Source organism: Ciceribacter lividus, assembly GCF_003337715.1.
GTDB lineage: Bacteria > Pseudomonadota > Alphaproteobacteria > Rhizobiales > Rhizobiaceae > Allorhizobium > Allorhizobium lividum.
In genome coordinates, this window is the sequence record NZ_QPIX01000006.1 from 57672 (window position 1) to 115342 (window position 57671).

The 57671-nt window shown below is 62.6% G+C and carries 51 protein-coding genes and 1 pseudogene (2 of these 52 cut by a window edge); 28 read left to right on the forward strand and 24 right to left on the reverse strand.

The window, feature by feature from the left end; translation table 11 throughout:
• The 3 genes from DFR48_RS11795 to DFR48_RS11805 all read right to left on the reverse strand — a co-directional run.
• Positions 1–564, reverse strand: the 5' portion of a protein-coding gene (locus DFR48_RS11795) for a YeeE/YedE family protein (protein ID WP_114363353.1). 483 nt of this gene lie to the left of the window's left edge; 564 of the gene's 1047 nt are visible here — the first part of the coding sequence; its start codon is at positions 562–564; its stop codon lies off the left edge, out of view.
• A gap of 21 nt (positions 565–585) precedes the next feature.
• Positions 586–885, reverse strand: coding sequence for an ArsR/SmtB family transcription factor (locus DFR48_RS11800; protein WP_245415596.1), 300 nt, complete (start codon positions 883–885; stop codon positions 586–588).
• Between the two features lie 227 nt (positions 886–1112).
• Complete coding sequence (locus tag DFR48_RS11805) at positions 1113–1481, reverse strand: thioredoxin domain-containing protein (RefSeq protein WP_114363354.1); 369 nt, start codon at positions 1479–1481, stop codon at positions 1113–1115.
• Between the two features lie 109 nt (positions 1482–1590).
• Between DFR48_RS11805 and DFR48_RS11810 the strand changes: the two genes are divergently transcribed.
• The 11 genes from DFR48_RS11810 to DFR48_RS11860 all read left to right on the forward strand — a co-directional run bounded on the left by DFR48_RS11810 (position 1591) and on the right by DFR48_RS11860 (position 11727).
• On the forward strand, positions 1591–2328 hold the full coding sequence (locus DFR48_RS11810; protein ID WP_114363355.1) for a cytochrome c biogenesis CcdA family protein: 738 nt from the start codon (positions 1591–1593) through the stop codon (positions 2326–2328).
• An 18-nt stretch (positions 2329–2346) separates the two neighbouring features.
• Positions 2347–2916: a thioredoxin family protein gene (locus DFR48_RS11815; protein WP_114363356.1), complete on the forward strand. Its 570-nt coding sequence runs from the start codon at positions 2347–2349 to the stop codon at positions 2914–2916.
• 121 nt (positions 2917–3037) lie between these two features.
• Entirely contained in the window at positions 3038–3511 is a 474-nt protein-coding gene (soxX, locus tag DFR48_RS11820) for a sulfur oxidation c-type cytochrome SoxX (RefSeq protein WP_114363357.1), read from the forward strand.
• A gap of 29 nt (positions 3512–3540) precedes the next feature.
• On the forward strand, positions 3541–3960 hold the full coding sequence (gene soxY / locus DFR48_RS11825) for a thiosulfate oxidation carrier protein SoxY (RefSeq protein ID WP_114363358.1): 420 nt from the start codon (positions 3541–3543) through the stop codon (positions 3958–3960).
• 22 nt (positions 3961–3982) lie between these two features.
• Entirely contained in the window at positions 3983–4312 is a 330-nt protein-coding gene (gene soxZ, locus DFR48_RS11830) for a thiosulfate oxidation carrier complex protein SoxZ (RefSeq protein ID WP_114363359.1), read from the forward strand.
• 30 nt (positions 4313–4342) lie between these two features.
• Positions 4343–5206: a sulfur oxidation c-type cytochrome SoxA gene (gene soxA, locus DFR48_RS11835; protein WP_114363360.1), complete on the forward strand. Its 864-nt coding sequence runs from the start codon at positions 4343–4345 to the stop codon at positions 5204–5206.
• Between the two features lie 120 nt (positions 5207–5326).
• Positions 5327–7018, forward strand: a complete 1692-nt coding sequence (gene soxB, locus DFR48_RS11840; RefSeq protein ID WP_114363361.1) for a thiosulfohydrolase SoxB — start codon at positions 5327–5329, stop codon at positions 7016–7018.
• Between the two features lie 20 nt (positions 7019–7038).
• On the forward strand, positions 7039–8310 hold the full coding sequence (gene soxC / locus DFR48_RS11845) for a sulfite dehydrogenase (protein WP_114363362.1): 1272 nt from the start codon (positions 7039–7041) through the stop codon (positions 8308–8310).
• Positions 8294–9424, forward strand: a complete 1131-nt coding sequence (locus tag DFR48_RS11850; RefSeq protein ID WP_114363363.1) for a c-type cytochrome — start codon at positions 8294–8296, stop codon at positions 9422–9424. Before soxC ends, DFR48_RS11850 begins: the two co-directional genes overlap by 17 nt.
• A 96-nt stretch (positions 9425–9520) precedes the next feature.
• On the forward strand, positions 9521–10783 hold the full coding sequence (locus DFR48_RS11855) for an NAD(P)/FAD-dependent oxidoreductase (RefSeq protein WP_114363364.1): 1263 nt from the start codon (positions 9521–9523) through the stop codon (positions 10781–10783).
• A gap of 29 nt (positions 10784–10812) precedes the next feature.
• Positions 10813–11727, forward strand: a complete 915-nt coding sequence (locus DFR48_RS11860) for an MBL fold metallo-hydrolase (protein ID WP_114363365.1) — start codon at positions 10813–10815, stop codon at positions 11725–11727.
• An 11-nt stretch (positions 11728–11738) separates the two neighbouring features.
• Here DFR48_RS11860 and DFR48_RS11865 read toward each other — a convergent pair whose 3' ends face one another.
• From DFR48_RS11865 to DFR48_RS11900, 8 genes are all read right to left on the reverse strand, one after another.
• Positions 11739–12803, reverse strand: coding sequence for a YeeE/YedE family protein (locus DFR48_RS11865; RefSeq protein WP_114363366.1), 1065 nt, complete (start codon positions 12801–12803; stop codon positions 11739–11741).
• A 130-nt stretch (positions 12804–12933) separates the two neighbouring features.
• Positions 12934–13848 carry a choline kinase family protein gene (locus DFR48_RS11870; protein ID WP_114363367.1) on the reverse strand — a complete coding sequence of 305 codons (915 nt, stop codon included), beginning with the start codon at positions 13846–13848 and terminating at the stop codon, positions 12934–12936.
• Complete coding sequence (locus tag DFR48_RS11875; RefSeq protein WP_114363368.1) at positions 13845–16262, reverse strand: GcvT family protein; 2418 nt, start codon at positions 16260–16262, stop codon at positions 13845–13847. Before DFR48_RS11875 ends, DFR48_RS11870 begins: the two co-directional genes overlap by 4 nt.
• A gap of 10 nt (positions 16263–16272) precedes the next feature.
• Positions 16273–18714 carry a GcvT family protein gene (locus DFR48_RS11880; protein ID WP_114363369.1) on the reverse strand — a complete coding sequence of 814 codons (2442 nt, stop codon included), beginning with the start codon at positions 18712–18714 and terminating at the stop codon, positions 16273–16275.
• Positions 18711–19619: a phosphotransferase family protein gene (locus DFR48_RS11885; RefSeq protein ID WP_114363370.1), complete on the reverse strand. Its 909-nt coding sequence runs from the start codon at positions 19617–19619 to the stop codon at positions 18711–18713. Before DFR48_RS11885 ends, DFR48_RS11880 begins: the two co-directional genes overlap by 4 nt.
• Positions 19616–21643 (reverse strand): ABC transporter permease, encoded by a 2028-nt coding sequence (locus tag DFR48_RS11890; RefSeq protein ID WP_210205986.1) that lies wholly within the window; start codon positions 21641–21643, stop codon positions 19616–19618. The genes DFR48_RS11885 and DFR48_RS11890 overlap by 4 nt, the downstream gene beginning before the upstream one ends.
• A gap of 4 nt (positions 21644–21647) precedes the next feature.
• On the reverse strand, positions 21648–22664 hold the full coding sequence (locus DFR48_RS11895) for a quaternary amine ABC transporter ATP-binding protein (RefSeq protein WP_114363560.1): 1017 nt from the start codon (positions 22662–22664) through the stop codon (positions 21648–21650).
• A gap of 107 nt (positions 22665–22771) precedes the next feature.
• Complete coding sequence (locus DFR48_RS11900) at positions 22772–23737, reverse strand: ABC transporter substrate-binding protein (RefSeq protein ID WP_114363371.1); 966 nt, start codon at positions 23735–23737, stop codon at positions 22772–22774.
• Positions 23738–23977: 240 nt separating this feature from the next.
• Here DFR48_RS11900 and DFR48_RS11905 point away from each other — a divergent pair, with 240 nt between their 5' ends.
• Positions 23978–24733: a DeoR/GlpR family DNA-binding transcription regulator gene (locus DFR48_RS11905; protein WP_114363561.1), complete on the forward strand. Its 756-nt coding sequence runs from the start codon at positions 23978–23980 to the stop codon at positions 24731–24733.
• A 34-nt stretch (positions 24734–24767) separates the two neighbouring features.
• Here the strand turns inward: DFR48_RS11905 and DFR48_RS11910 are convergent, their stop codons facing one another.
• Positions 24768–25820: a LacI family DNA-binding transcriptional regulator gene (locus DFR48_RS11910; protein ID WP_114363372.1), complete on the reverse strand. Its 1053-nt coding sequence runs from the start codon at positions 25818–25820 to the stop codon at positions 24768–24770.
• A gap of 110 nt (positions 25821–25930) precedes the next feature.
• Here DFR48_RS11910 and bglB point away from each other — a divergent pair, with 110 nt between their 5' ends.
• The 13 genes from bglB to DFR48_RS11975 all read left to right on the forward strand — a co-directional run bounded on the left by bglB (position 25931) and on the right by DFR48_RS11975 (position 42895).
• A complete protein-coding gene (gene bglB / locus DFR48_RS11915; protein ID WP_114363373.1) occupies positions 25931–27031 on the forward strand; it encodes a beta-galactosidase BglB in 1101 nt (366 codons plus the stop codon).
• Positions 27028–27864 (forward strand): 5-dehydro-4-deoxy-D-glucuronate isomerase, encoded by an 837-nt coding sequence (gene kduI / locus DFR48_RS11920; RefSeq protein WP_114363374.1) that lies wholly within the window; start codon positions 27028–27030, stop codon positions 27862–27864. Before bglB ends, kduI begins: the two co-directional genes overlap by 4 nt.
• A complete protein-coding gene (locus DFR48_RS11925; RefSeq protein WP_114363375.1) occupies positions 27861–30344 on the forward strand; it encodes a hypothetical protein in 2484 nt (827 codons plus the stop codon). Before kduI ends, DFR48_RS11925 begins: the two co-directional genes overlap by 4 nt.
• Before the next feature lie 82 nt (positions 30345–30426).
• A complete protein-coding gene (locus tag DFR48_RS11930) occupies positions 30427–31695 on the forward strand; it encodes an ABC transporter substrate-binding protein (RefSeq protein ID WP_114363376.1) in 1269 nt (422 codons plus the stop codon).
• 131 nt (positions 31696–31826) lie between these two features.
• Positions 31827–32849 carry a carbohydrate ABC transporter permease gene (locus tag DFR48_RS11935; RefSeq protein ID WP_114363377.1) on the forward strand — a complete coding sequence of 341 codons (1023 nt, stop codon included), beginning with the start codon at positions 31827–31829 and terminating at the stop codon, positions 32847–32849.
• Positions 32846–33898, forward strand: a complete 1053-nt coding sequence (locus tag DFR48_RS11940; RefSeq protein ID WP_114363378.1) for a carbohydrate ABC transporter permease — start codon at positions 32846–32848, stop codon at positions 33896–33898. Before DFR48_RS11935 ends, DFR48_RS11940 begins: the two co-directional genes overlap by 4 nt.
• Positions 33899–33907: 9 nt before the next feature.
• Positions 33908–34993, forward strand: a complete 1086-nt coding sequence (locus DFR48_RS11945; RefSeq protein ID WP_114363379.1) for an ABC transporter ATP-binding protein — start codon at positions 33908–33910, stop codon at positions 34991–34993.
• A 290-nt stretch (positions 34994–35283) separates the two neighbouring features.
• Positions 35284–36324: a LacI family DNA-binding transcriptional regulator gene (locus tag DFR48_RS11950; protein WP_114363380.1), complete on the forward strand. Its 1041-nt coding sequence runs from the start codon at positions 35284–35286 to the stop codon at positions 36322–36324.
• A gap of 134 nt (positions 36325–36458) precedes the next feature.
• A complete protein-coding gene (locus tag DFR48_RS11955; RefSeq protein ID WP_114363381.1) occupies positions 36459–37727 on the forward strand; it encodes an extracellular solute-binding protein in 1269 nt (422 codons plus the stop codon).
• Between the two features lie 101 nt (positions 37728–37828).
• Positions 37829–38725, forward strand: coding sequence for a carbohydrate ABC transporter permease (locus tag DFR48_RS11960; protein WP_114363382.1), 897 nt, complete (start codon positions 37829–37831; stop codon positions 38723–38725).
• Entirely contained in the window at positions 38722–39537 is an 816-nt protein-coding gene (locus DFR48_RS11965; RefSeq protein WP_114363383.1) for a carbohydrate ABC transporter permease, read from the forward strand. The genes DFR48_RS11960 and DFR48_RS11965 overlap by 4 nt, the downstream gene beginning before the upstream one ends.
• 13 nt (positions 39538–39550) lie before the next feature.
• Complete coding sequence (locus DFR48_RS11970; RefSeq protein WP_114363384.1) at positions 39551–41797, forward strand: glycoside hydrolase family 2 protein; 2247 nt, start codon at positions 39551–39553, stop codon at positions 41795–41797.
• Between the two features lie 9 nt (positions 41798–41806).
• Positions 41807–42895 carry an ABC transporter ATP-binding protein gene (locus tag DFR48_RS11975; RefSeq protein WP_114363385.1) on the forward strand — a complete coding sequence of 363 codons (1089 nt, stop codon included), beginning with the start codon at positions 41807–41809 and terminating at the stop codon, positions 42893–42895.
• Between the two features lie 133 nt (positions 42896–43028).
• On the opposite strand, the pseudogene DFR48_RS22230 reads toward DFR48_RS11975, so the two are convergent.
• The 7 genes and pseudogenes from DFR48_RS22230 to DFR48_RS12010 all read right to left on the reverse strand — a co-directional run.
• Positions 43029–43222, reverse strand: a pseudogene (locus DFR48_RS22230) (peptide ABC transporter ATP-binding protein); the annotation flags it as partial.
• Positions 43218–45278, reverse strand: a complete 2061-nt coding sequence (locus tag DFR48_RS11985; RefSeq protein WP_114363387.1) for a 3'-5' exonuclease — start codon at positions 45276–45278, stop codon at positions 43218–43220. The gene DFR48_RS11985 and the pseudogene DFR48_RS22230, both read right to left, overlap by 5 nt.
• Before the next feature lie 13 nt (positions 45279–45291).
• Complete coding sequence (locus DFR48_RS11990; protein WP_147273533.1) at positions 45292–45816, reverse strand: hypothetical protein; 525 nt, start codon at positions 45814–45816, stop codon at positions 45292–45294.
• Positions 45817–45829: 13 nt separating this feature from the next.
• On the reverse strand, positions 45830–47656 hold the full coding sequence (locus tag DFR48_RS11995) for a DUF294 nucleotidyltransferase-like domain-containing protein (RefSeq protein WP_114363389.1): 1827 nt from the start codon (positions 47654–47656) through the stop codon (positions 45830–45832).
• A 91-nt stretch (positions 47657–47747) separates the two neighbouring features.
• The gene (locus DFR48_RS12000; protein ID WP_114363390.1) at positions 47748–49514 is read right to left on the reverse strand and encodes a sodium:solute symporter family protein; all 1767 of its coding nucleotides are present in this window, start codon (positions 49512–49514) and stop codon (positions 47748–47750) included.
• A 14-nt stretch (positions 49515–49528) separates the two neighbouring features.
• Positions 49529–49786, reverse strand: a complete 258-nt coding sequence (locus tag DFR48_RS12005) for a DUF4212 domain-containing protein (protein WP_114363391.1) — start codon at positions 49784–49786, stop codon at positions 49529–49531.
• A 475-nt stretch (positions 49787–50261) separates the two neighbouring features.
• Complete coding sequence (locus DFR48_RS12010) at positions 50262–51113, reverse strand: alpha/beta fold hydrolase (protein WP_114363392.1); 852 nt, start codon at positions 51111–51113, stop codon at positions 50262–50264.
• Between DFR48_RS12010 and DFR48_RS12015 the strand changes: the two genes are divergently transcribed.
• A complete protein-coding gene (locus DFR48_RS12015; protein ID WP_342634917.1) occupies positions 51098–51631 on the forward strand; it encodes a winged helix-turn-helix transcriptional regulator in 534 nt (177 codons plus the stop codon). The genes DFR48_RS12010 and DFR48_RS12015 overlap by 16 nt on opposite strands.
• A gap of 284 nt (positions 51632–51915) precedes the next feature.
• Here DFR48_RS12015 and DFR48_RS12020 read toward each other — a convergent pair whose 3' ends face one another.
• Complete coding sequence (locus DFR48_RS12020) at positions 51916–52809, reverse strand: LysR family transcriptional regulator (RefSeq protein WP_114363393.1); 894 nt, start codon at positions 52807–52809, stop codon at positions 51916–51918.
• A 106-nt stretch (positions 52810–52915) separates the two neighbouring features.
• On the opposite strand from DFR48_RS12020, the gene DFR48_RS12025 reads away from it, so the two are divergent.
• Together DFR48_RS12025 and DFR48_RS12030 are read left to right on the forward strand one after the other, a co-directional pair.
• Complete coding sequence (locus tag DFR48_RS12025; protein ID WP_114363394.1) at positions 52916–53311, forward strand: (R)-mandelonitrile lyase; 396 nt, start codon at positions 52916–52918, stop codon at positions 53309–53311.
• A gap of 30 nt (positions 53312–53341) precedes the next feature.
• Positions 53342–54085, forward strand: a complete 744-nt coding sequence (locus DFR48_RS12030; protein ID WP_114363395.1) for an SDR family oxidoreductase — start codon at positions 53342–53344, stop codon at positions 54083–54085.
• 181 nt (positions 54086–54266) lie between these two features.
• Here the strand turns inward: DFR48_RS12030 and DFR48_RS12035 are convergent, their stop codons facing one another.
• The 4 genes from DFR48_RS12035 to DFR48_RS12050 all read right to left on the reverse strand — a co-directional run.
• The gene (locus tag DFR48_RS12035; RefSeq protein ID WP_170141857.1) at positions 54267–54974 is read right to left on the reverse strand and encodes a sulfite exporter TauE/SafE family protein; all 708 of its coding nucleotides are present in this window, start codon (positions 54972–54974) and stop codon (positions 54267–54269) included.
• A 31-nt stretch (positions 54975–55005) separates the two neighbouring features.
• A complete protein-coding gene (locus DFR48_RS12040; protein WP_114363397.1) occupies positions 55006–56319 on the reverse strand; it encodes a TRAP transporter large permease in 1314 nt (437 codons plus the stop codon).
• Between the two features lie 4 nt (positions 56320–56323).
• Positions 56324–56860 carry a TRAP transporter small permease gene (locus tag DFR48_RS12045; protein WP_114363398.1) on the reverse strand — a complete coding sequence of 179 codons (537 nt, stop codon included), beginning with the start codon at positions 56858–56860 and terminating at the stop codon, positions 56324–56326.
• A gap of 69 nt (positions 56861–56929) precedes the next feature.
• A protein-coding gene (locus DFR48_RS12050; RefSeq protein WP_114363399.1) for a TRAP transporter substrate-binding protein crosses the window boundary here: on the reverse strand, positions 56930–57671 show its 3' portion. It continues 233 nt past the right edge of the window; 742 of the gene's 975 nt are visible here — the last part of the coding sequence; the start codon falls outside the window, past its right edge; it ends in the stop codon at positions 56930–56932.

Genomic DNA, 57671 nt, shown 5'->3' on the forward strand with positions numbered 1-57671 from the left:
GTAGGAAAGTGCCCAGACCAGACACGCCAGCGCAGCTGCCACGATGGTCACCAACGCCGGTATGCCGAGGTGCGCCTGAAGATCGTGGACAATGCCCTGCGGACCGGTCGCCTCAGGCTGCGGAAACAGCAGCGTTCGCAGCGGCGCGAGCGGGCCCGACAAGGCGACGAAGCCGACGATCCCCATCACGACGACGAGAACGAGCGAACGCACATCCCCGCCGCCGAAGCGTGCCAGTGCACCGAAACCGCAATTGCCCGCAAGAGCCATGCCGTAGCCGAAGAGCAGCCCCCCGATGATCGAGGCAAAAGGATTCCATACGAAGGCGTGGTAGAGCGTTCCCTCGAGGTTGATCAGCCCCGCCCAGGCCCCGAACTGCGTGCCGAGGATTGCGACGCCGATGACGATCCCCCACAAGCGCAAACGCTTCTGGTCGCCGCCGTAAACGGCGGTTTCCAGCGCCGCGAGCGTGCACAGACCGCCAAGGCGCCAGCCCAGCCCCAGGACGAGGCCGCCGCCGAGGCCGACGAGTGCCGCGAGAAAACCGACCGGTAGTGTCTCCATTGCTCTTCCTCCCCGAAGAGTTCAGATGTCTGCCGCGTCCCTGAAAAGATTCGCCAGGAAGATGATGGCTTCCCGGGCCTTGGCATCACGGATCGAATAGAAGATCGCGTTGCCGTCGCGGCGGGCCGCGACGAGCCCTTCCAGCCTGAGACGCGCCAGCTGTTGACTGACGACCGCCTGACGAGCGGAAAGCAGGTTCTCGAGTTCCGTTACGCTTTTTGGACCGTCGACCAGGTGGCACAGGATGGTCAGACGACCATCGTGCCCCAGCGCCTTCAGGAACTTCGACACCCTCTCGGCGCGATCGATCAGCTTCTCCAAGGCGCCCTCCCCTGGCGCTGGCATGGCCACCTTGTTCACGTCCTTCACATCCCTTCGGGCGAACGCGCATCGAGCCGATGCGGTTCTCCAGGCCCCGAATGCCGTTCCCCGCGTCCGCGTTGCCCGAACGGACGCATCAGATTGCCGCGACGGGCTGTCTTCGGGCGCGTGGATACTGTGCCTCAGCCTCGTATACTGCCTCCCGCCCGATCCGGACAGGGCATTTTTCACTTTGCCACCGTTCCGCCGGCCTTGCCGATCAGGTCGTCCAGCAAGACCCAGAAGAAATCCTCTCCGGGATAACCTTCAATTCGTCCCGTCTCCACACCGTCGACGACCAGAACGAAGGTCGGCGTAAAGGCCGGAGATCTGGCGATCGTCAGTTCCGGCGGCAATTCGCCGTGGAGATCGAGGCGGCGAAGCGGCGCGAGGCGCCCCTCGGAAGTCTTCGCATACTCCGGCGACACCTCCTCGTTCCAGCGGGCGCAATAGATGCAGCCAGCCTGCTCGAACATCAGCAACTCCATCGCGGCACCTGCCGGCAGAGCCGGCAGCACGAAAAGAGCAATCACGAAGGCGAGGCGCCGCTGGAGCATATTGACAGACCATATATAAATATAGAGATATTCTAATTTCAAACTCATGCGAAAGCAAGCTTGCGATCGCGGAGTCTCGATAGGTCTGGGCGGCGCTTGGGAGGAAGCCATGCTGGAGATCAGTTACGGCGGAGCCGTCGCGGCGGGGCTCTTGTCCTTCCTGTCGCCGTGCATCCTGCCCATGGTGCCCTTCTACCTGTCCTATATGGCGGGGCTCTCGATGCAGGAATTGCGGGAGGGGGAGCGGATTGCGGCCGGCGCGCAGCGCCGGCTTATCATTCAGGCCGTCGCATTCGCGCTCGGCGTCACCACGATCTTCGTGCTGCTCGGGCTTGGTGTCACGGCACTCGGCCATCTCTTCCTGCAATGGAAGGAGACACTCTCCTGGGTCGCCGCGGCCGTACTGATCGTCTTCGGACTGCACTTCCTCGGCGTCTTCCGCATCGGTTTTCTCTACCGCGAAGCACGGGTGCAATCGACGGCCAACCCGACGACGCTCGCCGGCGCCTATCTCATGGGGCTCGCTTTCGGCTTCGGCTGGACGCCCTGCGTCGGTCCGGCGCTGGCGGCGATCCTGATGGTTGCGAGCGGCATGGGAGACCTTTGGCGCGGTGGCCTGCTGCTCTTCACCTACGGCATCGGGATGACATTGCCGTTCGTCGTGGCCGCCCTGTTTGCGCGTCCTTTTCTGGCTTTCGTCGGCCGCCACCGTGCGCTCATGGGACATGTCGAGAAGCTCATGGGCCTGATGCTGATCATCTTCGGCATTCTGATCGCGACCAATTCCGTCAACCTGATTGCAGACGCCCTGATCCGGAACTTCGACTGGTCGACGACGCTGAAGTAACAGAGAGGAGATACACACATGCACCCGGTACGACTGCTTTTCGCCTGGGCATTGCTGGCCATCGGCGGCCTGCTCTCCACATCGACCGCGGCCGTGGAGTTGGGGGACGACGGGCTGCACAAGCCGACGTGGTTGCGCGAAACCTTCAAGGACATGCGAGAAGACCTCGCCGAGGCCAACCGCGAGGGCAAGCGGCTCCTCCTCATCGTCGAACAGCGCGGCTGCATCTACTGCACCAGGATGCATGAGGAGGTGTTTCCGGACCCGAAGATCGATCAGCTGATCCGTGACAGCTACTTCGTCGTGCAGCTTAATCTCTTCGGCGACGTCGAGGTGACGGACTTCGACGGAACGGTCCTGCCGGAGAAGGAGATGGCCGTGCGCTGGGGTGTCATGTTCACACCCACGCTCATCTTCCTGCCGGAAGACGTGAAGCCGAATCAGACCGCGGCGGAGGCCTCTGTCGCCATGATGCCGGGCGCCTTCGGAAAAGGAACCACAAGCGCCCTGCTCACCTGGGTCCGGGATCACGGCTACGCTTCCGGAGAGCACTTTCAGAAATTTCTCGCCCGGCAAGTAAACCCGTGACGTCAAAAAAACCTGATGAATATCAAGGCGCTATAAGGTTATTCAAAAATATATATATAGGGCTATTGTTATGGATTTCCGGTCAAGCTAACCTGTTCGAGGAGAAAAGAGGGAGGAGAGGATGAAATGGCAGTTCTGTCTGGCATCAGCGGTTTTGGTATCCGCTGCCACGCCGGCGCTTAGTGAGACCGCGCCGTCCGCGGCCGTTTTTCACGAAGGTGCCATCGAGATGTCGCTGTCCGGAAAGCCGGGAGATCCGGCAGCCGGCGTGAAGGTGATGACCACCAATGCCCTCGGCAATTGCGTGGCCTGCCATCAGATCAGCAAGCTTCCGGAGGTGTCCTTCCAGGGCAACATAGCGCCGCCGCTCGACGGGGTCGCCGGCCGCTACTCGGAAGCACAGCTGCGAGGGATCGTGGCCAACGCGAAGATGACCTTCCAGGGCAGTTTCATGCCGGCCTTCTACAAGGCCGACGGCTATGTCCGCCCCGGCAACGGCTATACGGGCAAGGCACCCGATGGGCCCCTGCCGCCAATCCTGAATGCGCAACAGATTGAAGACGTGGTGGCGTACCTGCTCACGCTCAAAGAGTGATGCAGGGATACGTTCGAGAGGAGTGTGACATGAACTTTACCAGACGAAACGTTCTTTTGGCCGGGATCGGCGGGATTACGGCACTGGCCCTGCCACTGCCGGTCGCAGCGGCCGCCATCGAGGCACTGACGAACGAGTTCACCGGCGGCGCCACAGCCGGCAGCGACGGCATCACCCTGACGGCTCCGGAGATCGCCGAAAACGGGAACACCGTACCCGTATCGGTCGACGCGCCCGGCGCGGTGGCGATCCTGCTGCTCGCCGAAGGCAACCCGGAGCCGGCCGTTGCGACGTTCAAGTTCGGCCCGGCGGCCGGCAGCCAGTCGGTCGCAACCCGCATCCGCCTCGCCAAGACGCAGAACGTCATTGCCTATGCCAAGATGGCGGACGGCTCGATCAAGAAGGCGCAATCGACCGTGAAGGTCACCATCGGCGGCTGCGGCGGCTGATCGATAAAGGAGGAGAGACAACATGGCATCGGATGCAAAACCGCGTGTGAAAGTGCCGAAATCGGCCAAGGCTGGCGAAATCGTGACCGTCAAGGCGCTGATCAGCCACAAGATGGAATCCGGTCAGCGCAAGGACGCCGACGGCAAGATCATTCCCCGTTCGATCATCAATCGCTTCACCTGCGACTTCAACGGCAACAATGTCGTCGACGTCGCCATCGATCCCGCGGTTTCGACCAACCCGTACTTCGAGTTTGCCGCCAAGGTCGATGCCGCAGGCGAATTCAAGTTCACCTGGTACGACGACGACGGTTCCGTTTACGAAGACAAGAAGCCGATCGGGATTGCCTGAGCCGCATGTTGATCTAGGGAGGAGACAGACATGCCACGTTTCAACAAAGCGATACTCGCCACCGTCCTCGGTCTTTGTCTTGCCGGCCCGGCCGGTGCGGACCCGGTCGAAGACACGCTGGAGATCCAGACGGACGACGGCCCGGTCACCCTGGTGACCAGCGCGCCGGCGCCCGCCCATCTCGAAGGCGCCTTCGATACGATCTGGTCGGGCTGGCACTTCCGCGAGGACGATACCCGCGCGATGGAAAAGGACGACTTCGATAACCCCGGCATGGTCTTCGTCGACCGCGGACGGGACTTGTGGAACCAGTCGATGGGGACGAAAGGTGAGTCCTGCGCCAGCTGTCACAACGGGCCGGAGAGCATGAAGGGCCTGCGCGCCGTTCTTCCGCGCGTCGACGAAAAGTCCGGCAAGTTGATGATCATGGAAGACTACGTCGACCAGTGCGTCACGGAACGCATGGGCCTCGAGAAGTGGGGACCGACGTCGAGCAAGATGAAGGACATGCTGGCACTGATTTCGTTGCAGTCGCGCGGCATCATCCAGAATGTGGCGATCGACGGTCCGGCTGCCTCTTACTGGCACAAGGGCAAGGAGATGTACTACACGCGCTATGGTCAGCTCGAGATGTCGTGCGCGAGTTGCCACGAAGCCAATTACGGAAAGTTCATCCGGGCTGACCATCTGAGCCAGGGGCAGATTTCCGGCTTTCCGGTCTATCGTCTGAAGGATGCCGGGCTCGTTACGGCGCAACAACGTTTCGTCGGTTGCGTCCGCGACACGCGAGCAGAAACCTTCAAGGCGGGCTCCGAAGAGTTCAAGGCGCTCGAACTCTATGTTGCCTCCCGTGGCAACGGTCTCTCAATCGAAGGCGTCGGCGTCAGGCCCTGACGTCGTGGACCGCCGCGCCTGAGGGCGGCGGTCGCGCACAAACATTCGTATTCAACACGGCAAGGCTCCGGTGCGTTGGTTTCCGGGCGGGTTTTGCTGCGCATTTTTCAAGGAACGGACATGATCAACCGGCGCGAATTTCTGCAGGCATCAGTGGCGGTCTCCGCCATATATGGCCTTTCAGGCTTCGGAAACTGGTCGAAGCTCGCAGCTCAGCAGGTGATGACCCAGGACGACCTGCTCGCCTTCGAGGATTTCGGTAACGTCACGCTGATCCATATCACCGACATTCATGCGCAGACCAAGCCGATATGGTTCCGCGAGCCTGAAATCAATCTCGGCGTCGGCGAGGCGAAAGGCCGCCCGCCGCACCTGACCGGCAAGGATTTCCTGGAAACCTTCAAGATCAAACCGGCATCCGCGGAAGCCTACGCGCTGACCTGCGAGGATTTCGAGGCGCTCGGCAAGACCTACGGCAAGATGGGCGGCATGGACCGGGTGGCGACGGTCGTCAAGGCGATCCGCGCCGCCCGTCCGGAAGCCATCCTGCTCGACGGTGGTGATACCTGGCACGGCTCGATGACCTCGCTGCTGACCAAGGGCCAGGACATGGTGAACATCATGAACGCCCTGAAGGTCGACGCCATGACCAGCCACTGGGAATGGACCTATGGCACCGAACGGGTGAAGGAGATTGTCGACGCCCTGCCTTTCCCTTTCCTCGGCGCCAATATCTACGACGCCGAGTGGAACGAGCCGGCCTTCGAACCCTACACGTTCTTCGAGCGCGGCGGCGCCAAGATCGCGGTCATCGGCCAGGCGTTCCCCTACATGCCGATTGCAAATCCGGGCTGGATGTTCCCGGAATACTCCTTTGGCATCCGCGAAGAGCGGATGCAGGAAATGGTGGACGAGGTCAAATCCAAGGGCGCCGATCTGGTCGTCTGCCTCTCGCACAACGGCTTCGACGTCGACCGCAAGATGGCGAGCCGCGTCAAGGGGATCGACGTGATCCTCACGGGCCACACGCATGACGCCGTGCCCGAGCCGGTGGTCATCGGGGAGACAATCCTCATCGCATCCGGCTCGAACGGCAAGTTCGTCAGCCGCGTCGATCTCGACGTGCGCGACGGACGCATGATGGGCTATCGCCACAAGCTCATTCCGATCTTCTCCGACGTGATCGCGCCCGATCCGGAGATGGCGGCGCTGGTCGACAACGAACGCGCGCCACACAAGGAAAAGCTCGAGGAGAAGATCGGAACAACCGAGAGCCTGCTCTACCGCCGTGGCAATTTCAACGGAACCTGGGACAATCTGATCTGCGATGCGATCCGGTCCGAGCGGGACGCGGAGATCGCGATGTCCCCGGGTGTTCGCTGGGGAACGACCCTGATGCCGGGCGACGCGATCACCCGTGAGGACATCCACAACGTCACCTCGATGACCTACGGCGCCTGCTATCGGACGGAAATGACCGGAGAGACGCTGAAGACCATTCTGGAAGACGTCGCCGACAACCTGTTCAACACCGACCCCTATTACCAGCAGGGCGGCGACATGGTCCGCGTCGGCGGCATCGGCTTCACCATCGACATCGGCCAGCCGATCGGCAGCCGCATCTCCGACATGGTGCTCTCCGACAGCGGAAAGGCCGTCGAGGCAGGCAAGAGCTACACCGTTGCCGGCTGGGCGTCTGTCAACCAGGGTACCGAAGGTCCGCAAATCTGGGACGTGATCGAGAGCCATGTCCGAAAGCTCGGGACCGTGAAGGTCACATCCGACTCCTCCGTCAAAATTGCTGGAATCTAAGAGAATAAGGAGCGTTTGCCATGTCCGACGAACCCGCAAACGGTACATCACGACGCGGCTTCCTGCGAAATACCGCCCTGACCGCCGCCGGGCTGGTCACAGGGGCGGGAACCGCCCGCGCAGCCGAACCGGACCCGTTGATCACCGAGGTCCAGCCCTGGGCCTCTGCCTTCGGCGACCCGGTGGACGCGACACCGTACGGGATGCCGATCCAGTTCGAGAGCCATGTGGTACGCCGCAACGTCTCATGGCTGACGGAAAGCCCCGTCTCCTCGATCAACTTCACGCCGATCCACGCTCTCGAGGGCACGATCACGCCGCAGGGTTGCGCGTTCGAACGCCACCATTCCGGGGCGATCGAAATGTCGAAGACTGATTACCGTCTGATGATCGACGGCCTCGTCGACACGCCCCTCGTCTTCACCTTCGAGGACCTGACCCGTTTTCCACGCGCAACCGCAACGGCCTTCCTGGAATGCGCCGCAAACGGTGGGATGGAGTGGGGCGGCGCCCAGCTCGAAGGCTGCCAGTTCACCCAGGGCATGATCCACAACATGGAATATGTCGGCGTGCCGCTGCGGCTCCTTCTCGAAGAGGCGGGTGTGAAACCCGAAGGCAAGTGGATCTATGCGGAAGGCCATGACGCCTCGTCGAACGGGCGTTCGATGCCGCTCGACAAGGCCATGGACGACGTGCTGGTCGCCTTCATCGCGAACGGCGAGGCGCTGCGCAAGGAACACGGCTATCCCGTCCGTCTCGTCGTTCCCGGCTGGGAAGGCAATATGTGGATCAAGTGGCTCCGGCGCGTCGGCGTCTACGATCAGGCCGTCGAGAGCCGTGAGGAAACTTCGAAATACACCGACCTGATGCCCGACGGGCGGGCCCGCAAATGGACCTGGGTCATGGACGCGAAATCGGTCATCACCTCGCCATCGCCCCAGGCCCCCGTCCGGCACGGCAAGGGACCGCTCGTCATTACGGGGCTCGCCTGGTCCGGCAATGGCAAGGTCACCCGCGTCGACGTCTCGCTCGACGGCGGCCGCAACTGGCGGGAGGCGCGACTCACCGGCGATGTCAGGTCGAAGGCGCTCACCCGCTTCCATCTGGACATCGACTGGGACGGCTCGGAGATGTTCCTGCAGTCCCGCGCAACCGATGAGACCGGCTATGTCCAGCCGACGAAGGACGAGCTGCGCGCGATCCGCGGGCTCAACAACGTCTATCACAACAATTCCATCCAGACCTGGTGGCTGAGAGCAAACGGAGAGGTCGAGAATGTCGAAATCGCGTAAGTATCTACTTTCCGCGCTGCTTCTGCTCTCGGTTGGCGCAACTCCGGTTCTCGCGGAGAAACTCGGCCTCGGTCGCCCCGCGCTGCCGGAAGAAGTCGACGCCTGGGACGTCACGGTGCTTCCGGACGGCAAGGGACTTCGTCCCGGATCCGGCGATGTCACCACGGGCGAAGCCGTCTTCGGAGAGAAATGCGCGGCCTGCCACGGCGAGTTCGCCGAGGGACTGGACGCCTGGCCGGTTCTGGCCGGCGGACAGGGTTCATTGAAGGACCGACGCCCGGTCAAGACGATCGGCAGCTACTGGCCGCATCTGTCGACCGTCTGGGACTATGTGCACCGCTCAATGCCCTTCGGGAGCGCACAGACGGTCTCGGTCGACGAGACCTACGCGATCACCGCCTTCCTCCTCTATTCGAACGGGCTTGTGGAGGAGGATTTCGTGCTCTCGCAGGACAATTTCGGCGAGGTTCAGCTACCGAACAACCAGGGCTTCTACGCGGATGACCGCTCGGAGGCGGAATACCCGTTGTTCAGCAAGGAACCCTGCATGAAGGACTGCCGGGGACCGGTCACGGTCACCAAGCGAGCCGTGGAACTGAAGGTGACGCCGACAGATCCTGACGGGAAGCCGGCCGGTACCTTGCCAGACATCACGGGTCAGGCGCCGGTGCAGCAGAAATCCGAAGCTGCCGAACCGGCGGCAGAGACCGACACGGCATCCGCCAAAACGCCTGCCGAGGTTCCGTCCGAAGCCACGGCACCGGTCGAGACCGCATCCGCCGAGGGCATGGATCACGAACTCGTCGAGGAGGGGAAGACCGTCTTCAAGAAATGCCAAGCCTGCCACAAGATCGGCGACGGCGCCAAGAATGCCACCGGGCCGCATCTCAACGGAGTTGTCGGACGCGTGCCCGGCACCGTCGATGGCTACAAGTACTCCAAGGCGTTTTCCAAGATGCAGGCCACGGGCGAGGTCTGGGATGACGCGCGCCTCGCCGCTTTCCTGGAAAATCCGAAGACCTTCGCCGCCGGGACGAAAATGACCTTTGCCGGGCTCAAGAAGGAAGACGAACGGTCGGCATTGATCGCCTATCTGAAGAGCGCCGGCAAATGACCGGCCCGCGAAGCGCCGTCCCTCCCGGAGCTTCGCACCGCCGCCGCGTGGCAACGCGGCGGCGATGATCGATGACGATCTGAATTCGGAAGAGCCATGGGACTTGCCCGCCGCCACTTCATGATTTCCGTCGCCTGCGCAGGCGCTGCGCTTGCGGCACCGGCTGTTCACGGCCGGGCGCGGGCAAAGGTCGTCGTTGTCGGTGGCGGCGCCGGCGGTGCCAGCGTCGCTCGCAAGATCGCGATCGACGCTGCCGGTCAGATCGACGTCACGCTCGTCGAACCGAACGCGCGACACACGACCTGCTACTTCTCGAACCTCTATCTCGGCGGCTTGCGCAGTTTCGAGAGCCTCCAGCATGGCTATGACGGACTGACGCGTGCCGGCGTCGACGTGGTCCCGGATTTCGCCGCCGCCATCGACCGGGAGCAGCGTCGTGTCGTGCTCGCGGGCGGCGGACACCTCCCCTATGATCGCCTGGTGGTGGCGCCGGGCATCGATTTCGTCGACGGCTCCGTCCCGGGCTGGAGTCTGGAGGCGGCCGATCGCACGCCGCACGCCTACAAGGCCGGGCCGCAGACGCTTCTCTTGGCAAAGATGATCGAGTCTTTGCCGCAGGGAGGCGTGTTCGCCATGGTCGCGCCGCCCGAGCCCTACCGCTGTCCTCCCGGCCCCTATGAGCGGGTCAGCATGATTGCCCATTACCTGAAGGGGAAGAACCCCACCGCCAAGATCATCATCATCGATCCGAAGGAAGAGTTCACGCTGCAGAAGCTCTTCGAGGACGCGTGGCTCAAATACTACGACGGCATGATCGAATGGATCGGGCCTGACTTCGGCAGTCGCAACCTTTCAGTTTCGCCCGACGCGATGGAGATTTCCGTCGATGGGGAGGTGATGAAGGTCGATTGCTGCAATGTCATCCCGGCGCAGAGGGCCGGCAAGATCGCCGACCTCGCGCATCTGACGAACCAGAGCGGCTGGGCTCCCGTCGACCCGTTCTCGATGCGCTCGCGCCTCGACGACCGCATCTTCGTCCTCGGAGACAGCGCGCAGCAGGGTGACATGCCGAAATCGGCAACCTCCGCCCGCTCACAGGCCGAGGTCGCCGCAGCAACGGTTATCGGCGACCTGACCGGCTGGGAAATACCGGAACCGGTCTATTCCAACGCCTGCTGGTCGGCGCTTGCGCCGGGGGATTCGGTGAAGGACGGCGGCACCTACAAGCCTGCCGACGGAAAGATCGCCAGCATCGAGAAATACGTCTCGCAGGCCGACGAGGACGCGGCCACGCGCGCGGCAACCTACCAGGAAAGCCTGGACTGGTATCACACCATCACGGCTCAGATCTTCGGCTGATCCGAGCCAATCGGGGAAGGACCTTCAACATGCAAACCCGCCGCCGTTTCATTGCCTCGACCGCCGCTCTGGCCGCGAGCACCATGTTCTTTCCGCGACCGCTCTTCGCCGCCACGACGTTGACGCTCGGCGACCTCCAGATCGACACGCTGTCCGACGGAAATCTCGTGCTGCCCGCCGATTTCATCACCGCCGGCATGCCCCAGCCCGAGACGAACGCGATTCTCGCGTCCTACGGCGTCACGGGCAATCAGATGACGCCGCCCTGCAACGTCACGCTTCTGCGCGACGGCACCAACACCGTCCTTTTCGATCTCGGCGCCGGTCCCGACTTCCAGCCGACGGCAGGCAAGCTGTCCGCGGCCATGGAAGCGCTCGGCGTGAGTCCCGACGACGTGACACATGTGGTCTTCACCCATGGTCATCCCGACCATCTCTGGGGGCTGCTCGACGAATTCGACGAGCCGGTCTTCGCCAACGCCGAGCACATGATCGGTGCGGCCGAGTTCGACTACTGGATGGATCCGGGCACCGTCGACACGATCGGCGATGCACGCAAGACCTTCGCGGCCGGCGCCGCCCGTCGGCTCGGCGTCATCGCCGAGACGGTGCGGCGCGTAAACGACGGCGAAGAGGTTCTCCCAGGCGTTGCCGCACGGCTCACTCCCGGCCATACGCCGGGACACCTTTCCTTCGAAATCCGCTCCGGCTCGACAAGCGTCCTGGTGGTCGGCGACGCGATCGGCAACCATCATGTGGCGTTCGAGAAGCCGGATTGGGCCACGGGTTCCGATCAGGACCCGGAACTCGCCGCGCGTACCCGCACCAGACTGATGGACGAGATTGCCTCTTCCGCCATTCCCCTGATCGGCTACCACCTGCCCGGCAGCGGGATCGGTCATGTCGAGCGGAAAGGCAACGCCTACCGCTTCGTGTCGATGTAATGCACGCGATCTCAGGTCGGCGAGACCGCCGGACGCGGCCGGTCGACCAGCCAGTCGGTCGCGACGGCACCGACCCACATGGAAAACAGGGCAAGCCAGGCGGTCGCGGCGAAGATCGATGTGCCGGTGACACCGGCGCCGATCGCGCAACCGCCGGCGAGCATCGCGCCGAAGCCCATCAGCATCGCACCGCTCAGCGAACGACGCATCTGGCTCTCCCCATCGAAGCCCTGGAACTTCAACTCGCGCGAAATCGCCGCGGCGAGGAAGGCGCCCCCGAACGCACCCGGAACCAGACCGATGTCGAAATCGAGCACCGGATCGCTCGTCAGGAAGAACATCAGGGTCGAGGCTGAGGGACCGGAGAACGTAATGGAACTCACACTGACTGGATCGAAGGCCGCAGTCGACAAGGACCAGGTCAGCACCCAGCCGACGGCGACCGAAAATCCCACGCCGGAGGCGAAGAAAAGGATCTTCCAGCCGATCTTCTCCCTGATCGAAAGATAAAGCGCCAGCACCGCGGTCGCGAATCCCAACAGGGGACCGAACCAGGCCGGCAGATGAAGAAGCGCAAGCAGATTGACGTTCTGGCCTGCCGGTGTCGTCCAGAGCCCCGCCAGCCATTGTCGAAGTGGAGCCAGCCAGCCGCGAAGCGACATCTGCGCACTGACAGCGAAGACGAGCCCGGCGACGACCGAGCGCAGGTTCCCGGTCGCTGCGAGCACCAGGAGGCGCCCGGAACAGCCCCGCGCCATCACCATGCCTGCCCCGAACATCAGACCACCGATGACGGCGCCCGACCAGGAGCCGGTAATCGCCATCACCCGTGCATCGGCCGGGCGAAACAGGCCGGATTGCTCGGCCAGCCAGACCCAGATCAATGCAGTGGAGAAGGTGAGCAGCCAGACGGCAAGTCTGCGGCCGAGGTGACCGCGCGAGAATTCGACCGTTGCGGCCCTGAGACAGAAGGCGGATTTCTGCGCCGAAAAGCCGAAAATGCCGCCTGTGACGAGGCCGAAAAGGGCAGCCAGCTGCGACTCGTCGAACTGGTCGAGCAGCGATGTCAGATCCATTCAGCGCCCCTCGAGTATCCCTGCCGCTGCTTACGAACTGCGTGCGATCATACCCTCAAATCTCTCCGGGCACATCTGCCTCGTCGATCTGCGGCGGTGAGACGCAGACAGTGACAGCGACTGCGTGTCATCACCCCTTTGCGACGGCTGAAACGGCGTCTGCGAATGCGTCCGTCTGCATCAGTGCGCGACATCGGGCGAAACGACCGTCCGCATAGGCGCGGAAGTCGTCCGCAGGATTGCCGTTGGCGAGCTGGATCAATCCCCAGAGCGTCCAGAGGAGGTCGCACATCGCCTTGTAGATGACGATGCGACCGCGCTCGGCGGGCGTGGGTTCACCGCCGAAATAGGCGCGGATCATCTCCTCTTCCTGCTCGGGTCCAAACCCGCCCTCGATACAGAGATCGCCGAGATCCCACATTGGATCGTTCATGCCCGAATATTCCCAATCGACGATCCACATGCGCTCGCCGGTATCGAGGAAGTTCTCGCAGAGGGGATCGCAATGGCAGGCGACGGAGGGGAGCGGATGAGCGGAAAGGGCGGCACGAACGCTTTCTGCTTCCGCCAGCACGTCGTGGTAACCTTCCGGCAACGCGACGTCTTTGGTCGACAGCACGCCGAGGTAGCTGTCGATCATCGAAAACAGTTCGAAACGGGCCGGAAAGACTGCGCCGCTGTCATGCAGCTTGCGGAAGGCCCTTCCAGCGCGGGCGGGCGCGCCCGGTATGGAGCGAAACCCTTCGGGTGTCATGGTAACCGCGCCTCCGACGAAGCGGGAAACGAAGACCCCGCTCGACGCGTCGGCGAACAGGATTTCCGGGCTGACGCCGGCGCGGGCGACCGCTTCGGTCGCCATCATCTCGTTTACGCGGTCGATGTATTCTTCGGTACCCCTGCCGGGAATGCGCAGGCAATAGTCACCGATCCGAAAGACGAGATTGGTGAGCCCGCCCAACCGCTCGATCGGGCCTTCATAGGCCTTGAGGATCGGGATCGTCTTCAGCGTCTCGCGGGCAAGCGCGATGTCGGCGTCTTCGCTCATGCCTTCAGCCTCTCCATCTTGGGATCGTAGAGGGTCCGAGCGCCCCGGCGCGCCTGATAGGTCTTGCCGAAAGCCTCGATCTCGAAGTCTTCCTTTGTGGCGATCTCCGCCGGCAGGTAACCGAAGGCGATGGTCTTGCCGAGCGTGTAACCGTAGCCGGTGCTGGCGGTGGAGCCGACGACCTTGCCGTCGAGCAGGACCGCCTCGCCGCCGTGGAAGGGCGCGAAGCCTTCGACGGTGTAGGAGACGAGCTTGCGCTTCACCCCTTCCGCCTTGATCGCTGCCAGGGCATCGCGACCGATGAAATCACCCTTGTTCAGGGCTACGCAGAACCCAAGCCCCGCCTCATAAGGGTTGTAATCGGGCGTGATGTCGCCCGACCAGTAGAGATAGCCCTTCTCCATCCGGGCCGCGTCGATCGCGCGGTAACCGGCATCGGCGATGCCGAACGGCTCGCCGGCCGTCTTCAGCGTATCGTAGACATGGGCGGCGTATTCCTGGTCGATGTAGAGTTCGTAGCCGAGTTCGCCGACATAGCCGATGCGCACAGCAAGTGCGGTGGCGGCACCCACCTCGATCCGTTTCGCCGAGAGGAAGGGGAAGGCCGCGTTTGAGAGGTCGTCGTCCGATACGCTTTGCAGGATATCGCGGGCATGGGGGCCGCAGATGTTGAGGGTGGCGAAGCGATTGGTGACATCCCGCAGGGTCACACCGTCGGGCAGATGTCGCGAGACCCAGTTGCCGTCGCGCACGCCGAAGCCGGAGCCGGTGATCAGATAGAGCAGGTCGTCGGAGACATGAACGATGGTGACGTCCGCCTCGATCCCGCCCCGCTCGTTGCAGAGCTGGGTGTAGACGGCCTTTCCCGACGTGCCGGAAAGATCATTGGCGGCGATCCTCTGCATGGCCTCCCATGCGCCGACACCACTGATTTCGAACTTGGAGAAGGAGGACTGGTCGATCAGCGCGGCCCGCTCGCGGATCGCCTTCACCTCCTCACCGACTGCATCGAACCAGTTCGGCTTTCCTTCGAAGGAGGGTATATCCTTGCCCTCCGAACCTCTCGGTGCGAACCAGTTGGGACGCTCCCAGCCGAACTTGGAACCGAAGACGGCACCGTTCTTCGCAAGCGTTTCGTGCAGCGGCGAGCGCCGCAGCCCGCGGACCGCCTGGGCTTCTTCGCCGGGCCAGTGAACCTTGTAATAGGCGCCGTAGGCCTCGATGGCCCGCTCTTCGAGATAGCGCCCCTGGGCGTGGACGGCGCCGAAGCGGCGCACGTCGAAGGGCCAGAGGTCCATGCCGGCATCGCCATGGAGAATGAGGTTCGAGAGCGCCAAGCCGGCGCCGCCCGAAGCCGCGATCCCGGCGGTGAAACCGCAGGCGACATAGAAATTGTCGAGTTCAGGGGCGAGGCCCATGATCGGCTCGCCGTCGAAAGAAACCGGAATCGGCCCGTTGATAACCGTCTGGATGCCGATCTCGTTCAAGGCTGGAATGCGGGTTGCAGTCGGAAGAGCGAAGAGTTCCAGCCGCTCCCAGTTGGGCTCGAAGAGTTCGCGGCCGAAATCAATGGGCGGTTTGCCGCGCCAGCAGCCCTTGGTGCCATCTTCCCAGCCTCCGATGGCGAAGGAACCCGTGTCCGGCTTCAGGTAGAAGTTGTTGTCGGGGTCCCGCAGCGTCGTCAGGTCGGGCGGCAGCGTCAACTTCTTCTCGGTGAGAAAATACTGGTGCTCGACCACGCCGGCCGCCAGCGGCACGCCGGCCATCTCGCCGACGCGCTTGGCCCAGAGACCGGCGCAGTTGACGAGGATATCGCAGGAAATCGTCCCGCCATTGGTGACGACGCCGACCGCACGGCGGTTCTCGATGACGATCTCCTCGACGGTGACGCCTTCCTCGATCTTCGCCCCGTTCATGCGCGCGCCCCTGGCATAGGCCATGGTCAATGAATACGGGTCTATGTAACCGTCGCCCGGAATGAAGGCCGCGCCCTCGATGCCGTCCTTGACGATGTAGGGGAAGCGGCCTGCCGCTTCGTCGGCGGAGAGGGAGTAGCATTCGACGCCGAAGCTCTTGGCCTGGGTCATCGAACGACGGATCTCGCTCCAGCGCTCCGGACTGCCTGCGAGCCGCAATGAGCCGACCTTTTTCCAGGCGATGTGCTGACCGGTCTCCTCTTCGAGACGGTCGAAGACCGCGACCGAATTCTGCATCAGCCGCGTGAGGTTGCGTTTTCCCCGCAGCTGGCCGACCAACCCGGCGGCATGCCAGGTGCAGCCATGGGTGAGCATCGCCTTCTCGACCAGCAGGACGTCCTTCGCCCCATCGCGAGCAAGGTGGTAGGCGACGGAGGTACCGATCGCACCCCCGCCGATGATGAGAATGTGGACGTGACGATCCGCACGGAATGACATTTCGGAAACCTCAAGCCTTGATCTTGTCCATGGACGGGTCGTAAAGCGGCCCGAAGTGAAGGGTCGCCGGCGTCTTCTCCGCCGCGACGACGAGCTCGTAAGTGCCGCTCTTGAGGTACTCGTCGCTGACGCCGTCCGCGTTGCGGACATAGCCGTAGCCGATGTTCTTTCCGATCGTGTAGCCGTAACCGCCGCTGGTGAGGTAACCGACCGGTTCGCCGTTTCTCAAGATCGTCTCGCGACCGGCCAGAACGACGCTCGGATCATCGACGGTAAAACCCATCAGCCGCTTCTTCGGCGGTTTTCCGGCGGGACCTTCGAGCGCGCGTCGGCCGAGGAAATCGGTGTTCTTGCGGAGCTTGACCGCCCAGCCGAGGCCGGCCTCGAAGGGCGTGTCGTTCGGCGTGATGTCGGAGCTCCATGCGCGGTAACCCTTTTCGAGCCGCAGCGATTCCAGCGCGCGGTAGCCGATCGGACGGATTCCGTGGTCGCTGCCTGCCGCCATCAGAGCGTCGTAGACCTCGCCGAGCGCACTGATCGGGATGTGCAGCTCCCACCCCAGTTCGCCGACATAGGTGACGCGCAGCGCCCGAACGGTCGCGCCGGCGATCGGAATCTCGCGGACATGGCCGAAGGGGAAGGCCGCGTTCGAGACATCGGCAGACGTGACGGCGGCGAGCACGCCGCGCGCCTTCGGCCCCATCAGCGAGAGCGTGCCCCATTCCTCGGTGATATCGGCGAGCGTGCAGTCGAGGCCGGCCGGGATATGGTCCGCAATCCAGCCGAAGTCATGGGTGCGGAAGCCGGTGCCGGTGACGATGTAGAATTTCTCGTCGGCAATGCGGGCAACGGTCAGGTCCGCCTCGATGCCGCCGCGGGTGTTGAGAAGCTGGGTATAGGTCAGGCGGCCGACCGGCTTTGCGACATCGTTGGCGCAGATCCAGTCGAGCGCCTTGAGGGCGTCGGGACCAGAAAGCTCGTATTTCGAGAAGGAGGACTGGTCGAACACACCGACCGCCTCGCGCACATGCCGGTGTTCGTCGCCGACCGGCTCGAACCAGTTCTGGCGGCCCATCGAATAGACGTCCTTCGGCTCCGTGCCGGCCGGGGCGAACCAGTTGGGACGCTCCCAGCCGAGCTTGGAGCCGAACACGGCACCGGAGGCCTTGAGGCGCTCATAGAGGGGAGAGACGAGGCGCGGGCGGCCGCTTTCATACTCCTCATGCGGGAAGGCGATGGTGTAGTGCTTGCCATAGGCTTCAAGCGTGCGGTCGCAGACCCATTGGCGATCCCGGTGCATGCCGGCGAAGCGGCGGATGTCGACCACCCAGAGATCGAGCGGCGCCTCGCCGTCGATCACCCATTGCGCCAGAACCCAGCCCGCGCCGCCGCCCGACGCGATGCCGAAGGCGTTGAAGCCCGCACCGACGAACATGTTCTTGCATTCGGGTGCGACGCCGAGGATGAAGTTGCCGTCGGGGGTAAAGCTCTCCGGACCGTTGATCATCTGCTTGACGCCGACATTCTCCAGCGCCGGAACGCGTTCCATGGCCTGCATCATGTGCTGCTCGAAATGGTCGAAGTCGTCGTCGAACAGACGGAAGGCCCAGTCGTTCGGCAGGTCGCCGGTGAGCCACGGCTGGGGATTGGGCTCATATCCGCCCATGACGAGGCCGCCGACTTCCTCCTTGAAATAGGTCCGCCGATCGGGATCACGGATGGTCGGAGCGTCGGTCGACAGGCCTTCGATCTTCTCGGTGATGATATACTGGTGCTTCACCGCCTGCAGAGGCACGTTGATGCCGGCCATGTCGCCCACCTGCCGCGCCCACTGGCCGGCGCAGTTGACGACTTTCTCGCAGGCGACGTCTCCCTCGGTCGTCTTCACCCCGACGATGCGGCCATCCTTCATCTCGAAGCCAGTCACACGCACGTTCTCGACGATCTTCGCGCCGTGCATGCGCGCACCCTTGGCAAGCGACTGCGTGATGTCGGAGGGGCTCGCCTGCCCGTCCGTCGGCAGCCAGCTTGCGCCGACGAGATCGTCGACATTCATCAGCGGCCACATCCGCTTCACCTCTTCCGGTGAGATGAGATGCATGTCCATACCGAAGCTGCCGGCGGTGGTGGCGAGGCGCTTGAACTCCGTCCAGCGGTCCTGGTTGGTGGCAAGCCTCAGGCAGCCCGTCATCTTCCAGCCGGTCGCAAGTCCGGTTTCCGCTTCCAGCCCCTTGTAGAGCTCCACCGAGTATTTCAACACGCGTGTGATCGAGGCCGAGGATCGAAGCTGCCCGACGAGCCCAGCCGCATGCCACGTGGAACCGGAGGTGAGCGTCCCTTGTTCCAGCAACAGCACGTCGGCCTTGTGGTCCTTGGCCAGGTGGTAGGCGGTCGAGCAGCCGATGATGCCGCCGCCGATGACGACGATCTGTGCATGGGATGGCAGGGTCATGACGAGTGTTTCCCGTAGACTGATTGATAATGATCGAGCGCTTCTTGAAGGCGCATGAGGTTGTCGGCCGTGTAGCCGACATAGTCGGCGCCCGGCGCATCGAGGTAGAGTTCGGAAACCATGCTCCACATCGCTTCGCGCAGCAGCGAGGCGCATTGCATGGCCGCGAGCGAACGGCGGATGTCCGGCGAAGGCTCGCCACCGAAATAGGCCCGGAGGAACTCGTCCGACTGTTCCACCGTCAGCCCGGCGTTCGAGGTCGCGCCGGCGAGATCGAACATGGCAGTCGAGAAGCCGGCATATTCGTAGTCGATCAGCCACAGCTTTTCGCCGTCGTCGAGGATGTTCGACGGCAGGAGGTCGTTGTGGCCGAAGACGATCGGCAGTGGCGCCTGCACGGCCTCCAGCTCCCCGGCGAGCACGAGATAGTGCGCCAGTTCCGGGATCATCCGGCTGCCGCCCGCCTCGAGCGTGCGGGCATAATCGCGGATGACGTGAAAGGGCCAGAACATGAAGCCGGCGCCCGACACGTGGCGCGGCATCTCCTCGTGGAACCGGCGCAGCAGCCGCGCGACGCGCTCCCGTTCGGCGGCGACATCAGCGGCGGAGAAGGTCTTCGCGTCGAGGAACGCTGACACCGTGACACCGGGCTCGGCATATTCAATCTGCGGCGCGAACCCTGCCGCATGGGCCGCTCTCGCCGTCATCAGTTCCCGGTCACGATAGACATGGTGGAAGGGATAGTCGGTGCCGAAGCGGACGACATGGCTGCCCGAGGCGTCCTTCACCACGAAGCTCTCATTGCTCAGGCCACCCTTCAGCGGCTCGATCTCGATCGCCCCTTTCCAGCACGGCAGATCGGCAATCCGGTCCTCAGACATACGCGGCATCGTCGATACACTCATGCGATCCGCTCCCTCACCCGTGCCGCGCCGGCCGAAATCAGGCGATCGGCGATGATGGCGATGAAGGCGACCGCAAGCCCCGCGACGAGGCCGCGCCCCGTATCCGCCTTGGTGAGGGCGATATAGACCTCCTGACCGAGATCACGGGTGCCCACGAGCGCCGTGATGACGAGCATCGAGAGGGCAAACATGATCGTCTGGTTGAGGCCGAGCATGATTTCGGGGAGCGCGAGCTTCAGCTTGATCTTGGCGAGGATCTGCGAGGGGGTGCAGCCCATCGCCCTGCCCGCCTCGATCACTCGCGGATCGACGCGCTGGAGGCCGAGGACCGTGTAGCGGATCGCCGGCGCGACGGCATAGGCGACGATGGCGATCAGCGCCGTGAAGTCACCGACCCGGAACAGCATGACGGCCGGCATCAGGTAGACGAAGGAGGGCAGCGTCTGCAGCGTGTCGATCACCACCTGCAACCAGCGCCAGAGCCGGTCGCGCTCGGCCGCAAGAATGCCGACGGGAATGCCGATCAGGCTCGCGATGACGACCGAGATACCGCAGAGATAGACGGTGACCATCGCCTTCTCCCACTGGCCGGTGGCGGCAATCAGGAAAGAGAGCACGCCGGCCGTCAGCGCCAGGCGAAGGCCGCCCAGTCGGTAACCGACAAGCGCAAGCAGGGCCACGACGCCGACCCAGGGCAATTCACCGAGGAAGCGCTTCACCGGAACGAGAAGGCCGAGGAGCAACGTCGTGCGGAGAGCCTCCAGTGCATCGAAGAAGTTGAGGTTGATCCATTTCACGACATCGTTCCAGAAGCCGCCGGTCGAAAGAACCAGACCTTCGGGATAGGCCTCGAGAGCCGGCGCCACGACGCTGGCGACGAGGCTTGTCGCGAGAATGCCGACCGCAGCCGCCATATAAGGATGACGCTCGACGACATTTCCGCCCGTGACGGCCGGCGACGGCGCCCCTGCCTTTCTCGCATAGGCCTGGCTCAACCGGTCGAGCGCGACAGCAAGTGCGACAATGGCAAAGCCCGCCTCCAGACCCGCGCCGATGTCGAGCCGGCGGAGTGCCGCAAGGACGTCGAAGCCGAGACCGCCGGCGCCGATCATCGAGGCAATGATCACCATATTGAGCGAGAGCATGATGACCTGGTTGACGCCGACCATGAGCGTGTCGGAGGCGGAAGGCACCATGACCTTCCATGTCATCTGTCGCCGGGAGCAGCCGACCATATGCCCGAGATCGCGAATTTCCGACGGTACGGCCCTCAGCCCGTGAATGGTGATCCGCACCATTGGCGGCATCGCATAGATCAGGGTGCCGACGATCGCCGCCGTCGGGCCGAAACCGAAGAAATAGAGGATCGGCACGAGATAGGCGAAAATCGGGATCGTCTGCATCAGGTCGAGCAGCGGGGTCAGAGCCCGCTCGAACAGTGGCCAGCGATAGCCGGCAAGGCCGAGCAGCAGGCCGAGCACGACGCCGATCGGCACCGCCACGACGATCGAGGCAAGCGTCACCATGGCGCTGCTCCACTGCCCGAAGACGGCAAGAAACGCGAAACAGAAGACGACCAGCGCAGCGAGCTTTCGGCCACCGGCGTAATAGCCCATCAGGCCGACGAGCACGATGACCCCGAGAAAGGAAACCGGCGGCACGAGCTGAACGGCGGCCGACCCCCGGCCGGACAGAAATCCGGTCGACAGCAGGCTGAGCGCCAGCGTGTAGGGAATGTCGATGACGGTCGCGACGAAACGGGTGAGATCGGTAAATGAAAAAAGCCCGAAGCTCGCCTCGTCCACCAGCCACTTGGTCCATCGCCCGATATGACGTGCCGCGGGAATTTGCCATGCGCGCGGATAGTCGAACGCCCACTTGGCGACCGCCGGCCCAAGCCACCAGGCAATCAAAGAGGAGATCGCCACAAGCGCCAGCAGCAGATCGGAAAGGCGGCCTCCGCGGCGGCCCGTCCGGTCGTGGCCGGGCGCCAGGGGTTCTGTCGATGCGAGCGGCGCGGACATCGGGTCAACCCTGCATCATTATATCGACGACGTCGGCGCGGTGGATGGTGCCAATCGCCCCACCGTCCAAGCCGATGACGCTGATCGAATTGCCGGCACCGGCAAACATGGGCGCCACCTCGGCAATGGTCGTGCGTGCGTCGACGGTTGCCGCAGCGGATGCATCTGACTCGGGTCGCATGACCGAACCAACCTTGACGACCTTGGCGCGCGCGACATTGCGGGTGAACTCGGCCACGTATGGGGTCGCCGGATTGAGCACCAGTTCCTCCGGCGTGCCGGATTGCACCACTTCGCCGTCTTTCATGATGGCGATGCGGTCGGCGAGCCTGATCGCCTCGTCGAAATCATGTGTGATGAAGACAATCGTCTTCTTCAGGACCGACTGCAGGCGCATGAACTCGTCCTGCATCTCGCGGCGGATGAGCGGATCGAGCGCGGAAAACGGCTCGTCGAGGAACCAGAGCTCCGGCTCGACGGCGAGCGAACGGGCAATTCCCACCCGCTGTTGTTGGCCACCGGAGAGCTGGCGGGGGAAGACGTTTTCCTTGCCGGCGAGCCCGACAAGCTCGATCATCCTGCGGGCACGCTCCTCGCGCTTCGACCGTTCGACGCCCTGGACTTCGAGAGGAAAGGCTACATTGGCGAGAACGCTCAGGTGTGGCAGCAGCGCGAAGTGCTGAAAGACCATGCCCATCTGGTGGCGTCGGATCTCGATCATGCGGGCATCGCTCGCCGCAAGCAGGTTTTCGCCGTTGAACAGGATTTCGCCGGAGGTCGGCTCGATCAGCCGCGACAGACACCGCACAAGCGTCGATTTTCCCGAGCCGGAGAGCCCCATGATGACGAAAATCTCGCCGCTCTTCACCTCGAGATTGACGTCGCGGACGGCTCCGACAAGTCCTGCTTCTGCAAGGTCTTCGATGCTCGGCTTTCCGCCAGCGGCGCGCAGGGCATCCCGCGCACCTGCACCGAAGATCTTCCAGACATTGCGGCAGACGAGTTTGGCTTCAGGGGACATGAGGGTTCCGCTGGCTCGCATGGACGACTGGCGCCGTTCGACGGTCGCGACGAAGATCCGGCCACCCAGGTTCAAAGGTGGTCATGGGTGGCCGGAAACGGAGAGACCTATTTCTTGACCCACTCGGACCAGCGCGCCTCGTTGGCGGCCATCCAGGCCGCCACAACGTCTTCGAGCTTCTTGCCGTTGACATCGACGTCGGTGATCATCGCACCCATTTCGTCGTTGTTGACGTTGAAGGCCTTGATCGCCTTGTACGCGCCCGGCCACTTGTCCTTCACGCCGACCCAGCCGGCCTTCCAGATCGGACCGAAAGGCTTGCCGCAATCATAGGCCATGTCGGGATTGGAGCCCCAGCTCGCGTCGTTGTAACATTCGGGCGTGTAGGCCGGGAACTCGACCCACTCGCCCTTGTACTTGGCAGGCGCCCAATGCGGCGCGTAGATCCACAGCATGATCGGCGCCTGGCGCTGATAGGCGCTCTCGAGCTCCGCGAAGAGGGCGGCGTCCGTGCCGGCATGGACGACTTCGAAGGGCAGGTCGAGAGCCTCGACGCGTTCGTCGTCGAAGCCACCCCAGGTAACAGGGCCGCCGAGATAGCGGCCCTTCGGCGCAGTCTCAGCCGTGGAAAAGGCTTCCGCGCAGGCCGGTTCCTTCAGAGCTTCCCAATTGGGCAGACCGGGGCATTTTTCCTTCATGTATTCCGGAAACCACCACTCCTCCTTCGCCTGCATCCCGGTCTCACCGAGATTTTCGACCTTGCCGGTCGCAACGGCGTTATCGAGCGCCTCCTGTCCGGTGGTCGCCCAGATTTCCATGGCGACGTGAAGGTCTCCCGTCTCCAGCCCGGCGAACTGCGCGAGATAGTCGGCCTGGACATATTCCACGGAATATCCGGCCTTCTTCAGCACTTCGCCCATGATGTTGGTGGTGATCAGCTGACCGGTCCAGTCGTGCAGGGTCAGCTTGATCGGATCTGTGGATTCCTGTGCCATCGATGGCGTGGCCAAGACCACGCCCGACAAGAGAAGAACGGCCGCGGACAACCGCGGCAGGCGCGCAAGATCAAGCATTCGAGTTCTCCCAGTAGAGCCCGTTGAAAGAGTGATGAACTGGCAAGGCACCCGACCGTCGTTCCCCGTACTTTTCGTATCTTGAGACGGGAGTGCGTGGCAGCAATCTCATGTCAGACAAGAGCGCTTGTCAACGCCAATTTGTGGCTTTTTGTGTTTTTATGCCCGTTTCTGTGGCCGATGATTGCCGCGTTGGCTCGGCTGCGCTATGACGACGGTACGGCACGACTGGTTGGGATCATGGCTCCTTCGAAAAGGCACAGGGACATTCTTCGGCTGCTCGAACGCGACGGCACGGTCGCTGTCGCCGAGCTTGCACGAAAGCTCAACGTTTCGCTGGAGACGATCCGCCGGGACATCAAACCGCTCGCCGGCAACGGGAGTGTGATCAAGCTGCACGGCGCGGTCAGCCTTCCCTCGGTCGTCGGCGAGGCTCCGTTCGAGAAGCGCATGCGCGAAAACAGCGGCGCGAAACGCGCGATCGCCGCGGCTGTCGCCGCAACCATTCGCGACGCTGACTCCATCATGATGGATACCGGCACGACGACGAGTTTTCTCGCACGTGAACTGCTCGGCCATCGCCGCCTGACGGTCGTCACGAACTCTTCGGACATCGCCCGCACGCTCGCGACCGTCAACGACAACAAGGTCTATATGGCGGGCGGAGAACTGCGTAGCGACAACGGCGCCGCCTTCGGCACGACCGCCATCGAATTCGTCAGCCGCTTCGCCGTCACCCACGCGGTGATCTCAACCGGGGCGGTGAATGCCGGCGGCATGATGGATTTCGACCTGGAAGAAGCCGAGTTCGCCCGCATGGTTCTGACGCGCGGCAAGCGCGCCCTGGTGGTGACCGACCACAGCAAGTTCGGACGAGATGGGCTGGTGAGGGTGAGCGGCTTCGATGCGATCACGGAGCTTGCGACCGACAAGGCGCCGCCGCCGGACATCGCCGAAGCGCTTTCCGCGGCAGGCGCCGAACTGCTGCTGGCATGAGGGGGCACCCAGGTAGAGATTGCTTCACGACCCTTCAGTCGGCCGCCCTACTTGCCGTCGACGACCGTTCCACAAGATGGCAGGCGAGTTCCAGACGACGTGGTGGAAACGGCATGCCGGAGAGGCTGTCACGCAAGAGGTCGAGCGCGGCCGAACCGATTTCCCGCATCGGAATGTGCATGGTCGTCAGCGGCGGGTTGAGGAAGGCTGCCTGCGGCAGGTCGTCCATCCCCATCACCGATACGTCGCGCGGCACGGCATAGCCCATCTGCTGCACACCCAGCATTGCGCCGACGGCGAGGCTGTCGCCGGCCGCCAGAACGGCGGTGAAATCCAGCCCGCGCTCCCGGATGCGTGAGACGATCGCCTGGGTGGCCAGTTCCGGCAGCCAATCGTCGACCGGCACGACGAGGTCCGGGTCAGCGGCAAGACCGTGGTGGAGCAGCGCGTCGCGCCAGCCTTCGTAACGCCGCTCGATGGTGCGGCGCCCCGGCCGCATGAGGAAGAGGATGCGGCGGTGGCCAAGCCCGATCAGGTGATCGGCGGCCAGTCGCGCGCTCGACCGGTTGCAGGGCGTGACGCTCGAAAGGCGCATGAACGGATCATCGCCGTTCAACAGTATCACCGGCTTCTGAAAGCCGCGCGTGGCGGCAAGCAACGCCTCGTCGTCAACGGTCAGGAACAGGAGGCCGAGGATCTCCGGATCGTCCCTCGCTTCTTCGAGAAGCGTCAGTTCCTCCGCCTTGTCGGCGATGGGGCGCGTGATGATCTCGAGCCCGAGCGCCTGCGCCCGTTCCTTCAATCCGTCCAGCACGTAGAGCGTGAACTGGTTTCTCACATAGTCGATCATCGCCGCGCTGGATGCCGCAAGAATGACCTTCCGCCCCGCGACGGCGGTTGGCACGACGTAGTTCGCCGTTTTCGCCGCCTCCAGTATCTGCTGACGGATCTCCGGCCGAACGCCTTTCTCGCCTGCAAGCGCACGCGACACCGTGCTGAGCGAGACACCGCAGCGCTCGGCGATGTCCTCCAGTCGCACCTTCCTGCTCTTCTTCCCCCGCTTGCCGGGGAGCGGTTTTGCGGTCACGTTTCACCTCTCTCCGCGCCAACATGAGAAAAATTTTCAGATTGCGCAAGAAAAATCACCATGCATTATCAAGTCAAATCCGTCCATCGGTGACCACAGGGAGGAGCACCATGGGCCTGACCGGCCATGACATTCGCACTGGACTCGATCGCCTTGTCGCCGGCATGACCGGCCTCAGGCACAGCGGTCGTTTTCACGAGCCGAACCTCGACGGTACCGCCGGCGACTACATCAGCTTCGACAGCTGGGAATGGCCGCAGGGTGTCGGCCTCTATGGCCTCGTGCGCCTGTGGCTGCTGACCGGCCGCGACGATCTGCGTAAACTTGTCGAGGATTGGTACGCCTCCCAGATTGCCGGCGGCCTGCCGGGCCTCAACGTCAATACCACCGCGCCGATGCTCGGCCTTTCGGTTCTCTGGGCGAAAACCCGCGACCCGCGGTGGCAGCCCGTGCTCGACACCTGGGCGAACCGCGTGCTCTCCGAAATGGGCCGCACGCCGGAAGGCGGCTTCGAGCACCACGTCTCCGACAGGATCAACGACAACGAGCTCTGGGACGACACGCTCTACATGGTGGCGCTCTTCCTCGCCTCCTACGGTCAGGCAAGCGGCCGGCGCGAACTCGTCGACGAGGCGTCGCTCCAGTTTCTCGTCCATACACGCTACCTCGCCGATCCCCAGACCGGCCTCTGGTTCCACGGCTGGACCTTCGAGGGACGGCACAATTTCGCGCGTGCCCGCTGGGCGCGTGGCAATGCCTGGATCACCGCCGGCATTCTCGACCTTTTCGACCTCGCCGAACTCGGCCGGCCGGTGCGACGCTTCCTCGAAGGCGTGCTGGTGGCACAGGTTGACACCTTGCTCAGACTTCAGGCACCGTCCGGCGCCTGGCGCACACTGCTCGATGACCCGACCTCCTACGAGGAGATTTCCGCGACCGCCGGCATCGGCTACGGACTCCTGAAGGGCTATCGACTCGGCCTCGGCACGCCAGCCTGGCGAAGCGCCGGGCTTCAGGCGCTCGAGGCGGTGATGCACAACATCGACGAAAGCGGCACCGTCCTCAACGTTTCCTACGGTACCCGCATGGGTCACGACCTGCAGTTCTACAAGGACATCCCGATCCAGCCGACCGGCTACGGCCAGGCGCTGGCGATCCTGTGCCTTTCGGAGGCGCTCAACCATGTCGGAGCGGAGGGACAGGCGGCATGACGATGAAGGTACTCTACGGCGCCGGGCCGCAGGACGTGAAAGGGTATGACACGCAACGCCTGCGTGACGCCTTCCTGCTGAGCGACCTTTTCGCGGACGACCAGGTCAACTTCACCTATACCCATGTCGATCGCCTCATCCTCGGCGGTGCCGTGCCGGTGACGACGAGCCTTGGCTTCGGCTCCGGCGCGGAGATCGGTACGCCCTATCTGCTCTCCGCCCGGGAAATGGGGATCGCCAATCTCGGCGGTACCGGCGTAATCGAGGTGGATGGTCAACGCTTCGTGCTCGAAAACCGCGACGTGCTTTATGTCGGCCGCGGCGCCCGGCAGATGACCGCCTCCAGCCTGTCGGCCGAAAGACCCGCCCGTTTCTACATGAATTCGGTGCCCGCCGGTGCCGACTTCCCGCACCGGCTGATCACCCGCAGAGAAGCAAAGCCCCTCGACCTCGGCGATGTGCGCCGCTCGAACAGGCGCCGGCTCGCGATGTACATCCATCCGGAGGTCGCCCCGTCCTGCCTGCTGCTCATGGGCATCACCGACCTTGCCGAGGGCAGCGCCTGGAACACCATGCCCCCGCATCTGCACGAACGGCGGATGGAGGCCTACTGCTATTTCGACCTCTCGCCGGAGGACCGGGTCATCCACGTGATGGGACGGCCGGAGGAGACCCGCCACCTGATCGTCGCGAACGGTGAGGCGGTCCTTTCCCCCGCCTGGTCGATCCACATGGGCGCCGGTACGGGACCTTACGCCTTCGTCTGGGGCATGACCGGCGAGAACCAGGAATATAACGACGTCGCTCCCGTAGCCGTGGCTGATCTCAAATGACGAAAACGACCTTCCATATGAAGAAAGACCTACCGGCCGGAGAGGCCATTCGCTACTGGCAGCTCGGTGCCATCGCCGAAGAGCATTTCGACGTACCGGACCAGCCGATGAAGGGCGAGATGGACCCCTTCTTCTTCCTGACCAAGCACAAGAACTTCATTCCGCACGAGTATCCCTGCCGCACTCTCTTCGCCGAGCGTTATCGCGGCAGCCGTCCCGACGTTCGCGGCGCCTTCGAGGCCGCCCGCTGGTGGCTGCCCTTCGGTTCGCCGCGGCTCGATCTTTCGGGCTTCTGGTTCCGACCGACGCGTCTTGCCACCTGGGCACGCACCTTTATCGAGGCAGAAGCGGCGGGAACGGCGAGGGTTCGTCTCGGCACGTGCGGCGGCGCCGTGCTCTGGCTGAACGGCGATGAAGCAGGCTGGATGGCGCCCTATAGCCGCAATCTCGAAGCCAAGGCGGAATTCGATCTTCCGCTTCAGGAAGGCCTCAACGAGATCATCCTGTTCTTCGACGACCTTGCCGAACGCGATGCCCGCTATTTCATCCAGCTCGATTATTTGTCGGGTCCGAAGGCCGCGGTCGCACTGCCCGTCCCCTGCGCGCCGTCCGCGGCCGATGCGGTGGAAACCGCCCTCGACGGAATGCACTTCAATCGCCCGGCCTATTTCGAAGGGGACATGACGCTCATTTTCGGCTCACCCTTGCCGATGGATGTCGAGGTCGCAGTCGCGGTCGAAGGCGACTTCATGTCGACCGAACGTTTCGACTACGATTTCCGGCTCAAGGCCGGCGAGACCCGCCTCGTCGTCGGCCCGTCGAGCGCAATGCCCGCCGACTTCCGCCATTTCCGCGTGACGCTGGACGCAAACGGTTTCGTGGCAGCCCGGTCGATCGGCGTCGAGATTTGCCATGCCGCCCGGCACGGCGAAGCGCCGAAAACGCTCTCCGCCCGCATAGAGGAAACACTCGACGAGATCTCCGAATATTCCGAGCGCGACACCGTGCGCGCCTTCGCGCGGCTCGCCAGCGGCCGCGGCGGTGCCGACACGGATGCGATGATCGAGGAGATTTTGCCCTCGATCGAGGACTGCCACGACTGCGCCGATTTCTCTCTCGTGCCGCTCATCTGGTCGCGCACCGTCTGGGGTGGGGATGTCGGCACGGCGACCCGCGCGCGCATCGACCGCGCCATCCTCGGTTTCCGCTACTGGATGGACGAACCGGGCAATGACGTGCAGTGGTATTTTTCCGAGAACCATGCGCTTCTCTTCCACACCTCGGCCTATCTCGCCGGCACTCTCTTTCCTGAAGATGTCTTCGTCCGGTCCGGACGCAAGGGAGCGGACCAGCGTGCCGTAGGCGCTGCCCGGGTGCGCGCCTGGCTCGATCATTTCGAGGCCTGGGAGATGGCGGAATTCAACTCCGCCCCCTATTTCCCGATCGACCTCAAGGGCCTGACGGCACTCGCCGCCCTCGCACCCGACGCGGACATTGCGACGCGCGCCCGGAAAGGTATCGTCCGCCTCTGCGAGATCGTCGCGCGTTCGGCCCATCACGGCATGCTGACCGCCGCGCAGGGCCGATCCTACGAGCATACGCTTTGCGCCGGCCGGTCGCTCGAACTCTCCGGCGTCGCGCGCCTGCTCTGGGGCCGTGGCTGGTACGGTCGGCGCGTCCATGCCCTGCCGCAACTCGCCGTCTGTCTGCGCGACCACGGTCTCGTCGTGCCGGAGGCTCTCGCCGACATTGCGAACCATCACTCCGAGGAGCACCAGGAATGGTGCTTCGCCCAGGGCGAGAACCGCTTCGCCGCGCTCTATCACTACAAGAGCCGCGCCTTTGCCATGGGCTCGGTTGCCCATTATCGCTGGCACGACTGGGGTTATCAGGAAACCGTGCTGCATCTACGGCTCGGCGAGCGGCCGGAGGCGGCGATCTGGATCAATCATCCCGGCGAGACGATCCAGTTCGGCTACGGCCGTCCGTCCTACTGGGGCGGCTGCGGCGCAGTCCCGCGCGCCCACCAGTATCGCGGGCTTGCGGTGCTCGATTTCCAAACGGTCGATGAACAGGTGGACTTCACGCATGCGTGGTTCCCCGTCGCAGAGTTCGACGAGAGCCGTGTTGAAGGAAATCTCGCAGTCGCCCGCAGTGGCAAGGGCGCCGTGCTCCTGCGCGGCAGCGTCCCGTTCGAGCGCGTCGTCGAGGGGCCGTCAGCCGATGCGGAGCTGCGTCAGCGCGGCCGCAATACGCGATGGATCGTCCGCGTCAGCGAAGCCTCCGATCTCGCCAGCGTCGAGGCGCGCTTCGCCAGCCTCGCGGTCCGGGAAGAGGCGGACGGCACGTTCACCATCGACGACCCGGAATATGGCGTCGTGCGTTTCCGGTCCGACGGCTCCGCGGAAGCGGAGGGCCGCACCATCGTGCCCGAGACATTCACCGTCGCCGGTGCGGCGACGATGCTCCCGGCTTGCTAGCCGGAATGCCCCGCCCGCATGAGGCTGGCGGGTTTCGAACATGGCGGGCGGGAGACCCGCTGATTGGAGAGGAGGAACGACCATGAAGAAGACAAAAACCGTTCTGGCGGCACTCGCCGTCGGGCTTCTGACATCCACGTCGGCGCTCGCCGGCGACGTGCGCATCATGTGGTATTCGGACGGCGTCGAAGGCGAGGTTCTGAAGGATCTGCTCGACCGCTTCATGAAGGAGAACCCGGGGATCAACGTCGTCCTCGACAACGTCGCCTACAGTGTCGTGCGCGAACAGCTTCCCGTCCAGCTCGAAGCGGGCTCGGGTCCGGACATCGCCCGCGTGACAAACCTGAAGGCACAGAGCCAGCACTGGCTCGATCTCCGCCCGCTCGTTGCCGATCCAGCCTACTGGGACGAGAATTTCGGCGCGCAGGCCGACTGGATGCGGCCGGACGGTTCCAACCAGATCTCCGGCTTCATGACGCAGATCACGCTCACCGGCGGCTTTGCCAACAAGACGCTGTTCGAGCAGGCGGGCGTCGCCATCCCCGGCAAGGACGCGACCTGGGACGACTGGGCGAAGGCCGCCAAGCAGGTGGCCGAAAGCCAGCAGGTGCCCTTCGCCATGGCGCTCGACCGTTCCGGCCATCGCCTGACCGGTCCCATCCTCTCCTATGGCGGCAATTATGTCGGCGCCGACGGCAAGCCGGCTCCCCTCGACCAGGGCGCCAAGGACTTCTTGACGAAGTTCGTCGGCTGGGTCGAGGACGGCACGATGGGCAAGGACGTCTGGGTCTCGGCAGCCGGCTCCACCTACCGTGCGGCCGCCGACGACTTCATCAACGGGCAGCTCGTCTATTACTACTCCGGCTCCTGGCAGGTGCCGAATTTCTCCACCAAGATCGGCTCGAACTTCGACTGGGTCGCGACCGGCAGCCCTTGCGGCCCGGCCAATTGCACAGGCATGCCCGGTGGTGCCGGCCTCGTGGCAATCAAGTACACGAAGAACCCGACGGAGGTGGCGAAGGTCATGGACTACCTCGCCCGCGAGGACATCGTGAAGGAGTTCTCCGAACGCACGCTGTTCCTGCCAGCCCATAAGGGCCTGCTCGCCAAGGGCCTCGACTTCAAGACCGACAACGCACAGGCGAAGGAAGCCCTCAATACCTTCGTCTCGGCGACGGGTTCGCTCTCCGAGCTTGCCCAGAAGCTGCCGGGCTGGTTCTGGTCCGACACCTTCTACGGCGCGCTCGTCACGCGCGTCAGCCAGGCGGCGGCCGGCGAAATGCCCGTCGGCGAGGCTTTCACCCGCATCGATGCGGATATCGCAGCCAAGGTGAAGGATTCCGGCCTGTAAGGTCGCAGCGCCGTCGGCAAACTTGCCACGGCCAAAGGATGCCGGTCGCGGCGGGGCTTGCCCCGCTGCGCGCCGCAGGGGACATTCGTCCGCGCCGGACGGGTATCTACGGCCGGCTTGGGAGGAGAGGCATGAGAACGCACGATACCGGTAGAGCCGGCCTGGGCGCGATCGTCACGGCGCCGGTCCACGTCGTCATGGGCATTCTCGACACGCCGCTGCGCTGGCTGCAACGTGTTGCCGGAACTGGCGGCATGGCGGCCTTCTTCCTGATGCCGAACATGCTGATCTTCGGCATCTTCGTGCTGCTGCCCTTCTTCATCAACTTCGCCTATTCGATGACCGGCGGCACGGCCCTTTTCCTGCCCGACCGCACCTTCGTCGGCACAGACCAGTATGCGCGCCTCTTCGACTGCGGGAGCTATCTCGATCCGGGCAGTTGCGTCGAGGACACCTTCTGGACAGCGGTCTGGAACACAGCCACGTTCGTCGTGCTTCAGGTCACGCTGATGATCTTGGTCTCGCTCGTCACGGCGCTGATCCTCAATCGCGACCTTGCCGCGCGCAGCTTCTGGCGGGCAGTCTTCTTCTTCCCCGTCCTCTTGTCGCCGGTCGTCGTAGGCCTCATCTGGAAGTGGATCCTCCAGCGACAGGGCCTTCTCAATTTCGGTCTCTACGGCCTCGGTTTCGATCCCTATGTCTGGCTCAACGACCGCAACTGGGCCTTCGCCGCCACCATCGGCGTGTCGATCTGGGCGCATATGGGCTTCTACACCCTGATCCTGCTCGCAGGCCTGCAGGCGATCCCGAAAGACCTCTACGAAGCCGCCGAAATGGACGGCACCCGACCGGCGCGTGCCTTCTGGCGCATCACGCTGCCGCTCCTCATGCCGAACCTTCTCGTCGTCGTGGTGCTCGTGCTGATCCGCGCGGTGCAGATCTTCGATGAGATCTATGTCTTGACCGGCGGAGGGCCCGGGACGAGCACGCTTTATCTCACCCAATACATCTACGAGACCGGCTTTGCCGCCCAGCTGCGCAATCCCGGCCTTGCCGCCGCCGCCTCGATCCTGATGGGCGCCGTGCTCGTGGTCCTCACGCTCGTCCAGCTCGGCCTTGGCCGCTCCGGAGAGAAGAAGGGAGGCCGCAAATGAGCGGGATCATCCGTTTCCTCACGCGCCGGAGAGGCGGCAGGGGCTGGCACTGGACCGACGTGGTCACCTGGGTCTGGCTGATCGGCGGGCTCTTCATCATGTTCGGCCCGGCCGTCTGGCTGGTCGGCTCGTCCTTCAAGTCACCGGCGGCACTCGCCGAATTCCCGCCGACCATCCTCCCCTACGTGACCCAGAAGGTGACGGTCGAGGGCTATGACAAGCCCCTCGATCTCTACGAGGCGACACTCGAAGACGGCAGCACGGCGGTACTCGCCGAAGTGCGCCGCATCGGCGTCGTCAGCCAGATGGTCGACCCGGCAAAGCCCGGCGAGATCATCAAGGTCAACATCGCCAAGCGGCGGCCGGTGCGGGAAATGTCGTTCGCCACGACGAACTACACCGAGCCCTTCACCCATTTCGACTTCGTGCGCTATCTCTGGAACTCCGTCTTCGTGACGGTCACGGCGACGCTCATCACGCTCGTCGTTAATTCCATGGCCGCCTTCGCGCTCAGCAAATACGAATTCCGCGGGCGGGCGCTTGCGATGCTGCTGATCCTGGCGACGCTGATGGTTCCGCTCTCGGTCATCATGGTGCCGCTCTATTCGATCGTTTCTGCGCTCGGCCTCTTCAACAGTCTCTGGGGCGTGATCCTGCCGACGGTCGCCACCCCGACAGGCGTCTTCATCCTGCGCCAGTACATGCTGACCATTCCCGACGAACTGGTCGACGCGGCGCGGATGGACAAGGCGTCGGAATGGCAGATCTACTGGCGCATCATCCTGCCGCTGACGGCGCCGGCACTCGCGGTGCTCGCGATCTTCTCCGTCGTCTGGCGCTGGAACGACTTCCTGTGGCCGCTGATCGTGCTCTCGCGCAAGGAACTCTACACCCTTCAAGTGGGCCTCAGCATCTATTCGGGCGAGCTGAACGTGCAATGGCACTTCATCCTCGCCATGACCGTCGTGACCATGATCCCGGTCGTACTGGTCTTCATCTTTCTGCAGCGCTTCATCACAACCGGCATCGCCGGCACCGGACTGAAATAGGGGAGCATCATGGGACATATCAGGCTCACCAACGTGAAGAAGTCGTTCGGCGCCGTCGACGTGATCCACGACATCAACCTGGAGATCGCGGACGGCGAGTTCGTCGTCTTCGTCGGCCCGTCGGGCTGCGGGAAGTCGACCCTCCTGCGCATGATCGCCGGTCTCGACCGGCCGTCGAGCGGCGAGCTTGCAATCGACGGCAAGGTCGTCAACAGCGTGCCCGCCGCCGATCGGGGCCTTGCCATGGTCTTCCAGTCCTATGCGCTCTATCCGCACATGAGCGTGCGGCAGAACCTTGCCTTCGGCCTTGAAAACACCCGCATGCCGAAAGCCGAGATCGCCGAGCGCATCACCGAAGCCGCGCGCATGCTGGAAATCGAGGCCTACCTCGATCGCCGCCCGGGTCAGCTTTCCGGCGGCCAGCGCCAGCGTGTCGCCATCGGCCGCGCCATCGTCCGACGCCCCGTCGCCTTCCTGCTCGACGAACCGCTGTCGAACCTCGACGCCGAGCTGCGCGGTTCCACCCGCGCCGAGCTTGCCGCGCTCCACGCACGGCTTTCGGCGACGATGATCTACGTGACGCACGATCAGGTCGAGGCGATGACGCTCGCGGACCGTATCGTCGTGCTGCGCGCCGGGCGTATCGAGCAGGTCGGCACGCCGCTCGAGCTCTACAATCGCCCCGCAAACCGCTTCGTCGCCGGCTTCATCGGCTCACCGCACATGAACTTCCTCGACGGAACCGTCGAAGCAGCCGGTCCCGGACGGACCGTCATTTCCCTCGCCGGTGGTCAGCGGCTGGAACTGCGCTCGGCCGGCCCCGTGGGGACGCCAGGGGCTGGTGTGACAGTCGGCGTGCGACCGCAACACATCACGCTCGGTCGCAGCGAGAGCAGCCTCTCTGCAAAGCTCACGCTCGTCGAGGCACTCGGCGCCGAGACGGTGCTGCATGCCGACCTCGCGGGCCAAAAGATCCTCATCGTCGCCCCCGGCCAGCACGACCTTGCACCGGGGGCAACGATCGACCTCTCTTTTGCAAGCGCCCCGATCCATCTCTTCGGCGAAGCGGGGCTACGCCTCCAGGACGCTGTCTGACGGCTTCACAAACCTCCTGTCCCCGGTGCGGGCACCGGGACGCGACCGCCCTGTCTTCGGGCGCCGATACCGTTCGCTGGCTGCCGCGGGCAAAGACCCGAGCGCCTTCCAGCCCCACCTTGTGAGAGATTTATCTCTTGGCTGCTGGGGTAACACGCTGTAATCCCATCATCATCGCTGCCAGCCCGAACGCATCGTTGCTTTCGGGGAGATAAATATTTACTAAACAATCTTGAAGTCTTCCTCATGACGACGGTTGATCAAGGCACCTGAAAAGGCGGAATGACGGAATGGTAACGATCAAGGAAATCGCCAAGGCCGTGGGCGTATCCTCCGCAACTGTGTCGCGCGTGCTGAATTACGACCCTGCCCTGTCGATCTCCCCCGCCAAGCGGCAGGCGATCATCGAAACGGCGGAGGCGCTGAACTACGAGACGCCGCGCAACCGCAACAAGGCAACGAGCCAGACGGCCCCCAGCCTGCTCACCAAGCTCGTCATCGTGCATTTTCTTGAGCCGTCCGACGAAATTGCCGACCCCTACTACATCGGCGTGCGCCTCGGGATCGAGACGCGCTGCCGCGATCTCCGGACCGAGATCGTCAAGGTCTTCCACTCCGATGCCCTGCCCGAGGCCGGATTGCTCTCGGGCGCGTCCGGCGTCATCGTCATCGGCAAGCATTCCGACCATGAGATCGCCTGGCTGAGGCAGCACGCGCGCCATCTCGTCTTTGCCGATTTCGATCCGAACGACGACGCACTCGACAGCGTCTTCTCCGACGTGGAACTCGCGACGATGAAGATCCTCGACGCCCTGAAGGCCGGCGGCTATAGCCGCATCGGCTTCATCGGCAGTCATGAGAGACTGAACGACAGCGTGCAGCGCTTCGCCGAAAAGCGTTGCGCGGCCTATATCGACTGGCAGAGAAAGAACGGCACTTTCGAGCCGGACCTACTCGCCCTCGCCGACTGTTCCACAGGACAGAGCCTGCGGCTCGAAACGGGCTATCGTCTTGCCCACGAATTGCTGGCGCTGGCACAGCGGCCGGACGTCATCGTGACCTCGAACGACAACATGGCGATCGGCGCCTACCGGGCATTCCAGGAGGCCGGTCTTTCCATTCCGAAAGACATCGCCGTCGTCTCGTTCAACGACATTCCCGTCGCCCAGTTTCTCACTCCGCCGCTCACCACCGTTCGCATCCACAGCGAGCATATCGGCGAGACGGCCGTCGACCTGCTGCTCGAACGCCTTTCCGGACGCAGTTACGGCAAGCAGGTGCGCATCGCGACGGAACTGATCTGGCGCGACAGCTGCCGCAAGCCCCGGTAAATCCGAGCGACTTGCGCCATTCGCGATCGCGATAAATATTTACTAAATTTTCCTTGCGCAGTTCTCCGATTTCGGTAAATCTTGCGCTGACGGCAGAGAGGGAACCTGCCGCAAGCGTTTCTTGGGAGGAAACAATGGACAACAGGACGATTCTGTCTCGCTTTGCGGCCGGCGCGCTCGCCGGTGCGAGCCTTCTCGCATCCACCGCAGCCTTCGCCGGCGAAATCACCATCTGGTGCTGGGACCCGAACTTCAACGTCGCGATCATGAAGGAAGCCGGCGCGCGTTACACCGCAAAGCACCCGGAGACCACCTTCAACGTGGTCGACTTCGCCAAGGCGGACGTGGAGCAGAAGCTCCAGACGGCGCTCTCCTCCGGCACCACCGACGCGCTACCGGATATCGTCCTGATCGAGGATTACGGCGCACAGAAATACCTGCAGTCCTTCCCCGGCACCTTCGCCGCCCTTTCCGGCAAGATCGACCACTCCGGCTTCGCCCCCTACAAGGTCGAGCTGATGACGCTCGACGGCGCGGTCTACGGGGTCCCCTTCGATTCCGGCGTCACCGGGCTTTACTATCGCAAGGATTATCTCGAACAGGCCGGCTTCAAGCCGGAGGACATGCAGGACCTCACCTGGGACCGCTTCATCGAGATCGGCAAGACGGTGGAGGCGAAGACCGGCAAGAAGATGCTCGGCCTCGACGTCAATGACGCCGGGTTCGTGCGCATCCTGATGCAGTCGGCCGGTAGCTGGTATTTCGACAAGGACGGAAATCTCTCAATCGAAGGCAATGCCGCGCTGAAGGCTGCGCTCGAAACCGAGCAGAAGATTCTGCAGGCCAATATCTACAAGCCTGCCGCCGGCTGGACGGAATGGGTTTCCACCTTCACCTCCGGCGATGCCGCGACGGTCACCACCGGCGTCTGGATCACCGGCACGGTCAAGGCGCAGGCCGATCAGGCCGGCAAGTGGGGCGTTGCCCCCATTCCGAAACTCACCGTCGAGGGCGCATCGAACGCCTCCAACCTCGGCGGCTCCAGCTGGTATGTCATCGACAGTTCGGCCGAGAAGGACGAAGCGATCGACTTCCTCAACGAGATCTACGCCAAGGACGTCGACTTCTACCAGAAGATCCTGACCGAGCGCGGCGCCGTCGGTTCGCTGCTTGCCGCCCGCACGGGCCCGGCTTACGGCGAGGCCGATGCCTTCTTCGGCGGAGAGAAGGTCTGGCAGAACTTCTCCGACTGGCTGGCGAAGGTTCCCTCCGTCAACTACGGCATCTTCACCAATGAAGTGGACACGGCGGTCACCGCCCACCTTCCCGACCTTGCCAAGGGCGCTGACGTGGACGAGGTCCTGAAGGCCATCCAGAGCCAGGCCGAGGGCCAGATCCAGTAGTCCCTCCCCCGGTGGGCGGCGGACTCCGCCCCACCTTCCGGAACGTCCTTTCCTCATGAAGGGATGTTCCGGCCCTTGTCTTTGGCGATGAAGGTTTTCCCATGGCTGCCGGAAAAGCAGGCGGATTGAAGCGCTATCACGATCTGAACGGCTGGCTGTTCATCGCACCGTCGATCCTGCTCATCTCGATTTTCCTCGTCTATCCGATCCTGCGCTCGCTTTACCTGTCCTTCTTCTCCGGCAAGGGCATGATGATGAAGTTTGCCGGCTTCGGAAACGTGGTACGCCTTTCGAACGACCCCGTCTTCCTCCAGGCGCTCACCAACACGATCACCTTCTTCGTGGTGCAGGTGCCGATCATGATCGTGCTGGCGTTGCTGCTCGCCGCCGTGCTCAACAACGACCGGCTGAAGTTCATCGGCTTCTTCCGCACCGCGATCTTCCTGCCCTGCGTCGCCTCGCTGGTTGCCTATTCCGTGCTGTTCAAGAGCATGTTTTCCGTCGACGGGGTGGTGAACCAGGCGCTGATGGCGCTTCACCTGACAGATGCACCGATCGGCTGGCTCACCGAGCCCTTCTGGGCAAAGGTGCTCGTGATCCTCGCCATCACCTGGCGCTGGACGGGCTACAACATGATCTTCTATCTCGCGGCCCTCCAGAACATCGACAGGTCGATCTACGAGGCGGCTCGGATCGACGGCGTGCCGGCCTGGGCGCGCTTCGTCTACATCACCGTGCCGATGCTGAAACCGGTGATCCTCTTCACGACGATCATCTCGACGATCGGCACGATCCAGCTCTTCGACGAGGTCTACAACCTGACCGAGGGCCGCGGCAGTCCAGCAAACGCGACGCTGACGCTCTCGCTCTACATCTACAATCTCACCTTCCGCTTCATGCCGAACTTCGGCTACGCGGCGACGATCTCCTACGTCATCGTCATCATGGTGGCGCTCTTCTCCTTCCTGCAGTTCTATGCCGCGAGGGACCGTTCATGAACGCCCCGCGCCTCGGTGCAGCCACACTGCAATACGTCTTTCTCGGCGTCGCCGCCTTTCTCTCGCTCTTCCCATTCTTCTGGATGGTGATCAGCGCGACCAACACGTCGATCGACATCATCAGCGGCAAGACGAGTTTCGGTGGCGCATTCGCGACGAATGTTGCGAACTTCTTCACGCTGGTCGACGTGCCGCTCGTCTTCTGGAACTCGGCCAAGGTGGCAGTCCTCGCCACGCTTTCCACGATCATCGTCTCGTCGCTCGCCGGCTACGGCTTCGAGATGTTCAAGTCCAAGGCGCGCGACCGGATCTATTCGCTCGTGCTCTTGACGCTGATGGTGCCCTTTGCGGCCCTGATGATCCCGCTCTTCATGATGATGGCCAAGACAGGCCTCATCAACACCCATACCGCGATCGTGCTGCCGACCGTCGCCTCCGCCTTCATCATCTTCTATTTCCGCCAGTCGACCAAAGCTTTCCCGACGGAGCTGCGCGACGCGGCAAAGGTGGATGGCCTCAAGGAATGGCAGATCTTCCTCTACATCTACGTGCCGGTGATGCGCTCCACCTATGCCGCCGCCCTCGTCATCGTCTTCATGACGAACTGGAACAGCTATCTCTGGCCGCTGATCGTGCTGCAGTCGAACGAAACCAAGACGATCACGCTCGTCGTCTCCTCGCTCGCCTCCGCCTATTACCCCGACTACGGCGTGGTCATGATCGGCACGATCCTCGCCACGCTCCCCACCCTGATCATCTTCTTCCTCATGCAGCGCCAGTTCGTGCAGGGCATGCTGGGCTCAGTGAAATAGGAATATGGATCCCATGCGCATTATCGAGAATTTCAACGGCAACTGGCTCTTTCGCCACGGCTTCGAGCCGGCGCGCGTCTCCGCCCTGCAGGAGGGCGAGACCGTTCGTCTGCCGCACAGCGCCGTCGAATTGCCGTACAACTATTTCGACGAGACCGAATACCAGAAGCCGTTCACCTACCAGAAGGTCCTCGCCTGGCGGCCGGAGTTCGAGGGCCGCGAGGTTTCGCTCGTCTTCGATGCCGCCATGGCCGACAGCGTCGTCTACCTGAATGGACACGAGATCGTCGCGCACAAGGACGGCTACACACCGTTCGAGGCCCGGCTCACGCCGCATCTCGTGCGCGGTGACAACCTCATCACTGTCAAGGTCGACGGTTCGGAGAACCCGGAAATCCCGCCCTTCGGCGGCCAGATCGACTATCTCTGCTATGCCGGCATCTATCGCGACGTCTGGCTGAAGGTCGCAAGCCCCGTCTCGATCGGGAACGTCAAGATCGAGACGCCGGATGCGCTCGCGGAAAAGAAGAGCGTCACCGCGCGCGCCTTCCTCGCCAACCCGGAAGATCGGTCCTTCTCCGGCACCCTGACCGCGACAATCACCGACAGGAGCGGAACCGAGATCGCGTCTGCGTCTGTGGCACTGGACGGCAGAGAAGCGCTCCTCACCTTCTCCGATCTCGCCGGCATCGCGCTCTGGGACATCGACAATCCGACGCTCTACACACTGTCCCTGACGCTTGAGACCGAGCACGGCGAGGACACGTTCGCACAGCGCTTCGGCTTCCGTACCGCCCGCTTCACACCGGACGGTTTTTTGCTGAACGACAAGCCGCTGAAGCTGCGCGGGCTCAATCGCCACCAGTCCTGGCCGCACACGGGCTATGCCATGGGCCGGCGCGCCCAGGAGAAGGATGCCGACATCCTGAAACACGAGCTCGCCTGCAACATCGTGCGTACCTCGCACTATCCGCAGTCGAAGTGGTTCCTCGATCGCTGCGACGAGATCGGCCTCCTCGTCTTCGAGGAAATCCCCGGTTGGCAGCATATCGGCGGCAAGGCCTGGCAGCAGGAATCGATCGAGAACGTCCGCCGCATGATCGAACGCGACTGGAACCATCCCTCGATCATCATCTGGGGCGTTCGCATCAACGAGAGCCAGGACAATCACGATTTCTATGCCGAGACGAACCGGCTCGCCCGTGAACTCGACCCGACGCGCCAGACCGGCGGCGTGCGCTTCATCACCAATTCGGAGCTGCTCGAAGACGTCTATACGATGAACGATTTCATCCTCGGCAACGAGGAACTGCCCGGCAACAATCGCGGGCGCGTCGTCTTGCGGGACCGGGTCGAGACGACCGGTATCACCCGGCCGATCCCGTACATGATCACCGAATATAACGGCCACATGTACCCGACCAAGCGCTTCGACCAGGAGCAACGCCAGGCCGAGCACGTGACGCGCCATCTGCTGGTGCTCAACGCAGCGGCGGGTGACGGCAACATCTCCGGGTCCACCGGCTGGTGCATGTTCGACTACAACACCCACAAGGACTTCGGTTCGGGCGACCGCATCTGCTATCACGGCGTCCTCGACATGTACCGTATCCCGAAACTGGCGGCCTATGCCTATGCGAGCCAGGGCGATCCGGAAAGGAACGTCGTGCTGCAGCCGGTCACCTTCTGGGCGCGCGGAGAGCGCAATATCGGCGGCGTGCTGCCACTGATCATCCTCACCAATTGCGATTATGTCGACGTCAAGTTCGGCGAATGGCCGGCAAAGCGCGTCTATCCGGACAAGGAGAACTACCCACACCTTCCGCACCCGCCGGTCGTCCTCGACCTGCGGACCGTCACGCAGGAGGAATTCGGCTCCTGGGGCCGCGTCTGGCGCGAGGGAACGATCACCGGCTATCTCGACGGCAAGGTGGTCAAGACGCTGGTTCTGCCTGCCGATCCGGCTCCCGCGACTCTGGAGGTCAAGGCGGACGACACGGCGCTACGCGCCGGTGAAAAGGATGCGGTGCGCGTCGTCGTCCGCGCCCTCGACCAGTGTGGCAACCTGCTTCCCTATTTCGAGGAGCCGGTCTCGCTTGCCCTTTCGGGTCCGGGCCGTATCATCGGCCCGGCGGACCATACGTTGAAGGGTGGCGCCACGGGGTTCTGGGTGGAGGCCGGGGACGAGCAGGGCAGCATCGAACTTGTCGTCGCGAGCCGCCGCTTTGCACCTCAGTCCGTCACCTTCACCGTCAGCTGAGGTTCCGCCATGACCGATGTTCGCCTCACCGACATACGCAAGCGCTTCGGCGCCCTGGAGATTATCAAGGGCGTCGACCTGACGATCGGCGCGGGCGAATTCGTCGTCTTCGTCGGCCCCTCGGGCTGCGGCAAGTCGACATTACTGCGCATGATCGCCGGGCTCGAGGACATCACCTCCGGCGAACTCACCATCGGCAGCACCGTGATGAACGACGTCGATCCGTCGAAGCGCGGCATCGCCATGGTTTTCCAGTCCTACGCGCTCTACCCGCATATGACGGTGCGTGAGAACATGGGCTTTGCCCTGAAATTCGCGGGCATGGACCGGCAGGAGATCGACCGGCGCGTCGACGATGCGGCCCGCATCCTCGAACTCGGCCCCCTGATGGAGCGGAAACCAAAGGCGCTCTCCGGCGGCCAGCGCCAGCGCGTCGCCATCGGTCGCGCCATCGTCCGCCATCCGGACGTCTTCCTCTTCGACGAGCCGCTCTCCAACCTCGACGCGGAACTGCGCGTGCACATGCGCGTCGAGATCGCCAAGCTGCACAAGGCACTGAAGTCGACCATCATTTACGTCACCCACGACCAGGTGGAAGCGATGACGCTCGCAGACAAGATCGTCGTCCTGCGGGCCGGAGTGGTCGAACAGGTGGGCGCGCCGCTCGAACTCTACGACGACCCGGCAAATACCTTCGTCGCCGGCTTCATCGGCTCCCCGCGGATGAACTTCCTGAAAGGCCGGATCGCCGCAGTCGACGAGGGCCATGTGACCGTTGCGCTTGCAAGCCGGCCCGATGTGCGGCTCGACCTTCCCGTCGGCGCAGGCGGGGTTGCTGTCGGCGACGACGTAAGCCTCGGCATCCGGCCGGAGCATTTCCTTCCCGCCGGCGAAGGCGACTCCGACCTGACGATCGATGTCGACGTGGCCGAGCATCTCGGCAATACGAGCTACATCTACGCCGATCTCTCGGCCGACGAACGCATCATCGTCGAACAGGAAGGCTTTCGGTTTGAACAGGACTGCAGCCAACTGACAGTGGGACTTGCGCTCGGGAAGTGCTTCCTCTTCGACGCCGCCGGGGTGCGAATTCGGTAGGCCTCACTCCCGCCCCTCGACTGAGAAACCCGGCACCGCGGGCGACGTGTTGGCCGCGGTCGTTCCGCCGTTATTTCCTGCTGAATTGCCGTCGCGCCGTCCGCACGGCGGTGATCGACCGGCCGGCAAGATGGCTGATCTGGCGGACGAGCCGGAGGTCGTGGTTGATGGAGGGCACCGCAACGCCGAGGTCTGCCTGCAGACCACAGAGATCGACCACCTGTGCCTGGACTGACACGTCGACTGCCGACACCAGCTCGTCGCAGACGAGATTGACGGCCGGGTAATCAACGCGCGCGTCAGCGCGACGCGTTGCCGAGCGCTACCTCTGGCTCGCCCCCTGCAAGAGCCTGTCGTAACGTTTTACCTCTGTCAGGACCTCATTGAGACGCTCGATCCCCCGGGCCTGGAGGACTTGCTTCAGTTTGATGAAAACCTCTGCCGTGGCCAAGGTGTCGCCCATTGCCGTATGACGCTGGTTCTGGGGTAAGTCGACTCCGAGCCGGTTCACCAGATCGTCAAGCGTATGATTTTCGCTGAGCCCGAAGACGGCTGCGGACAATAGCACAGTGTCGAGGATCGGATTGACGAATCGGATGCCAAGCTCCGCTTCCCGTCGCCAAAGAAAGGCCATGTCGAAGGGCGCATTGTGCGCGACGATCACGGCGCCCTGGGCGAAAGTGTGAAATCGCTCGACCGCTTCCTGCACGCTTGCTGCATCGACGACCATGGCATCGGTCACGCCATGAATGGCCGAAGACGCCCGAGGGATGGAGCGTCCGGGGTTGACGAGCAGATCGAGGGTCTCGCCAGGCACGCGCTTCCCGTTGACAATCCGCACGGCGGCAATTTGGACGATCTCGTCGCCGCGTTCTGGGAAGAGACCGGTCGTCTCGGTATCGAAGACAACGTAGGCCAGATCGTCGAGGCGCGACTCTGCCATCCGCTCCGCCTGCGCGCGCGACAGCAGACCGAAATCATAGACCACCGAGAAGGGCGTGTCGGCGGGGGTCGCTTCGAGCTGCCGGATCGGTCGCAGGAAGACGCTGACCGAAGCATTTTCTTCCTCCCCCCCCGGAGCAAGCGTCGTCGCATGCGCGGCCAGGATCGCATTTGCCGAGAGCCCGCCCGGGCTGCCATCTACCGGTTCGGCCAGCCAACGCTCCAGCTCGGTCTCGGCGAGCGCTCGCCCCTGCCAGCCAAGACGGATCTCGGCTGCATCGCCAACCGCGCGGATTACCAGCTGAAGATCTCCAGCATTGGCCTCAGCCGCTACCTTTTGGGCGATATGGGCAAGCAGCGAGACCATGTCGAAGGCATTGCAGCGGACCGCAAGCGCGCTTGCTTCAACATCAAGGGGAATATCTTCAGACGACAGTAGCCTGCGAAGGCTCGCCGCCAGTTCGCGGGCGTCGACCGGAGCCATTGGCCAGCCGTCGGCACGACAGCTGTCGAACCGGCTCGCGAGATCGGCAAGGATCGCATCAAGCTGCTCAACTTCATCCTTCATCGCTGCCGGCGAAAGTGTTCCGTCGTCGTCGGCCCCAATTCGAGCCGCGAGCGCGCTGACGGTCGGGCGAACATGCTCGAAGATCTCGCTCAGCAACACGTCGCGCCGTGCGTAGGCTTCAACCTCTCCCGTTACATCGCGCAGCGTCATGACATAGGCCGCGGCATCCCCGCCATTGTCGTGGGCAAGCCGCATCCGCCCGGCCAGGCGCCTGGAGCCGCATGGGCTGTTGCAGACGAACTCAACGATGGAGCCCGGCTGTGCTGATTCGAGCAGGCGCTGATGCACCTGGCGAATGGCGCCATCGTTCAGATAATCGAAGAGGTTCTTTCCGAGACAAACGGGGGTTTTCGGCCCGGACAACATCCGATGGGCCACACTGTTATAGAAGACGATGTGATGCCGACCGGTGCACAGGAGCACCGCGGGCGGCACATCGGACAGTAGGTGTTCTAGCTTGTTCTTGTCCGATGCAAGTCGGGCCGTTTCCCGCGCCACCGTCTCGGCAAGTGAATTGCGGCTCTCCGAAAGCGTCGCCGTAGCCGAGGCCGCGGCCTCAGCCAGATCACCCAGATACCGGGCCTGAGCCGCGTCAATCTCGTCCGCCACATCCGCATGCGTGCGCACGCGCAGGGCCCAGGCCAGTTGCTCCATGGGACGCGCCAGATAGGTATCGAACAGGAACCAGACGCCGGCAACGAGCGCAATGATGCCGAAGACGGCGACCACCGCGCCCTGAACAAAGGCATTGAGCATATCGGGACTGCCCTGCCGGTGATATCCGAACCACAGGCCGATCCCGAGCGCCGCAATCGAGCCGAGGGCGATGGCGACGAAGAAGAGAAGGATGCGACCGCGCAGTCCGATTCTCATGATCACTGCTGTATCAACTCCGTTTGCAGGCGATGTCCAGAAGTCGATCGCCAGGCGGCAGATCCGTCCAGGTCACTCCGCTGATCGTGCCGTCTTCGGCAACCTCAACATCCTTGCCCATGAGATCCGCTCGCCGGCCGCCGGCGCAGTCAAACAGGACCTTGATCCGCGCAGTCGGTTGCCAGCGGGCCGCGAGCAAGAGATCGACCATCACCTGATCGGGCAGGCTGGGATGGCGCTGCACGGTTCGCGTGTCGACGGCGCTGTATCGCGTAACCACCGGACGATAGTAGGACCACGGCCTCCAGAAAGAGCGTTGCTCATTGTTCCAGGCGACGATCACTCCGGCGGGCTGCGTTGCGACATTCCGCTCGAACCAGCTGTACTCGCTCCAGATCGCATAGCTCAGCATGCCGAGACCCGCCGCCGCAGGCACGATCCATTTCGGCAGGAGGCCACGGCTGATCCAGCGCAACCCCATTGCAACACCAGCCACGGCCACACCTGCCACGACAGCCGCAATCAACTCGAAAAACACGACATCTAATCCTTTATGCGGGCGCTCGTCCGCTGTTGGCGAGCGCCGATTGCATTGTTCTGACAACGACGAACGCATCCCGCAGATGGGAGCGCTCGAAGTCTCCGTAGTCGTAAGGAGCGAGATAGTTGTCCGGTTTGAGCCCCGCCTTTACCTGGTTCTTCTGATTACGCAGCCTCATTTCGGCGATCAGATCATAGGCGGCAATCAAGTCGCGTGCACCCGCACTGGAGATGACGCCGCTTGCCTCGGCCGCCAGCAGCCTAGCACGCGTATTGACCGGCGGTAACCGCCCCATGAGGCTGTAGACCCGCCCCAGATCGACGACCGGCACGACGCCGTTGTGCTTCATGTCGATATGGTTGCGATGATCCCCGCTGCGGATCGTCGCAAAGCCACGCAGGAGGCCGAGGGGGGGCGCGTGCTTGAGGGAATTGCTGACCATATGAGCGACGAAGATCGAATTGCGACTGGCCTTATCGAGAACCTCCGCCTGCAGATCGCGGAACAGCGTTCCCGTGCCAGCTATGGGTCTCAAGTCAAACATGACGCTGGCGAGCATCTGCGCCATGGGTTCCGGGGCCTCGACCCAGCCGAAGAAATAGCCCCGCCATACATGCACCGGCTGGCACCAGCGTGGATTGGTCGCCATCATGTCACCGGGGCAATAGACATAACCGCACGCATCAAGACCGTCGCTGACCCGGCGGGCAAGCTTTTCAAACCACGGCCGCTGACTCTCGACGAAGCTGTCATCGATAAAGATACAGTTGTCCTGGTCGCTGACGCCGGTCTGCTCTTGGCGCCCCTGGCTGCCGCAGGCAAGCCAGAGATAGGGCACAGGCGGCGGACCAAGCTCGCGTTCGGCGAGCACGATCAGACGACGGGTCACGGCGTCCGCAACATCCGTAATGAGGCGTGTCACCACCTCATGCGCCTGGTTCCCGCCGACCAACTGCACCAGGAGTTGTGGAATGCGGTCGGTGATCTGGCGCAATTCGGACACGTGTTCGGCGGCGGCGATCTCGCCGATCATAAGAGCCGACGTCGTCGCCTGAAAGCGGGTCAGGTCCGTCTGCGTGACGATCCCCACCAAACGGTCGCTGTCCACCACCGGCAAGTGTCCGACGCCATGCTCCAGCATGAAATTGAGCACATCCGAACCGAGCGCATCTTCGGTCAGCCCAAGTGGCTGCCGCGTCATCACGGCCGAGACGGGTGTCGTGGCTGGATCAAGGCCCTCGGCGACGACCCGCGACGCGAGGTCACGGGTGGTGATGAGGCCGACAAAACGATCCTTCTCCACCACTCCGAGGCTGGAGACCTTCCGGTCCCGCATGAGTTCGGCGGCTTGACGGACACTGTCCCCAGGAGAACAGACGAGCACCGGCTTGGACATGAGGTCGCCGATCTTGCGCAGCGCCATTTCGCTACGCCTGACGTCGGCGACCCGACCGCGGGTGAAGAACCGGGCGTAGACCGGCTGCTCGCTCATCAACCGCTTGAATTCGTACGCCGGCAGGATCAGCAAGAGAAGATCTGTCAGTGCCCGTGCGCTGGTCACGGCGAGCCCATCGACCATCAGTCCGCGCTCACCGAAGGAATTGCGGGCGGAAAGCTGCGAGATGACGGTGCCGGACGAATCCCTTACCTCGACGCTGCCGTCCATCACCAGGAAAAGGCCGGGTAGCAGCTCACCGTGGGCATACACTTCCGCGCCGGCTGTCAACTTCTTGCAGACGAAGCGTCCGGCGACACGCTCCAGTTCCGCGCGCGGCAGGCTGTCGTAGGGGTGAACGGTCTCGAGAAACTTCAGGATATCAGAGGTGGCTGCAGCCATCAGGACCCCAACGGACCGGTCGTGCGGTCGAACCTTGGTTGAGGATGGTGAACGGGCGGCTTTCGCCGCCCGTTCATTTGTCTATGCGATCTCAGTGACCGGTTGCCTGACCCGCGCCACGCGGCACGCGGATCGATTCCACCAGTTCCTGTACGTGAGCCGGCGGTGCTGCGGTCATCATCGATACGATGTAGGCCGTCGCGAAGTTCAGCAGTGCACCGATCGGACCAAAGGCTGCCGGCGGAATGCCGAACAGGTAGTTGGCAGGTACGTTCTCCAGCATGTTCGTGCCGGCGATGAAGAACCAGCCGAGATAGGTGAACAGATAGAGGCAGGTCACGATCAAGCCGACGAGCATGCCGATGGTCGCGCCGGCCGAGTTGATGCGCTTCGAGAAGATGCCCATCATCAGAACCGGGAAGATGCTCGCTGCGGCAAGGCCGAAGGCCAAGGCCACGGTCTGGGCGGCGAAGCCCGGCGGGTGGAGGCCCAGCAAGGTTGCGACCAAGATCGCGCCGGCCATGGCGACACGAGCGACCATGAGCTCGTTCTTTTCCGAAATACCCGGAACGAGCCAGTCCTTGATCAGGTCGTGGCTGATCGACGACGAGATGGCCAGCAGAAGACCCGCTGCCGTCGACAGAGCGGCTGCAAGACCGCCAGCTGCGATGAGACCGATGACCCAGCCCGGAAGCTGCGCGATTTCCGGGTTGGCAAGAACCAGGATGTCGTTGTTGATGGTCAGCTCATTGCCGGACCAGCCACGCTCGGCCGCCTGGGCGGCAAAGCCTTCAGCCTTGTCGTTGTAATACTGTATCCGACCGTCGCCGTTCTTGTCCTCGAACTTCAGCAGACCGGTGACTTCCCAGGTCTTCATCCAGTCGGGGCGCTGTTCATAGAGGACAGCCTCGGCCTTCGGACCGTTGGGGAAGATGGTGTTGATGATGTTCAGGCGTGCCATGGCGCCGACAGCCGGAGCCGTCAGGTAGAGCAGCGCGATGAAGACCAGCGCCCAGCCAGCCGACCAGCGTGCGTCGGAGACCTTGGGAACGGTGAAGAAGCGGATGATGACGTGCGGCAGACCGGCGGTACCGATCATCAGCGACAGGGTGAACAGGGTCATGTTCAGCATGGAGCCCTGTGCGGTATAGGCGTTGAAGCCGAGGTCGGTGACGACCTGGTCAAGCTTCTGCAACAGCGGCAGGCCTGATTCGGTATGCGTCGAGAACAGGCCGAGCCATGGCAACGGATTGCCTGTCAGTTGCATCGAGATAAAGATGGCAGGGATCGTGTAGGCGATGATCAGCACGACATACTGGGCAACCTGTGTGTAGGTGATGCCCTTCATGCCGCCGAGAACCGCATAGGCGAAGACGACGGCCGCGGCGATCCAGAGACCGGTCGAGGCCTCGACTTCAAGAAAGCGCGAGAATGCGACGCCGGCACCGGTCATCTGGCCGATAACATAGGTTGTCGAGATGATGATCAGGCAGATGACCGCGACAAGTCGCGCGCTCTGGCTGTAGAAACGGTCGCCGATGAATTGCGGCACGGTATACTTGCCGAACTTGCGCAGGTAAGGCGCCAGCAGCAGTGCAAGCAGAACGTAGCCGCCGGTCCAGCCCATCAGGTAGGTGGAGTTGGCATATCCAACGCCGGCGATCAGGCCAGCCATGGAGATGAACGACGCCGCAGACATCCAGTCCGCAGCCGTCGCCATGCCGTTCAGCACGGGATGAACGCCGCGGTTTGCGGCGTAGAATTCAGCAGTGGAGCCGGCGCGGCTCCAGATTGCGATACCGATGTAGAGCGCAAAGGAGGCGCCCACAATCAAAAGATTAAGGGTATACTGTTCCATATGGAATGTCCGCCTTACTGCTCATCGACGCCGAATTCGCGGTCGATCTTGTTCATGTACATCGCGTAGTAGAAAATCAGCGCGATAAAGACGACGATCGAACCTTGCTGGGCGAACCAGAAACCAAGGTCAGTGCCGCCGACGGCTATACCGGACAGCATGGGACGCAGCAGGATGCCGAATCCGTAAGATACGATCGCCCAGATAGCCAGACATATGTAGATAATGCGAATATTCGCTGCCCAGTAGGCATTGGACGACTTGTCCGTCATGAATGATCCTCCCTCTGCTTTCAGACATCAACGATGCCTGAACTCCTCCACCACGCCGCAGGACCGGACGAGCATGGTGTCGTCGGCCGTATAACCGCTCCTCAGTAATACGGACTCCCCCGCAGCATGGTCAGACTAGCCTGCCAAAGGGAACTTCCAAGCCCACGATTGGTCGTAAGACCAAAGTCTTACGTGGTAGGTCGGCAGAGCCGGCTTGGCATGTTTGAACAGCTTGCCGCCGATTGTATGAATAGCCCCGTGTTTCGTCGACACTCCATGAATCAGACAATCCTCATGGGGGAGAATCGCTTTCCGCTACATGCGGTAATCCGTCCACACCGCCCAGCTTGTGGCATAGCCGTTACTTGGTACATGGACGCTGTCCCAAGATCCGGAGAACATAGGTTGTGCAGCGCCAGATTGATGAAGGGCGACCGGTTCGATTCGTCGGTCGCGCCCCGGTTTTGTTGGACGGCTATTTGTTTGCGTTCAGGTGCGCTTCGACGAGCGTCGCGAAAAGCACAGGAGTCTCCTGCATCGGATAGTGACCAGCATTGTCGATGTACTCGAAATGGATGTTGGGTAGCCACTTTGCGAGCGTCTTTGAGTAGTAGGCTTCCTGGAAGCCCGGCAGATCGTTGCGCCCTCCGATAACGAGCACGGGCGTGTCGACGTTGGCTGCAGCAAGTTCCGCGGAGAAGTCCTCATCGAGCCACATCGCGTAATAGCCTCGTAAGGCTTGCGGACGCGACGATGCGCGGCTGAGATTTGTCTTCCTGGCAGCCCAGGCGCCGTTCAGCTTGCCATTGGTCAGCGCGCCGAAGGCATTGCGTGCGGTCTCATCGTCTGTAATTGCCGCCGCGAGGAATGCTCTTTCTTCGTCGCTGGCGGGATAGCCGTCAGGCGTCACAGGAGTGACTGCGACATAGCTCTTGATCCTGTGAGCGCCGTGCCAATCGAGGAGCAGGGTTTTGAACCCCGCCATTCCGTTCATGGAATGGCCAACAAGATGGAACTTCTCCCATCCTAGATGTTCGGCGAGCCGGAGCGTGTCGCCGGCGATTTCATCGGAGGTATAGTTCCCCGCCAATCCTTTTGACGCTCCGTAGCCCCGCACTTCCACGAACGCGTAGGTATAGGTTCCGGTGTCGAGCCAGGGACGCACTGTGTCGTAATTGGTAGCATCGCTCATCCAGTCGTGAAAAACGATCACCTTCTCCGGACCCGAGCCAAACAGCTCATGTCCTAGAATGGGAGAATCCCCGCCTATGGCGGGGGCCGCAAACAACGCGGTAGCGGCAGCCGCTAAAATTGTATTTCGAAGCATTTTTCTTTTTCCTTCGTAGTGAGGCGTCCGGCGCCGATCAGCTCGAGGAAAATGTTTGCAAAGGGAGAAATTTGCAAGTACGCACAAATATCGCTTATAGTGTCAAAAATTACTCTATTGGAGAAAACATGGCGAAAATGGGAACTGCCGGATCCCGTAAAGCGCGACACCAGGACCCGGAGCACTGTCCGGTCGAGGCTGCGCTGAACAAGATCGGCGGCAAATGGAAGGGACTGATCATTCTACGTCTGCTCGTCCGTACGCGACGTTTCAACGAACTGCTCCGTAGCCTGCCCGGATGTACACAACGCATGCTGACGAACCAGCTCCGCGAGCTTGAAGCAGATGGGATCGTGCACCGGGAGGTCTATCCCGAGGTTCCTCCAAGAGTTGAGTATTCGCTGACCGAAACGGGTCGAGAGCTGATGCCGGTCATTCGCGCGATGTGCGAATGGGGACAGAAACACGTTCAACATGTAGAGCCGGACTTCGAAACGGTTCTGGAAAACGCGGCGTGACGCCCGAGTGCAAAGCTTCGAAACCCGAGGTTCGGGATGGCAAAGTCTTGTGGCACGCCGAGCAAGGATCGCGCGCCAGGCGGTGTGGACGGATGGCCGCATGTAGCGGAAAAAGGATTCTCCCCATGAGGATTGTCTGATTCATGGAACGTCGACTAACTTGGAGGCAAGTGCGACGAAACCAGACTGTCAACATCCGGCCCTGAAGCAGCCTATCTGCTCTGCGCCTCGATTCCGGCCATTCGGCGCTCCCGCTAGAACTCCGGAAAGCCGCCGCTCGCAAACTACGGCCGATATCGCATTGCCTCCAGGAACACGGCAAAGGCAGGCGAGGCCAGCCGTCGGTTGGGGTAATAGAGGTGATAGCCCTGGACGACAGGACACCAGTCGTTCAGAACCGCCTGCAATCGGCCGTCGTCGATATAGGGACGCGCGAGGTCTTCCGGGACATAGGCGAGCCCGAGGTTGTCGACGGCAGCATGCAGCACGGGAAAAATGCTGTCGAAAATGGCTTGTCCTGCGACCCTGATCTCCAACTCGCGTCCATCTTTCTCGAATTCCCATGCATAGAGACCACCGGCAGACGCCATGCGCAGGTTGATGCATTGGTGATTGGTCAAATCGCCGGGGTGCTCTGGCGGTAACCGACGTGCAAAATAGTCGGGCGTGCCAACAACAATGAACCTCCAATCCGGGCCGATGCGGACCGCAATCATATCCTTGCTGATCGACTCGCCCAGCCTGACGCCGGCGTCGAAATGTTCGCCCACGATATCGATAAATCCGTCGTTGATGGATACCTCGACACTGATGTCGGGAAATTCGGTCAGAAACGTCGCCAGTTTTGGCCGCAGGACCATTTCCATCGCGTGGATTGCGGAACTGATGCGGATCGTGCCGGACGGCTTGTCGCGCAATTCGCTCAAGGCGTCGATTTCCGTGCGGATCTGATCGAAATGCGTTGCGACTGATCGATAGAGCCGCTCGCCCGCCTCGGTCGTCGACACGCTGCGGGTCGTCCGCGTGAGAAGCCGAAGGCCAAGCCGCTCTTCGAGCCCGCGGATCGTATGACTGAGCGCTGACGTCGAGACACCCAGCTTGGCGGCCGCCTTGGTGAAGCTGCTGTCATTGGCAACAGCGATAAACGCCCTCAGTTCGCTAAACTCGTCACGCGCCACTATGAAATCCTGTTCAATAGTTCATCCAGTTTATAGCGCCTAATCGAATAGCGCATCCACCCTTATCTTGCCAGCACACAAGGCATCCGAGGGAAGGACGCATCACATGGAAATCACTCGCGCAGAAAGCCGCCCAGCCGGCCCCGGCCCGACCGACTGGTTCACCGGGTCGGTCCAGGTCGAAATGCTCTTCAATCCGTTCGACAAGGAACGTGTACAGGGAGCAAGCGTCACGTTTCAGCCGAACGCGCGCACAGCCTGGCACACGCATCCGCTCGGCCAGACGCTCATTGTGACATCTGGCGTCGGGCGCGTGCAGCGCTGGGGCGGGCCGATCGAGGAAATCAGGGTTGGCGACGTGGTGTGGTTTGCGCCAAGTGAAAAGCACTGGCATGGCGCGGCCCCCGGCGCTGCCATGACCCACATCGCCATCCAGGAAGTCCAAAACGGCAAGGCTGTCGACTGGATGGAAAAGGTGACCGACGAGCAATACGCCGCCTGAACAGCAAAAAGCAAAAAAGGAGAACTGACCATGATCAAAGATAAAGTCGTCATCATCACGGGTGCGTCGTCGGGTATTGGCGAAGCCACCGCCAAAGAACTGGCTTCCAGGGGCGCCAAGGTTATTCTGGGCGCACGGCGTGAGGACAAGCTGAAAAAGATTGCAGACGACATCAAGGCTGCGGGCGGCGAAGCCATCTATGCTGCTCTCGACGTCACCAGGCCCGAAAGTAACGATGCGATCGTCAAGCTTGCCAAGGACACCTACGGCAAGGTCGACGTGATCTTCCTCAACGCTGGCATCATGCCGGTTTCCAACGTTTCGGCACTCAAGACAAACGAATGGAAGCAGATGGTCGACGTCAACATCAACGGCGTACTGAACGGTGTTGCTGCTGTCATGCCGATCTTCACCGCGCAGAAATCCGGTCAGGTGATCGCCGTATCTTCGGTTGCCGGCATCAAGGCTTATCCGGGCACGGCCGTTTATGGCGGCACGAAGTGGTTCGTTCGCGACTTCATGGAATGCCTGCGCATGGAATCGGCTATGGAAGGCACCAACATCCGCACCGCGACTCTCTACCCGGCTGCGATCAACACCGAACTGCTCGACACCATAACCGATGAAGGTGCAGCACAGGGCATGGCCGGTCTTTATGCCGCATTCGGCATTTCGCCGGAACGCATTGCGAATGTTGTCTCCTTCGCCGTCGACATGCCGGAAGACACCACGGTCAACGAGTTCACCGTCGGGCCCGCCAAGCAGCCCTGGTAAACATCGGCCCTGAGCGGCGGCCCGGCGTCGAGCGGGGTCGTACGTCTCGGCGCGAGCGGCTACGCGCCTTCGTTACGGACATTTCCGGCATTACGTCTCGGCACTGACAGCGGCCACTAACTGCCGGTATTGGATATGTTCCACTTTGGCCGCCAACCACCCTGCGCTTTGCGGGAAGCGCTCACGTGAGGCCCTGGTAAATCAACACCGCTGCAGCCGCCGCAGAGATGATTAGCAACATCGGACGGAAGCGTTTGTCGAAGCCCGAGCTCAGCTTTCTGGCGATGAACGTTCCCAGGAGCATGGGCGGCACCATCAAAAGCGCCAGCAGGAAGTCGTCAGGCTTTCCCCAACCACTGATGTAAAGCCCCAGGAGAGAAAGCGCAGAGCCGATGGAAAAGAAGGCCGCCAGTGTCGGGCGGGCCTCGTGCGACGACCGGCTTTGATAGATGAGCGCCATGGGCGGCGCTCCGACCGATGTGATCGTGCCCATCAGCCCGGAAAAGGCGGACATGATGAGCAAGGTGAAGCGGTTGAAAGGCAGCCGCCAGCCGGACACGGAAAGCAGAACGGCGCTACCGATCAGCGTCCCGAAGACGAGGACGAAAATATGCTGGTTCGCCAGACTGGCCAATAGCAGGGAGCCCGCGCAAACGCCGACAATGCGTCCGGCGATGCCGGTCCGCAATTCGCTCCACCGGATCGACCCGTGTTCGCGCCAAGCCGCCCAGACGGATGTTGCGACTGCAAGGATCAGGACAGGTCCCGGCACCATATTCGGATCGATGAGAGCCAGGAGCGGCGCCGACGCGAGGCCGAAGCCCATGCCGAGGCCAGCCTGCACGACGGAGGCTGCGGCCACGATAGCAAAGATCGCGGCCAACAGCACAGGCGAAGAAAGAATATCCATCGCCTGCTCGCTAGAAGCGGATTTCGCGCATATGCGCCGGCATCCAGGTTGCGATATCCGGGAAGGCTATCAGCACGAAGACCATCAGGACCATGATCAGAAACATCGGGAATGCGGCGCGGGCGATGAAATTCATCTGATGGCCCGTCATTCCTTGCATCACGAAGAGGTTGAAGCCGACCGGCGGGGTTATCTGCGCCATCTCGACCACGACCACGATGAAGATGCCGAACCAGATAACGTCGATACCCGCCTGGCGGATCATCGGCTCCACCACCCCCATCGTCAAGACGACCGAGGAGATGCCGTCCAGGAAGCAGCCGAGTACAACATAGAAGGCCAGCAGGGCCATCAGAAGTTCAAACCGCGTCAACCCAAGCGAATTTATCCATTCGGCAAGCATCCGCGGCAGACCGGTAAACCCCATGGACAGCGAAAGAAATGACGCGCCAGCCAGAATGAGACCGATCATGGCGGATGTACGCGTCGCACCCAAAAGGCTTGCCATGAACGAATTCCAGGTCAGAGACCTCTGCAGCAGGGCGAGCAAGAGCGATCCGATCACCCCGAAGGCCGCGGCTTCGGTGGCCGTTGCAAAACCCAGATACATGGAACCTATGACGACCAGAATGAGACTGATGACCGGGATGAGGAAGCGTGAATTCTTGAGCTTCTCCGCGAAAGACATTTCCGGCTCGTCGTCCGGCGCATAGCTTTTGGAGACCTTCGACATGACGGCGATATAGATCATGAAGAAGGCTGCAAGCACGATGCCTGGCAGAATGCCCGCGATGAACAGCTTGGTGATGGATTCGTTGATCGTCACGCCATAGACGATCAGTGTCAGCGACGGCGGGATCATCAGGCCCAAGGTGGCCGCCCCCGCCAGGGTGCCGATCACCAGCTCTTCCGGATAATTGCGGCGCCGCAGTTCAGGCACGGACATTTTTCCGACAGTCATCAGCGTTGCGGCCGATGAGCCGGACACGGCGGCAAAGACCGTGCAGCCGACGACGTTCGTGTGAAGCAGCCGGCCGGGCAGCTTTGCCATCCAGGGCGAGAGCCCCCTGAACATGTCTTCGGAAAGCCGCGTTCGAAAGAGGATTTCACCCATCCAGATGAAAAGCGGCAGCGCCGTCAGCGTCCAGGACGAAGACGAACTCCAAATGGTGGTCATCATCGCGTCGCCAACCGGGCGGTTGGTGAAAAGCTCCATGCCGATCCAGGCAACGCCAAGGAGAGAAAGTCCGACCCAGACACCGGAGCCGAGCAGAGTGAACAGAACGAAAAGGAAAATTGCGATCGGAGCGAATTCAGCGGTCATGGTTCTATTCCGTCAATCCGGCTTCGGCGCTCTGGTTGATATTGTCCCGTCGCGTGAAGATCACGGTGACGAGATTGTCGGCAAAACAGACGGCAAGGATGATCGCGCCGGCGGCAACCGGGATCTGGACGTACCACAGAGGCGTGGCGTCCAGCCCCTGGCTGAGGTCATGCAGTTTTCTGGACCAGTAAACCAGTTTGACGGCGTACCAGGCCAGATACGAGGAAGCGGCCGTGCCGACCAGAAGACACCAGAGCTCCACAAGGAATTTGCTCTTGCCCAGCGCCTGAAGCAGCAGCTCCACCCGAATGTGCCCGCCGCTGTTCAAGGTGTATGCGAAAGCCAGAAAGGTAGATGCCGCCATCAGATAACCGGCATATTGCGTGCCGCCCGGAAACGTCAGGTCTGTCCAGCGCGCCACCATTTGCATGACAATGACGACAAGAAGCCCCACAAGGCAGGCTGCGGCGAGATATCCGGCCAAAAGATAAAGACGGTCCAGCAAATTGCCGACCGGGTGCTTGCGAAAAGATGCGATCATGGTGTCCCTGACACAGGTTGGAAATCAGCCCGGCGCTTTCATTCGCGCCGGGCCGCGGTCAGGGTGGGCTCATTCGGCCTTCTTGTAGGCGTCGATGATTGACTGACCCTTGGCGCCGGCCTTTTCCAACCATTCCTTGGTCATCGTTTCACCGAAGCCTTCCAGATCCGATTTCAGCTTGTCGCCGGGCGGGGACACTTTCATCCCATTGTCGGCGAGCGTCTTCAGATACTGAGCCGTCAGATCCTTGGCCATGGTCTCGCCGTTCTTCGAGGCCTCGGCGCCGCAATCCATGATGGCGTTCTTGGTGGCGTCGTCCAGGGCGCTGTAGGAATCCTTATTGATGAAGACGACGTCGCGCGGCAGCCAGGCCTGAACGTCGTAGAAGTTTGTCAGGCTTTCCCAGGCCTTGGAATCCACGCCGGTCGAACCGGACGAAACGAAGCTTTCCACGACGCCGGTTGCAAGCGCCTGACTGAGATCGGCCGCCTCGATCTGGACCGGCTGCATTCCGGCAAGCGAAGCAATGCTAGCCGTCGCAGCATTGTAGGCGCGAAACTTGATTCCCTTGAGATCTGCCGCGGAATTTACGTCTTTTTTCGTGTAGAGGCCCTGCGGCGGCCACGGAACCGAATAGACGTAAACGAGGTTTTGCTCCTCCAGAGCCTCCTTGAGAGTCGGAAGAGCTGCATTCCAGAGCTTGTCGGAGGCATCGTAGGAGGTTGCGAGGAACGGGATTGAGTCAATGCCGAAGAGCGGGTTCTCGTTGGCATGCGCCGATATCAGGCGTTCGCCGATCGGCACCGTGCCG

Bases quoted from the DNA above. Each gene is read 5' to 3' on its own strand.
- DFR48_RS11870 (WP_114363367.1), bottom strand. From the start codon at position 13,848: ATGAGCGAAGACGCCGACATCGCGCTTGCCCGCGAGACGCTGAAGACG.
- DFR48_RS11985 (WP_114363387.1), bottom strand. From the start codon at position 45,278: ATGAGAATCGGACTGCGCGGTCGCATCCTTCTCTTCTTCGTCGCCATC.
- DFR48_RS11970 (WP_114363384.1), top strand. From the start codon at position 39,551: ATGCGCATTATCGAGAATTTCAACGGCAACTGGCTCTTTCGCCACGGC.
- DFR48_RS12010 (WP_114363392.1), bottom strand. From the start codon at position 51,113: ATGCTTCGAAATACAATTTTAGCGGCTGCCGCTACCGCGTTGTTTGCG.
- soxZ (WP_114363359.1), top strand. From the start codon at position 3,983: ATGGCATCGGATGCAAAACCGCGTGTGAAAGTGCCGAAATCGGCCAAG.
- soxA (WP_114363360.1), top strand. From the start codon at position 4,343: ATGCCACGTTTCAACAAAGCGATACTCGCCACCGTCCTCGGTCTTTGT.
- soxB (WP_114363361.1), top strand. From the start codon at position 5,327: ATGATCAACCGGCGCGAATTTCTGCAGGCATCAGTGGCGGTCTCCGCC.
- DFR48_RS11930 (WP_114363376.1), top strand. From the start codon at position 30,427: ATGAAGAAGACAAAAACCGTTCTGGCGGCACTCGCCGTCGGGCTTCTG.
- DFR48_RS11815 (WP_114363356.1), top strand. From the start codon at position 2,347: ATGCACCCGGTACGACTGCTTTTCGCCTGGGCATTGCTGGCCATCGGC.
- DFR48_RS11950 (WP_114363380.1), top strand. From the start codon at position 35,284: ATGGTAACGATCAAGGAAATCGCCAAGGCCGTGGGCGTATCCTCCGCA.
- DFR48_RS11850 (WP_114363363.1), top strand. From the start codon at position 8,294: ATGTCGAAATCGCGTAAGTATCTACTTTCCGCGCTGCTTCTGCTCTCG.
- DFR48_RS11860 (WP_114363365.1), top strand. From the start codon at position 10,813: ATGCAAACCCGCCGCCGTTTCATTGCCTCGACCGCCGCTCTGGCCGCG.
- DFR48_RS11900 (WP_114363371.1), bottom strand. From the start codon at position 23,737: ATGCTTGATCTTGCGCGCCTGCCGCGGTTGTCCGCGGCCGTTCTTCTC.
- DFR48_RS11975 (WP_114363385.1), top strand. From the start codon at position 41,807: ATGACCGATGTTCGCCTCACCGACATACGCAAGCGCTTCGGCGCCCTG.
- DFR48_RS12045 (WP_114363398.1), bottom strand. From the start codon at position 56,860: ATGATCGCATCTTTTCGCAAGCACCCGGTCGGCAATTTGCTGGACCGT.
- DFR48_RS12040 (WP_114363397.1), bottom strand. From the start codon at position 56,319: ATGACCGCTGAATTCGCTCCGATCGCAATTTTCCTTTTCGTTCTGTTC.
- DFR48_RS11940 (WP_114363378.1), top strand. From the start codon at position 32,846: ATGAGCGGGATCATCCGTTTCCTCACGCGCCGGAGAGGCGGCAGGGGC.
- soxY (WP_114363358.1), top strand. From the start codon at position 3,541: ATGAACTTTACCAGACGAAACGTTCTTTTGGCCGGGATCGGCGGGATT.
- DFR48_RS11805 (WP_114363354.1), bottom strand. From the start codon at position 1,481: ATGCTCCAGCGGCGCCTCGCCTTCGTGATTGCTCTTTTCGTGCTGCCG.
- DFR48_RS11925 (WP_114363375.1), top strand. From the start codon at position 27,861: ATGACGAAAACGACCTTCCATATGAAGAAAGACCTACCGGCCGGAGAG.
- DFR48_RS12030 (WP_114363395.1), top strand. From the start codon at position 53,342: ATGATCAAAGATAAAGTCGTCATCATCACGGGTGCGTCGTCGGGTATT.
- DFR48_RS12000 (WP_114363390.1), bottom strand. From the start codon at position 49,514: ATGGAACAGTATACCCTTAATCTTTTGATTGTGGGCGCCTCCTTTGCG.
- soxX (WP_114363357.1), top strand. From the start codon at position 3,038: ATGAAATGGCAGTTCTGTCTGGCATCAGCGGTTTTGGTATCCGCTGCC.
- bglB (WP_114363373.1), top strand. From the start codon at position 25,931: ATGGGCCTGACCGGCCATGACATTCGCACTGGACTCGATCGCCTTGTC.
- kduI (WP_114363374.1), top strand. From the start codon at position 27,028: ATGACGATGAAGGTACTCTACGGCGCCGGGCCGCAGGACGTGAAAGGG.
- DFR48_RS11945 (WP_114363379.1), top strand. From the start codon at position 33,908: ATGGGACATATCAGGCTCACCAACGTGAAGAAGTCGTTCGGCGCCGTC.
- DFR48_RS11965 (WP_114363383.1), top strand. From the start codon at position 38,722: ATGAACGCCCCGCGCCTCGGTGCAGCCACACTGCAATACGTCTTTCTC.
- DFR48_RS11905 (WP_114363561.1), top strand. From the start codon at position 23,978: ATGGCTCCTTCGAAAAGGCACAGGGACATTCTTCGGCTGCTCGAACGC.
- DFR48_RS11865 (WP_114363366.1), bottom strand. From the start codon at position 12,803: ATGGATCTGACATCGCTGCTCGACCAGTTCGACGAGTCGCAGCTGGCT.
- soxC (WP_114363362.1), top strand. From the start codon at position 7,039: ATGTCCGACGAACCCGCAAACGGTACATCACGACGCGGCTTCCTGCGA.
- DFR48_RS11955 (WP_114363381.1), top strand. From the start codon at position 36,459: ATGGACAACAGGACGATTCTGTCTCGCTTTGCGGCCGGCGCGCTCGCC.
- DFR48_RS11810 (WP_114363355.1), top strand. From the start codon at position 1,591: ATGCTGGAGATCAGTTACGGCGGAGCCGTCGCGGCGGGGCTCTTGTCC.
- DFR48_RS11875 (WP_114363368.1), bottom strand. From the start codon at position 16,262: ATGTCATTCCGTGCGGATCGTCACGTCCACATTCTCATCATCGGCGGG.
- DFR48_RS11855 (WP_114363364.1), top strand. From the start codon at position 9,521: ATGGGACTTGCCCGCCGCCACTTCATGATTTCCGTCGCCTGCGCAGGC.
- DFR48_RS11960 (WP_114363382.1), top strand. From the start codon at position 37,829: ATGGCTGCCGGAAAAGCAGGCGGATTGAAGCGCTATCACGATCTGAAC.
- DFR48_RS11890 (WP_210205986.1), bottom strand. From the start codon at position 21,643: ATGTCCGCGCCGCTCGCATCGACAGAACCCCTGGCGCCCGGCCACGAC.
- DFR48_RS11880 (WP_114363369.1), bottom strand. From the start codon at position 18,714: ATGACCCTGCCATCCCATGCACAGATCGTCGTCATCGGCGGCGGCATC.
- DFR48_RS11885 (WP_114363370.1), bottom strand. From the start codon at position 19,619: ATGAGTGTATCGACGATGCCGCGTATGTCTGAGGACCGGATTGCCGAT.
- DFR48_RS11995 (WP_114363389.1), bottom strand. From the start codon at position 47,656: ATGGCTGCAGCCACCTCTGATATCCTGAAGTTTCTCGAGACCGTTCAC.
- DFR48_RS11935 (WP_114363377.1), top strand. From the start codon at position 31,827: ATGAGAACGCACGATACCGGTAGAGCCGGCCTGGGCGCGATCGTCACG.
- DFR48_RS12005 (WP_114363391.1), bottom strand. From the start codon at position 49,786: ATGACGGACAAGTCGTCCAATGCCTACTGGGCAGCGAATATTCGCATT.
- DFR48_RS11895 (WP_114363560.1), bottom strand. From the start codon at position 22,664: ATGTCCCCTGAAGCCAAACTCGTCTGCCGCAATGTCTGGAAGATCTTC.
- DFR48_RS12025 (WP_114363394.1), top strand. From the start codon at position 52,916: ATGGAAATCACTCGCGCAGAAAGCCGCCCAGCCGGCCCCGGCCCGACC.